Here is a 57,671-nt window from a genome sequence, read left to right on the forward strand (position 1 = left end):
GAATAAGAACTGCATGGTAGCCTGCGCGTTATCCATACCTTTCATAGTTTCGAATAACGGAACTATATCAAAAGTAATCTCCTTATTTGCCCAACCACACCATCTAAAAAGTGCGTAAACGAAAAGTATAGAGAATACATCTTCTGAGTTACTTATAATATATCTATTGCAACCTTCTTCGCCATTCTTATCTTGTATGGTCTGTAATTGAAGTATATTCTTGATGGTATCTTTTACAATATCCTCTTCATAATCATCTGCCACCAATTGTAAATTCTCATGTAATAGAATATCAATCAATTTTTCTTCAGATAATTCGCTTAAATCTTCTTTAATTAGTCCGTTTTTCTTCAAAACGTCGGTCATTACCTTAGTATGCATACTATGATCTTGACGTATATCTATGGTTGCGAAATGAACTTTAAAGATTTTTACTTTATCGATAAATTTCTCTAAATCTCTTAAATAAAGACTTTGATACTTTTCAATCAGTATTAATCTAATTTGTTGTAACGGTAATATTAAATCATCGTAACCTATATCTTTCGAACTATCGAACATAGCCGTATAAAGATTGGACCTCAACTTTTGCAAGGGAGCTTGTACATCTTTAAATGTAAGTTTATGTACTAGCCCTTTTAAATCATTATAGTAGCACTTCATTAAAGTTAAACGAAGCTCGTTCATTACATCTTTTGTAATATCTGCCGTTACGAACGGGTTACCATCACGATCACCACCAGGCCAGAAACCTAGTTTTACTATATCATGATTTTCAAAACTCTTAGATCCTACGCTACCCTTTATATAGGCATACATATCGCCAATGGCATCGTAATACACATGACGTAAAGTATAGATAATATTCTTCGCCTCGTCTAAGGGTGTAGGCTTGGTCGCATTTATTAATGAGGTAAGACCTAACTGTTGTAGTCCCACATCAATCTCATCTATTTTATCTTCAAGAATCAAGGTCCTTAAATTGGTAATAATATCTAGTACCGCAGGGGTATAAAATTGTGTAGGGTGAGCGGTTAATACAATTCGAGCACTGAAGGTGCTTAACTTATCCCAAATAGTATCCCATGAATTATTCTTTTCAACGAATTGAAAATAATCTTTCAATGATAATGAACTTGAATGTTTATGCAGTTTCGGAAATGCCGCATCTTCGACACTATCATAAAGTACCACTTGGCGTTCTACATACTGTATGATGCGGAACATGAAATCTAATTGTTCTTTTTCAGATTCTATTTCTACGAAATTCTCAAAAAAGTTTTCTAGAATTTCTTTCGGATTTAGACCCTCGCTCAACCCCTTCTCAGATTGATTCAGCAATAACGGAATCAACATACCTACATTCTCTATATTCTTATAGGGTAGGTTTAGAAATAGACTGTTATAGACGTTAAATTTATTTTGGACAGATTTCTTAAACTCTGCCAACCTTTCTTGTTGTTGCATATATTAAAAACTTAGGGCCATACCGTTATGGCAATCTTGCTAAAATTCGAATATAAATATCGCTATTCCAAGAGAATTTGAAGAATGATTTTTGTGAAATATCATATTCATAGAAGTATACCACAAAATAGTGCGTATTGACAACAAATATTCCAAAATACGTGATATGCTATCTATCTTTACAATGTAAATAAGTAATAAAATTTTTCATTTTCATATAGTGTTCTCGTAAAAGAGTCTTGTTTTAAAACAAGACTCTTTTTAGTTTATACAGTTTTGAAAATTTATTTTCTGTTAGAAATACTCTTTATATTGAAGCGCTCTAAAATCGACTGTATTAAAACTAGGATTTTTCAGCTTCATCACCTTATAACTTTTAAGACTACCCACCGCCCTATTTGCAGCCCCAGATGGCGCAATTAAGGAAACCGTTCTTATTACCTTTTTAGTAATAGGATGTGTAAATTCGTGAATTCTAGGTACTTCATCAGAAATTTTTGTAAAAGAGACCGCATGCTCTTTTAAATGCTTTCTAAAAAAATATTCGGGTCCGTTTTTACTGTTTCCCCCAGTAAATAGAATCGTGTGCACTTTGGTGTACTTCTCTAAATAGCTTAAAACATTTCGCAAAACAATATTCTGCATACCAATATCAGAAGCGTCTATTTTTTCGCGTTCGGCCGATGCTACAATATCGCATACTCCAATCTTTCTTGTTCTTAAGAAGTCTTTTCGTTGTTCTATAGCATCAGCACTAGTTTCAAACTTTAGGTTTAAATTGAAAATACTATCTAAAATTGGCCATAATTGGCCATCTCTACTACCATAACAGAAGTCAACATCACCTTCTTTCAACTCTTTTGTCGTAAAACGTGGCGGTGGTAATGTACCTACAATTAGCTTTTCGGTAGTATGGTCAATAAAAGGTTCGTATGGGTGAGTATGCTTAAATACGTATTGCATTAGTGTTTTATTCTCTTGAGCATATAATACGCTCTAATGATTTCTAAATTACTAACTTTAAAAGAAACCTAAATAAACGAATTATGGGCAAAGGAGATAAGAAATCTAAAAAAGGAAAAATATCTAATAATTCTTACGGAGCCAGAAGACCTCGTAAAATTAAAAAAAGACCTACTGTAGAGGACAAAATCAAAATCAATAGAAAGAAATAATCTTATTCGTCGATTTTAAAAGTCAACCCTACTTGGTTATCGGCATCTAAAGTAATCTCATAAGTATAAAAGCCAATCGGCAGGGAATCTGTAGATACCTCGGTCGGAAAATAATTTATACTGGTAGAATCTGTTAAAATAGAAATAGATGCAGTTCGGTACGCGGTTTCAAACTCCATATATTCAGAGAACTTACCAGCTTCAATATTCTCGTAAACGGTATCTTTTTCAGCAATACGTACTTCTGTAAAAAATAGTTCGGTGCTATTTTGAATACGAATATTAACCAAGCTAACATTGTCATCTCTATCGGTACAAGAGAATAGTAAAACAACACAAATAACAGAAAGTAAAAAAACCCTTTTCATAGACGTATTTTATATATCTAAAGAACGAAAAAGTGTAGATTATATTTTATCTAATAAATACGGGCTCATTTTGTTTTAGGGTGTGTTCTTGACTAAATTCATAATCGTCTAAATTAAACCCTTTAATATCTGTAAGTGTTTTGGCATCTGAATCTAAAATATACCTAACCATGGCACCTCTTGCCTTCTTTGCAAAAAAGCTAATAATCTTCAGTTTATCGTTTTTCCAATCTTTAAAAATAGGCGTGATAATTTCTGCCTTAATATTTTTAGGTTGTAATACGCTATAATATTCGTTGCTTGCCAAATTAACAATCAACTCGCCATCTACCATTTCATTATTTAAATGATCTGTAAGTCTACTGCCCCAATATTGATATAGGTTTTTATTTCTACCTATTTGTAATGACGTGCCCATTTCTAAGCGATATGGCTGCATAAGATCTAAGGGTCTTAGCACTCCATATTGCCCTGACAAAATTCTAAGACTTTGCTGTAGTTTATCTATTTTTTCTTCGGATAAAGTATAAGCATCTAAGCCCGTATACACATCGCCACTAAATGCATAAACTGCAGGTCTGGCATTATTTGGCGTAAACGGTATCGTAAAATCTTGATTACGCTGCCAATTCAATTGTGCCAAATTATCAGATATAGACATTAGTTCTGAAAGTACATTAGGCTTCTTTTTTCTTAAAATCTTATTTAGCTTTTCAGCATCTTTTATAAATTCTGGCGAAGTAAATTTTGTCGTAGGCAGCTCACTTTCATAATTCAATGACTTAGCCGGAGAAATAACAATTTTCATAGTAAAATTTTAATAGCCCAAAAATATACAGGATATATAGATAGACCAACAAAAGATAAAAAAGAGTTTATATAGCAGTATCAAAGAATCTTATTCTATACTGTTCTTACCATAACTACGCCATTTTTCAATAGCATTTGTCATGTCTTCTGGCACTTCTGAATCGAAACTCATATGCTTACCGGTCACCGGATGTACGAACCCCAAAGTCTTTGCATGTAAGGCTTGTCTTGGTAATAATTTAAAGGTATTATCTACAAATTGCTTGTATTTCGTAAATGTAGTTCCCTTTAATATTTTTTCGCCACCGTAACGCTCATCATTAAATAACGTATGGCCTATGTATTTCATATGCACGCGAATTTGATGTGTTCTACCCGTTTCTAACTTACAAGATACCAGTGTTACATAACCCAACCTTTCTAACACTTTAAAATGTGTAACGGCTTCTTTGCCATCTTCCCCTTCGGGAAAGACATGCATCTGTAAACGGTTCTTAGGATGTCTACCCACATTACCAATTACCGTACCTTCGTCTTCTTCTATATTACCCCAAACAAGAGCAATATATTCTCGCTCAGAAGTTTTGTCGAAGAATTGTTTTGCCAAATGGGTCATAGCCGCTTCAGTCTTTGCAACAACCAATAGACCAGATGTATCTTTATCTATTCGATGTACCAAGCCTGGTCTTTCGTTACTGTTAGTAGGTAAATTATCGGTATGAAAAATTAAGGCATTTATTAACGTTCCCGAGTAATTACCATGACCTGGGTGTACCACCATGCCTGCAGGTTTATTGACCACCATTAATACATCATCTTCGTAGACAATGTTTAAAGGAATATCTTCTGGAACCAATAAAAACTCATGTGGCGGATGCTCAAACAACACCTTTACCACATCACCGGCCTTTACCTTGTAATTAGACTTTACAATATCGTCGTTAACCCAAACGTGGCCGCCTTTGGCTGCTTGTTGTATTTTATTTCTTGTAGCATTTTCAATGAAATTCATTAAAAATTTATCTACTCGTAATGGCTCTTGCCCTTTTGATGCTACTACTCTATGGTGCTCAAAAAGTTCTCCATCTTCATTCTCAGGCTGCTCAATATGCTCCTCCATCTAATCTTCTGATTCCGATTTAATTATTGCTCTATCTGTAATAGTACCATTACCACAGATCAATTCTATTTTAGAAGTTTTAGGTAGTTTATCGCCAGGCTTTATATACTTGCCCTTAAATTTTATTTGGTATACCATATCTTTACCTAACTCATCTACATACGTTACTCGTTGTACATCTAAGCCAACCGCCTTCAACATTGAAGAGGCATTACGCTTGGTTACTTGAATAATTTGAGGAACGGTTACTTTTTTATATCCTGACGGATTAACAGTAAAATATATCTTTCTATTTTCTTTCACTTTTGATCCTGCTACCGGGTTTTGCTCAATGATAGAAAATCTTGGGTAATCTGGATTGTAATTTGCAGAATCTAACACCTCATATCTTAAACCGGCTTCTTCAATAGACTTTCTCATATCCATCACCGATTTTTTTGAAAAATCTGGCACTTCTACAAACTCACCATGGTTGGTAGTACTATTCAAGTATCTTAATGTGACAAAAATCACAATAATCAATACCAATACAGCAAGACCTAGCTGAATTAAAAATGTCTTACTTTTTAAAAAATTGAAAAAATTCTTCATACTTATTATTTGACCCGACAAATATAGTAAATGCCCACATACCTTTTTACCGCTTCGGTTTATAGTTACAGCTTACTTAAAAATTAATTCAATTTGTATGAATGCTGTTCGTTTTCTTTTTTATTTTATTTCAATGCTTCATCTTTGCTTTTAGATTCTTAATAGACCATAAAATGAAAAAAAATATTGCAATTATAATGGGCGGTTATTCTAGTGAATATAAAATATCGCTTAAAAGTGGAAATGTGGTCTATAATTACCTTAATAAAGATAAATTCAATCTATATAGAATTCATATTTTTAAAAACAAATGGGTCTATGTTGACGATGCAGATAACGAAACGCCTATTGATCGTAATGATTTCTCTATCCCTTTAAAAGGCAACTCTATAACATTTGATTGTGTTTTTAATGCCATTCATGGTTCGCCTGGTGAAGACGGACTCATGCAAGCCTATTTCGAATTGTTAGGAATAAAACACACTTCTTGCGATTTTTACCAAGCAGCACTTACGTTCAACAAAAGAGATTTACTTAGTGTATTAAAACCTTACGGAATTAAAGCGGCACCTTCTTATTATCTAAACTTAGGTGATGAAATAAATGAAAGTAAAATCATAGATAAGGTAAAGCTGCCTTGTTTTGTAAAGGCTAATAAGTCTGGTAGCAGTTTCGGTATTACTAAAGTTTATAAAGCCGAAGAATTAAAAGGTGCTATCGAAACCGCCTATAACGAAGATGACGAAATCATTATTGAAGGATTTCTTGATGGTACCGAAGTATCTGTGGGCGTTCTAAAACTAAATGGAAAAACAACAGTTTTCCCTATTACAGAAATTGTTTCTGAAAATGACTTTTTTGACTACCAAGCAAAGTATGAAGGTAAATCTCAAGAGATCACACCTGCTAGAATAAACGCTGAACAATTAGAAAAAGTGACTCAAGCTTCTAGAAAAATATATGATGTTCTTAAAATGAAAGGGTTTTCTAGAAGTGAATTTATATTCATTGGCAATGAACCGTTCTTATTAGAGATGAACACTACACCGGGTTTAACCACAGAGAGTATATTACCTCAACAAGCTAAAGAAGCTGGTATTGAGCTAGGTATGCTATTTGAATACGCAATTACCGAGGCATTAGCTTAAAATACCTATATTTAAAACGTAAAACCCACCTATGAGACGTGCAATTTTCCCAGGTTCTTTTGATCCTTTAACCTTAGGTCATCATGATATTATTATGCGTGGCATCACTTTGTTCGACGAAATAATCATCGCAATAGGAAAAAATGCCGACAAGAAATATATGTTCAGTCTTGAGAAACGTATTCACTTTATAAAAGAGGCGTTTAAAGATGTACCTTCTATTTCGGTAAAATCATATGAAGGGCTTACAGTTGATTTTTGTAAGAAAGAAGATGCTAATTTTATTTTAAGGGGATTACGTAATCCTGGTGATTTTGAATTCGAGAAGGCAATTGCACATACAAACCGTAAATTATCTGAGATAGAAACTGTGTTTCTATTGACCTCATCGGGCAAATCATACATAAGCTCGTCTATTGTTAGAGACGTAATACGTAACGGTGGGGACTACACAGGCTTAGTACCCGATTCTGTAAGAAAATAGAGGTAGTTCATCGGCCACACAACAACAATTAGCCTTTCAACAACAACTTTTCGCAAAAACACAACAATTAAACTTTCGAAGTTGGAATATTCCTATAAATTAGTAGGAAAATTCAACAACAACATGTTTAAATCACAAAATAGTTCATCTTTTTCTTTAGACTGGATCAACCAGATTCCATCATCTATAGTCATCATTGATACAGATTTTAAACTGATCAGCGCTTCACCTAGATGGCAGGCAAATTTTCAACTAGATTTAAATGAGGTCGAGGGTAAATACTTTCTTGATCTGTTTCCTGAATTATCTCAAGATTTAATGTCCAGACTAAAATATAGCTTAGAGGGATTAAGAGATATAAAGTTTAAATATAATGCTAAAGATTGCCAGTATTCTTCAAAAGATTCTATTTGGCATCTAAACCCTTGGAAAGATGGTTATGGCAACATTATAGGTGTAATTATTAAGGTAGAACCTATTTCTAAAACTCAAGAGCTTGAAATTGAACTTAGCAAAACCAAACTCATTTTAAATCAAAAGAGTGCTGTAGCTAAAATAGGTAGTTGGGAATTTGATGTGCAAAAAGAAGAATTACACTGGACACCAGTAGTCAACAAGATTTACGGTTTACCTGCTGAATTTGAACCCAATTTAGACGAAGCAATAGGTTACTATGTTGAAGAATCTAGAGAAATTATTAAAAGGGTTGTTTTTGAAGCCATTGAATCAGGTAAACCTTGGAATGAAAAAGCTCAATTAAAAAGAAAAGATGGAACTGTTATTTGGGTCAACACTATTGGTAGACCTAAATTTAAAGAAGGTAAGTGCATAAGAATAATCGGTACAATTCAACATCTTCAAGATGAAGTTGTACAGAATGTCGAAGTATCTAACAGCATTAAAATTGACTACCCTCTTTTTGAAAAAGTACCTATTGGCTTAGCCATTATTGATTTAGAAACAGGTAATTTTTTAAATCTTAATGAGCATATGTTAAAACTTACAGGTTATGAAAAAGAGTATTTCTTGAACAAAAACTATAAGCAGTTTGTAAATGCTCACTTTAGTTGTGAAAGTGAAAATTTAACGCAGCAACTTTTAGAAAAAGGTTCATTTACACCAATAAAATTTACCTTCTCAAACAATAAAAAGTACCTTCTAAATTTAAAAGTTACCGGTACTTTAGTAGAAGATAGTACTAATGTAAAAAGTGTTTTATGCACTTTTGAAAATATTACCTCGCAAATTAAATTAGAAAAAAATTTAAAAAATACCATTGCATCGGCACGAGAGAAAAATGAGCAACTATTAAATTTTGCGCACATGGTATCTCATAATCTTAAAACCCATGCTACTAATTTTTCTTTACTATTAAATTTTCTGAACGATGAAACTGGTAAAATTCAGCGTAACAAATACATGAATATGCTGTTTAGTGCCTCTGATAATCTTTCGGAAACCATAAAGGGGCTCAGAGAAATCGTTGCCTTAAAATCTAGTATCAATGAAGAGAAAAAATTACTTTCTTTAAACGAAAGCCTATTTGTAGTTGAACAGAACGTTGCCGGCATACTTAAAGAAACCCATGGAAAAATTATTAATGAAATTCCAGAAAGTACTCAGGTAAAAGCATTACCGGCATACCTTAATAGCATACTCACCAACTGTATTACAAACGCTATTAAATACCGATGTGAAGATAAAAAGCCTATCATCATATTAAGTATTGAGGAAGATGAAAACTATACCATTTTAAGTGTGGAGGATAATGGTCTTGGTATTGATTTAGAAAAATATGGTGACCAATTGTTCGGTCTATATAAAACCTTTCATAGAAATAAAGATTCTAGAGGTATTGGTCTTTACATCACAAAGAATCAAATGGATGCCCTAAAAGGAAAGATAACTGTTGAAAGCGAACCAAACCAAGGCACAACTTTTAAGTTTCATTTTAATAAAAAGTAAAAATTAATTGATTAAACAGTTTATTGATTCTTTTACAACGTTATTGGCAGCATTCACAACAAAGATGTAGTAAAATACAGTAATCCCACTACATTCGTAAGAAATTACATCGGTATGATAAAAGTTCCCCAGGTATCTAATACCTCGTACCTAATTAGACAATTGCCAACACCAACGGCTTTCGTAGACACTAATTATAATATTGTTCAGACATCTGACAAGTGGACGAGTATTTTTAATGAAAATGAAGAGTGTAGTAACTCTAGAAGCTTATTTGCGGTTTTTCCGAATTTAAGTGAAAAATGGAAAATGGTATTAGAGAATTGTTTTAAAGGCAACCCTCAACCTATGGGTATTCATAAAACCATAGACACCAATAATAATGAACTTTGGTTCGAATGGATAAATGCACCTTGGTATGACACCAATGAGAATATTGTCGGGGCAATTATTCAATTAAATAACATTACAGATGCCGTTAATAATGAACTAGAGCTCAACAAAAAAGATTTATTACTACAACAACAAGCAGAAATTACCAAAATTGGTAGGTGGGAATATAATATGGAAGACAACCAGTTATTCTGGTGTTCTACCACCAAATCTATTCATGAGGTATCGCCTGATTTTGTACCTAGTATTGAAACTGCACTCTTCTATTATAAAGAAGGGCATAGTAGAAATGCTGTATCTATGGCACTTTTCGAAGCACAGGAGACTGGTAAATCTTGGAGTAATTTGAAACTACAGATTATAACCGCTACCGGAGAAGAAAAGTGGGTCATGGCCGGGGGTAAACCTATATTTAACAAAGGTAAAGTAGTTGGTTTAATTGGCACTTTTCAAGACATTAACGAACAAGTACAAGCGGACATTAAAACAATTGACAACGAAAAACTATTAAGAACATTAATCGATAATTTACCGGTCAATGTGTACATAAAAGATACCGAATCTAGAAAAATTTTAATTAATAGATCTGAATGTGAGTATTTAGGAGTTAACGACCCAAAAGAAATTTTAGGTAAAAGCGATTATGAACTTTACCCTTATGAAGCTGCAGAAAAGTCTAGAGAGGAAGATTTAAAAGTAATGAACACTCTTAAACCTGTAATTGGGAAAGAAACTGTAAAAACTACTATAGATGGTAAGCAAACTTCTTTTTTAAGTTCTAAGATACCTTTGTTAAATAGTAAAGGTATAGCATATGGTCTTGTGGGTATTAGTCTAGATATTTCGAACCTAAAAGAAAAAGAAAAAGAGCTTCGAAATATTATAAATATTGCATCGGTACAGAATAAAAAACTTTTGAACTTTGCACATATTGTTTCGCATAATTTACGTTCTCACTCGGCTAATTTTTCAATGCTTTTAAGTTTTTTAGATACCGAAAAAGATGAGGAAGAAAAGAAAAATATTGTTTCTATGCTTACAACGGCTTCGAATAATTTATTAGAAACTTTAGATAATTTAAATGAAGTAGTTTCTATTAATACCAATACGAATATAGCAATCAAAGAAATTAATTTGAATGATAAAGTAGAAGATGTCTGTAAAAATTTATCGCCTTTCATTTTAAATAATAAAGCTACAATTGAAAACAATATTCCAGCTGATTTCAATATTAAATCGGTACCGTCTTATTTAGATAGTATTTTATCAAACTTTTTAACAAATGCTGTAAAATACAGACATTCAGAAAGAAATTCATTGGTGAAATTAAGTGCAGAAAAAAAAGACAACTATTCCATTTTAACCATTTCAGATAACGGTTTAGGTATAGATTTAGATAAGTATGGAAAAAAACTATTTGGCATGTACAACACATTTCATGACCACAAAGATGCTCGAGGTATCGGATTATATCTTACAAAAAATCAAATTGACGCCATGAACGGAAAAGTTGAGGTAACTAGCAAGATTGGAAAAGGAACAGAATTTAAAATTTTCTTTAATGACAAAAATTAGCAATATTACTATAATCGATGATGATGCTATTACGGTATTCGGTTTACGTAAATTAATATCTTCTAGCGTTGAATATAATTCGATTGAATCTTACGCCAATGGTAAAATTGCAATAGATACTCTGACCGATTTTTTTAATAATGGAATCCAAATACCGCAGATTATATTTTTAGATATCAACATGCCTATTATGGACGGTTGGGAATTTTTACAGGCTTTTATTGAACTACCGATTACCGAAAAAATTAGAATTAATATTGTTACTTCTTCTATTGACCCTAGAGATAAAAAGCAATGGGAACATTATAAAAGTAAAAGTCATCACATGATAACGTTCAATCAAAAACCTATTGATAGAATTAAAATAACAGAAATAACACAAATGGCGTAAGCAACAAAGTAATTGCTATTTTTACAATCAATTTTTGGTACTAATCACCTCTTTAATTGTTTGTACATGAAAACCATATCACTCTTTTTCTTAGCTCTTTTAATTATCTCGTGCGAGAGTAAAGTTGAAAATACAAAAACTGATTTCCCTACTCCTTTCGAAACTTCGAACAAGACAGAAACTGCGACTTATGACCAGGTCATCGATTTTTATCTAAAACTGTCGCAAGAGTTCTCTACTATAAACATACAGACTATTGGCACTACTGATAGCGGCAAACCACTACATGTGGTTACCTATAGTGCTAAAGGTGATTTTGATTTTAAAAAATTAGGAGAGAGCAATACCATGATGTTAATCAATAATGGTATTCACCCTGGTGAAAGTGATGGTATTGATGCCACTATGCTACTTTTCAGAGACTTGGCGAGCAACGAAATCGAAACACCAAACGAGACTATAATTGCTACCATACCTATTTACAACGTAGGCGGGGCGTTAAATAGAAATAATACTTCTAGAGCCAACCAAAACGGACCGCTGGAATACGGATTTAGAGGTAATGCCAAAAATTATGATCTCAATAGAGATTTCATTAAAACAGACACAAAAAACGCAGAGACTTTCGCAAAAATATTTCACCTTATCAATCCCGATGTATTTATTGATAATCATGTAAGCAATGGTGCCGATTACCAATATACCTTAACACACCTATTTACACAACATAATAAGCTTGGCGGAAAACTGGGTGATTATGTGCACAATAGTCTAATGCCTCAATTACAAGATTCACTTTCAAATTCTGGATGGGATATTACTCCTTACGTGAATGTCTTCAATAGTCCGCCAGAAAAAGGATTTCAACAATTTATGGATAGCCCAAGGTATTCGACCGGCTATACAACATTGTGGAATACTGTAGGTATGATGGTAGAGACACATATGCTTAAACCATATAATAAGCGGGTTGAAGGCACTTATGAACTCATGCGTAAGATGATTACCATAACCGAAAAAGACGGTCCAGATATTAGGGCTATGCGAGATGTAACATTCACTTCAAAGTACCCAAATAGTTATTACCCAACTGCCTTCAAAATTGATTCTACCAAAGCTTCTAACTATATATTTAAAGGATATAAGGCCGATACGATTATAAGTGAAGTAACCGGACTCAAAAGGTTAAAATTCGACCGAAACACACCTATTGAAACTGAGGTAACCTATAAAGATTTTTATGTGCCGTCAGATTCTGTAGAAATCCCCAAAGCATTTGTTATTGGTAAGCAATGGAGAAATATAATCGATAAACTAGATTTAAATAATATTCAATACACAACCTTACAAAAAGATTCTACCATTAACATTGAATCTTATAAAATAAATGAATACGAAACGTACAAAGTACCTTACGAAGGTCATTACCCGCATTATAACACTAAGGTGAATACAGTGCGAACCACAAAAGAATTTCATGTAGGCGATATCGTTATACCAATAGACCAACCAGGTTTTAGATATCTTTTAGAAACTTTAGAACCGACAGCAGTAGATTCATTTTTTAACTGGAATTTCTTTGATACCATTCTTCAACAAAAAGAAGGGTTCTCCCCTTACGTTTTTGAAGATACAGCTCTAGAAATGCTTAAGAACGACACAATTCTAAAATTTGAATTTGAAGAACAAAAAAGAACAAACCCTGAATTTAACGAAAACTGGTATCAACAGTTAGACTGGCTTTTTAAACAAAGTAAACTTTACGAAGAAGCACATTTACAGTATCCGGTATTCAGAATTGCAGAGTAACCCTAATCTTCTTGAAATAGAATTTTAATGTTTACGTATGAATTTTCTAAGGCTTTTTTAATTTTTGCCGGTCCTTTCCATTTAACCTTAAAAATACCTTCCTTTTTTTCTGGTTTTAGTTTCCCATCGAAGTCGGTGCTCATTGCATACCAATGAACCTGCTTTAGCTTATTAATGCCGTTGTGCCTAAAAACATGGTAAGTAGTTTGTAGAAAATGATCTATCGTCAAACCTTTAACACCAGTTTCTTCCTCAACTTCACGAATAGCGCATTCTTCAATTGTCTCTCCTTTATCTAACTTGCCTTTGGGCAAGTCCCATTTATCATTTCTATAGATAAATAGCACTTCACCTTCATTATTTGATACAACGCCGCCACCTGCAATAACCAAAGGCATTTCTTTGGTAAACTTCTTTAAAATTTCATCGTGGTTTGGGTGATAAATGAACGCTTCTTTTAACTTCCCTTTCTTTAACGAACTTATTGCCAGCTGTATAGATTCTTGATTTAACAAAAAATACTCCCCATTTGTTGTATCAGAGAGTTTATTTGTCAAAATCAAAGGCAATTCATTAACAAAAACTTTATACATTTGCGTCATGGTTTTAGACAAAAACACTGCAAAAAAGACAGCAGAGCTTCTCTTGCAAATTAATGCAATAAAATTGAAACCGGAAAATCCTTTTACATGGGCTTCTGGTTGGAAATCGCCAATATACTGCGATAATAGAATTTTACTTTCGTACCCCATCATCAGAAACTATATTCGAGATGAAATGGCAAAGCAAGTAGAACAACTATATGGCAAGCCAGATTGCATTGTTGGTGTGGCTACCGGGGCAATAGGTATCGGTGCACTCGTTGCAGATAAACTTAATCTACCATTTGTGTATGTTAGGCCAGAACCTAAATCTCATGGGCGTCAAAATCAAATAGAAGGTCATTTAGAAGCTCACCAAACGGTTGTTGTTATCGAAGATTTGATCAGTACCGGTAAGAGTAGTTTAAACGCTGTAGATGCTTTAAGAGCTATTGACGCAAATGTAAAAGGCATGCTTGCCATTTTCACCTATGGTTTTGAAACTGCCGCCAATAACTTTAAAGAAAAAAACACAGAGTTGCATACGTTAAGTAGTTATGAGTATTTAATTGAACAAGCTTCAGATACCGGCTACGTTAAAGACGAACAATTAGTAACATTAATGGAATGGAGGAAAGATCCTTCAAAATGGACAAATAAATAATTATGTTTATAGAAACACCAAAGTCACAAGTATCAAAAAGTACAGAAGATACTTTCAACTTTTTAAACGAACTCTCTAACTTTAGACAGTTAATGCCCGAAAACATTGACAAATTCGAAGTACTAAATGAGAATAGATTTCTTTTTGCCTTAAAAGGAATGCCAGAAATTGTTTTAGAAAAAAAAGAACAAACACCGCATAGCCAAATTATTCTAGGTGCTGCTAGCGAAAAATTACCTTTTACCTTAACGGCAAATATTTTAGAAATTGATAGCGATACTAGTGAAGTTGTTTTAAGTTTTACAGGTGAATTCAATGCTATGATGGCTATGATGATTAAAAAGCCTATCACCAATTTTATAAATACACTTTCTACAAACTTGGGTAAAGTTTAATAATTAAGTTGTATTTCTTTTAATCCAAACTCTTTAATATCTCCATTTGCTAATTGAACCATCAACAGACCGTTGATGGTTACACCCATAATTACACCTGAAATTATTGTATTATTAGGTAGCGTAAATGTGCATTTCTCTTCGTTTTTAAATAAAACAGTGTGATATTGTTCAAACAGTTCTTTTTCTAAGGCAGTAATTGGTCGATTTAGTTGTTGATGTAATTTTTCTATTAGAGCGTAAAAGACGGAATCTAAATTAAATTCTTTACCAACAATTTTTTTTAAAGAAGATGCATGCGGAGCATTTTTAAAGCTAGTTTGGTTAATATTGAGTCCAAAACCAATAATACTTCTTTTAATTTGTGAACCAGAAATAATATTTTCAATTAATATACCTCCAATTTTATGATTGCCTGACAGAATGTCGTTAGGCCATTTTATAGACAAATCAGGTATTTCTAACTCATTCAATGCTTCTATTATTGCCAAAGAAACCTGCATACTAACCAAAAACAATTTACCTATAGGAAGTTCAATATCTTTTTTTAATAAACTGATTGCCAGATTTTTATAAGGTTCTGACTCCCATTTAGCATTCAATTGACCTCTGCCAGATGTCTGATTTTGAGTGGTAATTATAGTAAAATCTACTACTTCTTTTTGCTGTATTAAATCTTTCAAATAAGTATTAGTAGACTCCGTGGCATCAAGTTTGATTATTTGCATTTACTGTTCTAATTGTGAATCTTTAATGTATTGTTAAAAACTAGTCCTAAAAGAACAAAAAAATAATAACTTTGTAAAAATTAAAATTTTTGAATGCAGGAAAGTAAAACTAGCCAAGACGAGTTAATTGCATTAATAATTCAGGGAATTGACGAAGTAAAAGGTCATAACATAAACCTACTAGACTTAAGAGAAATTGAAAATACCGTTTGCGATTATTTTATAGTTTGTAATGGTACGTCTAATACGCATGTAAATGCGATTGTAGGTTCAATCCAAAAAACAGTAAGTAAAGCTATTCAAGACAAACCTTGGCACGTAGAAGGCGAGGACAATGCCGAATGGGTACTAATGGACTATGTAAATGTTGTAGTTCATGTATTTCAAAAGCAAGTTCGAGAATACTACGACATTGAAGGTTTATGGGGAGATGCAAAATTCACAACAATAGAAAGTAGCGTAAATTAATAAAAAATTAAAATGGCAAAAGAAAATAAGACAAATCCGAATAAACCAAAATTTAGTTCTTGGTGGATTTACGGATTAGTAGCAGTATTACTTATCGGATTTCAATTATTCAATAGTGATGATTTAGCTAGCACAAACAAAACGACTACTTCAGAATTACAGCAATACCTTAGAAATGGTGATGTTAGAAAGATTTTGATCATCACAAACACCAATCAAGCAAAGGTTTTTCTTAAAGATGAAGCCATTGCCAAAGAGGTACATAAAGATGTTAATGAAAAATCGTTTCTTCCATCTTCAGGTAATTTACCTCAATATACTTTAGATTATGGTGATCTTCAAATATTTCAAAATGAAATTACCGACATCAAGAAAGAAAATAATCTTGATACTGTTGTTGAATTTGGAAAGGAGTCTACAGCCATTTTAGATTTCTTACTTTCCTTATTACCATTTGTATTGATCATTGGTATTTGGATTTATTTAATGCGAAGAATGTCTGGCGGCGGCGGCGGCGGCGCAGGAGGTCAAATCTTCAACATCGGTAAGTCTAAAGCTAAGTTATTCGATGAAAAGACCGATACAAGAACATCATTTAAAGATGTAGCAGGTTTAGAAGGTGCAAAAGAAGAAGTTGAAGAAATTGTAGATTTTTTAAGAAACCCAGATAAATATACCTCATTAGGTGGAAAAATACCTAAGGGTGCATTATTAGTAGGTCCTCCAGGTACAGGTAAAACACTTTTAGCAAAAGCCGTTGCCGGTGAAGCTAAAGTGCCATTCTTTTCTCTTTCAGGTTCAGATTTCGTTGAAATGTTCGTAGGTGTTGGTGCTTCTAGAGTACGTGACCTATTTAAACAGGCTAAAGACAAATCGCCAGCTATCATATTCATAGATGAAATTGATGCTATCGGTAGAGCAAGAGGTAAAAATAATTTCACTGGTTCTAACGACGAACGTGAAAATACATTGAACCAATTATTAACTGAAATGGATGGTTTCGGCACCAACACCAATGTTATCGTTTTGGCCGCAACCAACCGTGCAGATGTACTTGATAAGGCTTTAATGCGTGCAGGTAGATTTGATAGACAAATTTATGTTGATTTACCAGACATACGTGAGCGTAAAGAGATTTTCGAAGTACACCTTAGACCAATTAAAACATCTGAAACTTTAGATACTGAATTTTTAGCAAGACAAACTCCTGGTTTCTCTGGTGCAGATATTGCTAATGTTTGTAACGAGGCTGCCTTAATCGCAGCGAGAAAAGAGAAGAAAGCTGTTTCTAAACAAGATTTCTTAGATGCTGTTGATAGAATAGTTGGCGGGCTTGAAAAGAAAAATAAGATAGTTACACCTGGTGAAAAAGAAACTATTGCTTATCACGAAGCTGGCCACGCAACTACAAGTTGGATGCTAGAGCATGCTGCGCCTTTAGTGAAAGTTACTATCGTACCAAGAGGTCAGTCATTAGGTGCCGCATGGTATTTACCAGAAGAGCGTTTAATTGTAAGACCTGAACAAATGTTGGACGAAATGTGTGCAACAATGGGTGGTAGAGCTGCCGAGAAAGTGATATTCAATAAAATATCTACAGGTGCTCTAAGTGATTTAGAAAAAGTTACTAAACAAGCTAGAGCAATGGTAACTATTTACGGTCTTAACGATGAAATAGGTAACATTACCTATTATGATTCCTCTGGGCAAGATTCTTATGGTTTCTCAAAGCCTTACAGTGAAGATACCGCTAGAAAAATAGATGCTGAAATTTCTAAAATCATAGAAGAGCAATACCAAAGAGCAATTAAAGTGCTTACTGATAATAAGGACAAATTAACGACTTTGGCCGAAAGATTATTAGAGAAAGAGGTTATCTTTAAGGAAGATTTAGAAAAAATATTTGGAGTAAGAAATTTTGAAAAAGATATTTTAGCTCTAGAAAATAAAAAAAATCTTGAAAAGTTAAAAGAATCAGATTCTAAAACAGAAGAAGAGGAAATTACAGAGAATAAATAAAATTGCAGTACTTTAGATTAGCAATTATTTCAACAACGTAAATGGGGTTTTTAGATATTTTATTTGGTGGTGGCAAAAAGAAGGTTTCGAAAGAAACTGCGGAGACGCGAGGCGATCATATGCCAGATTTAAATATTCCTGTTGATGAAAAGTTTACCATTCATTTTAAACAGAATGGAGGTAAATTTATTTATTGCGATTCTGATATTGAAGTATCTAGGGCAATACAAAATATTGTCACTGAAAATAATTGGGAGAGTGAGCCTTTCTTTGTTCTCAATGAAAGGCTAGCCCAAAAATTTTCGAAAGAACCCATCACTTTTACAAATAAAGTACGCGAAAGTGAAGTGTTTTTTACAACTTGCGAGCATTTAATAGCACAAAATGGCAGTATTCTTGTCTGCTCAAATCAACTACACGAGAAAAAAGTAAATGAACTACCAAGTAACGTTGTAGTTTTTGCTACTACTAGCCAGCTGGTAGAATCTATTGGTGAAGGTTTAAAGACCATCAAAAAGAGATACGGCCAAAAAATTCCGGCCAATATAACAACCTTAAAACACTTTAAAGCTACCGCAGAGAACTCAGATGATTTTCTAACGTATGGTAGTAGTACTAAAAATCTTTATCTTTTACTTCTGGAAGATTTATAGTATGAAAGAAATTTTAAGAAGATCGCTTACTGGGGCTGTCTACATTATTTTATTATTGTCAGCAGTTTTTTTAAGCTCTGATGCATTCGATTTTTTATTTATGACCTTTGGTCTAGCCTGTCTTTATGAATATAAGAAGCTAGTTCGCCTAAAAGGGTACCATATTTTTGCTGCCTATTTAGCACTGTGGTGGGCATTTATTTATTTAGTAAAAGATCAGCAAATAATAAATATTTTAATGCTGATTACCATTGTGGTGGATATTTATCTTCTTTATAATCTTTTCAGCAAAAAACCATTGCAGTTCAATACACCCCTAAAGTTATTAGTGGGGTTGTTTTATATTGGCGGCGGATGTATTTTTTTAACCATGATACCTTACAAAAATGATGCTTTTGCAAAATTACTTATCATGGGTATTTTTATTCTTATTTGGGTGAATGATTCTTTTGCTTACCTGGTAGGTAAAAGTATTGGTAGAACTAAATTATTTCCTTCCGTTTCTCCCAAGAAAACTGTTGAAGGTACTTTAGGAGGTTTTATATTTGCATTAGCTGCGGCATATTTAATGGCTACTTTTGAATCACTAATTAGTCCAATTCAATGGATGATACTTGCAACTGTTATTGTAGTAGCAGGTAGTTTAGGTGATTTGATTGAATCTAAATTCAAAAGAACTGCAGGTGTTAAAGATAGTGGTGCTATCTTGCCGGGGCATGGCGGTATGCTAGATAGATTAGACAGTTTGGTATTTGCAGCACCGTTTGCTTATTTAACTTTAAATATATTCAGTTATGTTTCATAGGGAGGGACAAAAAATAATATTATTTTCATTTGTAATTATTGGCGCCAGTATTCTATTGGCCCATTTCTTTATTGATATCGCCTGGTTACGAATGGTAATTCAAATATTAGGCTTAATTATCTTAATTACTATTTTACAATTCTTTAGAAACCCTAAGAGAGTTGCATTAAAGGATTTCAATGAAATTTTAGCCCCAGTGGACGGTAAAGTTGTGGTTATTGAAGAAGTTTTTGAGAAAGAGTTCTTTAAGGATAAAAGAAGACAAGTATCTATTTTTATGTCTCCGGTAAACGTGCATGTTACCAGATATCCTGCAAGTGGTAGTATTACCTTTTCTAAATATCACCCAGGTAAATATCTCGTTGCTTGGCACCCTAAGTCAAGTGAAGAAAACGAAAGGACCACTGTGGTTATTAAAACGCCTAAATTTGGCGAAATTTTATACCGACAGATAGCTGGCGCTTTAGCTAGGCGCATTGTTAATTACGCAGAAAAAGGGGAAAGTGTACAACAGGGTGACGATGCAGGTTTTATTAAATTTGGATCTAGAGTAGACTTGTTCTTACCTTTAGATTGCCAAATTAATGTAAAATTGAACCAAAAGGTGATAGGTGCCGAAACATGCATAGCTACTTTTGTTGACCCAAATGAAAAAGACGAACTTACATATTGAATTTGAGGCTACCGTTGCTTTGGTAAATAATTTTACTGAACCTTTACCTGCCGATATTCTTTTAAAATTGTACGCTTACTATAAAATTGCGAACTCCAATTTTGATAATCCTGGTAGTAAAACTCCTTTAATAAATGCATTTAAGGCCAATGCTTTGTTTCAAGCTAAAAACATGAGTAAAAAGAAAGCAATGCAAGCTTATATTGAATTGGCGACCAAAGAACTTAAATAAGTACTGCTGCGCTAAACAATTTTATTCCTCGTTAATAAAGTATTACTTAAATATTCGATTTAAAAATCAGCATTCAAATTACACCATTCTAGGCATTGTTGCCGATATTAAGATTCTCTATCAACATTAATATAGGAAAATCTATTTAGTGATATAAATCTTCTAAGTCAGCATCGCAGAGTGAACAAAATAGTTCATCTAATTTCTCGCAAACATCATTAAAAAAACGTTCTCCTTTTTCTGCTGTAGCAAACTGCGGATCACCGATACCTGTATCGCTACTTACCTTCGACCATTGCCTTTCTGCCCACGCCCAACCTTCATTGAACGCTTCGATTTTAAATGTCTTTGCACTACCACTACCCCATTTATCTTTTGGTTGCACTAGATCTGGTCTTAGATAAAGCATTAGACTTGTTTCCATTTCATCGGCATGGTCTCCTTTTTCTTTAAAATACTTCGATTTATCTAGCATTGGCGGAAAAAAACAAAAGCTAATAAACATATCTGGAAATAATAAGCCCAACTCCCTAACTATTGGTTTGAAATTATTACCGCCATGACCATTAAAAAGCAGCAGCTTTTTAATGCCCTGCCTATTTAAAACAGTGACTAAATCTTTTAAAATTGCCAATTGGGTTGACGGATTAAGGTTCATATCTAAGTAGATATCACTCTGACCTGTATTTACGCCATAAGGTATTGTGGGAAGCATAATAATCTTTTTGCCCTTTTCCCATGAAATTTTAGCAGCAGATTCTACCATACTTTGTGCTTGGTAATTATCTGTGCCGTATGGTAAGTGATAGTTGTGCGCTTCAGTAGCGCCCCACGGCAATATTGCTAAATCTATTTGCTCATCTTTTAAATGTTCCCAGTTCGTTTCGGCAAGTACATAAGGTCTTATCATAGTATTAAAGATACTATTAAAGCATAAAAAAACCCTTGAAATCAATCAAGGGCTTCTATATATTTTAAATATGATTTATTCGAAATAGGTACTACAATACCTTTTTACCTGAAATAATATTGTAAAGAATAACAACAACTGCTATTACCAATAAAATATGTACTAAACTACCGGTTGCAAGTCCTGGAACAATACCTAACATTCCTAATAACCATATAATTATACAAATAACTGCTACTAACCATAATAGACTTCTCATAATGTGTTTTTTTAGATTGTTTATATGACAAAACTAAAAGAACTACACCTGTATCCTTAACTCAAATAAAATGAATACTAACTCTAAATTTTTATTTTAGTAATCATACAAACAAGTAAAACTACGTACCAACAATACTTTATATCAGCTTTTCTTTAAAAAATTCAATAGTACGTGACCATGCCAACTCTGCTGCAGGCTCATCATATCTAGGTGTAGAGGTATTATGAAAACCATGGTTTACCTCTGGGTAGAAATAGGCAACATTCTCTTTACCAAGTTCATTCAACGCCTTTTCATAAGCTGGCCATCCGGCGTTTACACGTTCATCTAAACCTGCATACTGCAACATCAAAGGTGCATTTATATTTTCTATCCCTTCTGTGGGCTGACCGCCATAAAAAGGTACAGCTGCTGCCAAATCTGGTACTTTTACTGCCATCATGTTAGAAATCCATCCTCCGAAACAAAATCCTACTACTCCTATTTTACCGTTACAATTTTCATGATTTTTTAAATATTCAAATGCTGCTATAAAATCTTCTAACATTTCATCTCTATCACGAGTTTTTTGCATCTCTCTACCTTCATCATCATTACCTGGATAACCACCTAACGGACTCAGGGCATCTGGTGCAATAGTTACAAAACCTGCCAAAGCTGCTCTTCTTGCGGTATCTTCTACATACGGATTCAATCCTCTATTTTCATGAACTACAACAATACCTGGTAATTTATCTTCTATAGATTTTGGCTTGGAAAGTAATGCCTTTATTTCTCCGCCACCTTTAGTAGAATCATAGGTAATAAAACCCGAATCTAAATCTGGATTGTTTTTATCTACCAAAAAAGTATTTTGATAATCGGGCATTAAAAAGCTCATTAATGAAGGCACTGTAAGACCACCAACTGCATAGACCGAAAGTTTCTGAACAAAGTCTCGGCGTTCTAATTTATTATGGGCGTAGTCGTCATACAGGTCAAATACCTCTTGTTTAATATCTTCTTTTTTAAGTGGTTTCATTTTCTTAGCTTTTTGTTCTTACTAAAACTACAAAAATCAATTGGTTGTATATCTGTTTTTAACAATAGAAAAGCCCTCATTTCTAATACTATAGAAATGAGGGCTTTATAATTATGTTACCGTATCTTATTCTAAACTAGCTAAACTTTTTTCTAAAGTTTCAATTTTAGCTTCAGCATCTGACAGTTTTTGACGTTCTATAGTAATTACCTTTTCGGGTGCATTGCTTACAAATCGCTCATTAGAAAGTTTCTTTTGAACAGAGATTAAGAAGCCTTTGGTATACTTTAACTCTTCTTTTATTTTAACAATTTCAGCTTCTACATCAATAGCACCTTCCATTGGCACAAAGTACTCGTTACTTTTTACACGAAAAGTTAGCGCGCCTTCTAGCTGCTCATTTAAATAACTGATTTCTGAGACATTGGTAAGTTTCGAAATAACAACATCCCAACGGTTACTTGCATCTTCAGAATTTAAAACCGATAATTCCAACGACTCCTTCATCGGAATATTCTTGTTTTTTCTGATGGTTCTAACTCCTGCAATAACCTCAGCGGCAAAATCGAATTGCGCTATAAGTTCTTCATCAATTTTACCTACTGTTGGCCATTTTGATATCACTAAAGCCTCGGTCTTGTCTCTTTTTGCAATATGCTGCCAAACTTCTTCTGTCAAAAATGGCATAAATGGGTGCAAAAGTTTCAAGTTCTGTTCAAATAATTGAATTACCTTGTCATAAGTTGCGCTATCTATAGGCTGCTGGTAAGCAGGTTTTATAATCTCTAGTAATGAAGAGCTATAATCGTCCCAAACCAATTTATAGATGGACATTAAAGCATCTGAAATACGGAATTTTTCGAAATGATCTTCTATCTCTAGCAAGGTCTTATTCAACTTAGACTCGTACCACTCTAAACCAAGCTTTGAAGCTTCTGGTTGTGGAATATCGGCAATTTCCCAACCTTGAACTAGTCTAAATCCGTTCCAGATTTTATTGGCAAAGTTTTTTCCTTGCTGACAAAGATCTTCATCGAACATTAAATCGTTTCCTGCAGCAGCAGACATGAGCATACCTACACGAACCCCATCGGCACCATAATCTTCGATTAACTTTAAAGCATCAGGCGAATTACCTAAGGACTTAGACATTTTTCTACGTTGCTTATCTCTAACCAATCCGGTGAAATAAACATTTTCAAAAGGCTTTTCTCCTCTAAACTCATACCCGGCAACTATCATTCTAGCTACCCAGAAAAATAAAATATCTGGCCCAGTTACTAAATCGTTCGTTGGGTAGTAATAGTTTATCTCTTCATTATCCGGCTCCATAATACCGCCAAATACACTCATTGGCCACAACCAAGATGAAAACCATGTATCTAAAACATCGGCATCTTGCCTCAAGTCACTTTCTTGTAAATCTGACTTACCTGATTTTTCTTTTGCAAGCTTTAAAGCATCTGCTACGTTTGCCGCTACTACAAAATCTTCTTGACCGTCACCGAAATAGAAAGCTGGTATTTGCTGTCCCCACCATAGTTGTCTTGAAATATTCCAATCACGAACATTCTCCATCCAATGACGGTATGTGTTTTCAAATTTCTTTGGATGCAATTTAATGTCACCAGTCTCCATCACCGCTTCTAAAGCCGGTTTTGCTAAATCTTCCATTTTCAGGAACCACTGATCGGACAATTTCGGTTCAATAACAGCCTTGGTTCTTTCTGAAGTACCTACTTTGTTAATATGAGTCTCTGTCTTAACCAGAACACCTAATTCTTCTAATTCTTTAGAGATTTCTTTTCTAACAACAAAACGATCTTTACCCTCATAATGCAATCCAAAACTATTTAAGCTCGCATCGTCATTGAAAATATCGATAGTTTCTAAATTATGCTTTTCGCCAAGAGCTTTATCATTGATATCGTGTGCAGGCGTCACTTTTAAACAACCTGTACCGAATTCAATATCTACATATTCATCTTCTATTATTGGTATTACTCTATTACAAATAGGAACAATTACCTTTTTACCTTTTAGATGCGTAAATCGTTCGTCATTCGGATTAATACATATAGCAGTATCACCCAAAATCGTTTCTGGTCTTGTGGTCGCAATGGTTACTTTTTCATTTGAACCCTCAATAGCATAAGATAGATAATATAACAAGCCTTGCTTTTCTTCATAAATCACCTCTTCATCTGACAGGGTTGTTTGAGCTTCTGGATCCCAATTCACCATTCTATACCCTCGGTAGATCAAGCCTTTGTTAAATAGATCCACAAAAACCTTGATAACGCTATCATAGCGTTCTTGATCCATAGTGAACGCGGTACGGTCCCAATCGCAAGAACATCCCAATTTTTTCAGCTGCTCGAGAATGATTCCACCGTATTCATTTGTCCAATCCCAAGCATGCTTTAAAAATTCATCTCTTGTAAGATCGTTTTTATTGATGCCTTGCTCTTTTAATTTAGCAACAACTTTTGCTTCAGTAGCAATAGAGGCATGATCTGTACCCGGCACCCAACATGCATTTTTGCCTAAAAGACGGGCTCGTCTGATCAATACATCTTGTATGGTATTGTTCAGCATGTGCCCCATATGTAATATGCCCGTCACGTTAGGCGGTGGTATTACAATACTATAAGGTTCTCTGTCATCTGGTACAGAATGAAAGTAACCGTTTTTCATCCAGTAATCATACCAATGCGATTCTGTGGACTGCGGATTATATTTTGAAGGAATTTCCATTTTTTGGAACAGTTTTTGAATAATAATAAAATGGGTTGTTAAAAATAAAGCTGAATTGACATTCTAACGGTCATTTCAGCTGAATTTTGCCCAAAGATAAATACGAAACAAAAATAAGTAACGTTAGAGTATAACAAAAGGATTTTGAGGTTGATCTGAAAAGATTTAATTTTGACTTCCACCCAAAATTAAAAATGATGAAAAAAATAGTACTTGTATTATTTATTGGCTTGCTAGGATTTAGCTTAACTGCTCAAGATACCGCAGCCAAAATCGAATTTAAATCTGAAACTGTAGATTACGGTGAAATCGCTAAAGGATCTCACGGAGTAAGAGTTTTTGAATTTACAAACACCGGTACTGCACCACTTATTATTAGCAAAGTAAGTTCTAGTTGTGGTTGTACAATTCCGAAAAAACCAGAAGACCCAATTTTACCAGGTAAAACAGGTGAGATTCAGGTAAAATATGATACCAATAGAGTTGGCCCTATTCGTAAAGCGATTACGGTAATATCTAATGCTGACACTCCGACTAAGGTTTTAAAAATCAAAGGAGAAGTTCAAGCTACTACCGGTACCAAATAAAAAACTTTTAAAAAAACGAAAAGCCCAACTGAGAAGTTGGGCTTTTTTTATGCGCTATTGTTCATCAAACAAAGGTTTTAGAACAAAACTAAACAGCAGATCATTATCATAACGCTCTACCAATACCTTTATCTTCTTGTCTTTTTTAAAATTAAGCATATGCATTATCTCCTGTAGTTTATACCGGTGGATGCGTTTGCCATTAACTGCTAAGATTACATCTCCTTCTCGTAAGCCTGCCGAATGTGCCGGACTCCCTTGACGTATTCCCGAAACAATTATTTCTGGCACCAAACTTAACCTTGTAGCGCCCTGAAGTATAATTTGTACATTACCATAGGTCTTTGCACTACTATTTAACACACCATTAGAATCGGTAATTCTTTCTGACACGTATCGCATACCTGCATGTTGCAAATCGATTCCGCTTATATTATACTGAAATAGCTTACCGAAATTAGAATTTTTGGTCATTATCAATTTCTCATTCTTATAATCGAATACGATATTAAACCGCTTAATAACCTCGCCACCCAAGCTCCCATTTCTACCACCAAAATCTGTAATTGTTGTAAAAGTCTCCATGTCAGGGAAAGCCGCCTTGGCATCACTCAGTATAAAATCTGCAATCTTTAAATGACTGATTTTTGTTCTCTTACCATATATATCTCCAGCGAGTCCTTTTCCTAAAAAATCTTGATAATGTTTCTCTGGCAATTCAATTCTTTCATCTTCAAAAAGCCAAACAGCATCACTACTACCAGTATCCAATAACATTTTCACTGGTATTTCGTCATTCTTACTTATCATCACAAATGCATCTAAATATGCCTTCTTTCTGATAACCGACATATCTACAATCCTAGTATTCTTAGCCTTTTTATATTTATATAACTCTGGGTCATGAAATTTAATGGTTTGTTTTACGTAATTAATATCGACTACAAAATCTCTGAACAGATCATAACCTATTATACCATGCACAGGCACGCCTAGACTCGGTGAGAAATTAATACCGGCATCCATAACTACATAAATATTTTGAGAAGTATTTTTAATATCACCAAGCTGTACAAAATTTCTAGTCGATTTTAAGGCATTAATAGGGTCTCCATCACCCAAACCATTTATAGTTATCTCGGTAACATTATTTAATTGTATTGAATCTTGGTCTGCCAAATTGAATAATATAGGCGTACCCACACCTGAATCAAGTACAAATGATAGCTCGGTACCGTTTACCTCTACAGGTATGACCATCAAATTATTAATAAGCTCGAATTTGACTTTTTGAAATTTCTTTCCCGCAGGCAATTGAAAGGTTTGAGCTATTCCTGAAAAAGAAAAACTCCAAATAAAAATGACAAAAACTATGGAATATTTTCGTAACATAATCTATATGAATTAGTTAACCCTTCTTAAGTTACATAATTATTTGATGCAACCCCTAATTTTAACACTCAGCAAAAAATCAAATAAAAACCTAATTACTTTGTAAGAACCATTATCATTTATCACTTTTGTGTAAAATATAATTCATATGCCATCTGTTTCAAATAAGGGGCTTACCATGCCCCAATCTCCTATACGAAAGCTAGTACCGTTTGCTGAAAATGCAAAAAAGAGAGGGGTTACCGTTATTCATTTAAATATTGGACAACCAGATATAAAAACCCCGCAACAGGCTTTAGATGCTGTCAAAAACAATAATATTAATGTACTGGAATACAGCCGTACCGAAGGTTCTGAAGAATTCAGAACTAAAATTGCCAAGTATTACGCAAAAAACGACATACATGTAAATGCGGCAGATATAATTGTAACAACAGGTGGTTCTGAAGCATTGTCTTTTGCAATGAATACCATTGCAGATACAGATGACGAGATTATAATACCCGAGCCTTTTTACGCCAATTACAACGGATTTGCAACTGCTTGCGGAGTTACCGTGGTGCCTGTAGTCTCAAAACTAGAAGATAATTTTGCCTTACCACCTATCGAAGATTTTGAAAAATTAATTACCCCTAGAACAAAGGCTATATTAATATGTAACCCTGGTAACCCTACCGGTTATTTATATAGTAAAGAAGAAATTCAAAAATTAGCAACACTTGTTAAGAAACATAATATCTTTTTAGTTGCCGACGAAGTATATAGAGAATTTACCTATGATGACAAAACCCATGCTTCAATACTAAAGGAAGAAGGATTAGAAGAACATGCCATTGTTATTGATTCGGTTTCTAAAAGATATAGCATGTGCGGTGCACGTATAGGGTACCTAGTTTCTAAGAATAAAGAATTTATTGCAACGTCAATGAAATTTGCACAGGCAAGACTCTCGCCACCAACATATGCTCAAATTGCAAGCGAGGCGGCTTTAGACACACCTGATAGTTATTTTGCAGAGGTAAAAACCGAATATGTAGCACGTAGAAATATATTAATTGCAGAATTAGAACAAATTGAAGGTGTTAAGATTGCAAGACCTCAAGGTGCATTTTATTGTATTGCCGAATTACCTATTAAAGATGCCGACCATTTTGCTCAATGGTTATTAGAAGACTTTAATTTAAATAACGAAACTGTTATGGTTGCACCTGCCGCAGGTTTTTATGCTACCGAAGGTTTAGGTAAAAATCAAATTAGAATTGCATACGTTCTTGATCAAGAGAGTTTAAAAAGAGCAGTTCGCATACTAAAAGAAGCGCTTAAGAGTTACAAAGGTTAATGATTGTACAAGAACATTTTTCTTTAAAGAATTACAATACATTCGGTATTGATGCTACTGCAAGATATTTTGCAGAAGTAACCTCTATTGAAGAATTAAAGTATATTCTTAGCAAGGAAAACTATCCTCGAAAAATAATAATTGGCGGTGGTAGTAATATGCTACTTTCTGATAAAATCGATGCGTTGTTTATTCATGTTGATTTAAAAGGAAAGAGAATTCTATCTGAATCTGACGAAATAGTTCATGTACAGGTAATGGCAGGTGAGAATTGGCACGAGCTGGTCATGTGGACTTTAGATAATAATTTCGGGGGATTAGAAAACATGTCATTAATACCTGGCAACACTGGTACCGCACCTATTCAAAACATTGGAGCATACGGTGTTGAACTAAAAGATTGTTTTGTAAGTTGTGATGCCGTTAGAATTACTGACCAAGAATTAGTTACCTTAACAAAGGAAGAATGCAACTTCGGATACCGAGATTCATTCTTTAAAAACGAAGGAAAAGACAAATTCGTAATTACCTCGGTGACCTTTTCTTTTACCAAGAAAAATCATCAAATTAATTCTGGATACGGTGCCATTGAAAAACAATTAAAAAAAGAGTCGATTTCAAACCCGACCATTAAAGATATTTCAAATGCGGTAATTGCTATACGACAAAGCAAATTGCCCGATCCAAAAGTTTTAGGCAACAGTGGTAGTTTTTTCAAAAACCCAATAGTTTCAAAAAAAATATTTGAAGCTTTTATTTCAAAGAATGCCGAAGCTCCTTTTTATAAGATGACCGAAGAATTATATAAAATTCCGGCAGGTTGGTTAATTGAGCAATGCGGTTTTAAAGGAAAACGCTTTGGCGATGCAGGAGTTCATAAGAATCAAGCTTTGGTACTTGTTAATTATGACAAGGCAACTGGTAAAGAAATTCTAGACCTTTCGGCGAAAATTATTGAAGCCGTAAAAACAAGATTCGGAATTGAAATAAGTCCGGAGGTTAACTTAATAAAATAACCCCTGTAATAAAAATTACAAGGGTTATTACCAAACCAAACCAACCAAAAACAAAGTGGGCAGTTACCAGCCGACCACTTATTCAATATATATTTTTAGAAAACGCATCTATAACAATCAATTTTATAATTTAGCGTTTAACCATATACGGTTCAATATTATCATTTGGATGTCCATTCTAAAAAAAAATGTACATCATATAAATTATGAGCACTCTATTAGAAAATCATATTGTTGAATTATTACAAGAGCGAAACGAAAAAGCCATTTCTCTTTTATACGATCATTATGCCGACACCCTACTAGGTGTCGCTAATAAGGTCGTACGCGATCCTGATCTTGCTCAAGATGTCGTTCAAGAATCTTTTGTTAAAATTTGGAAAAAGGCGGACACCTACGATCCAAAAAAAGCGAAGCTTTTTACTTGGTTATTTAGAATTACACGTAACACCGCTATTGATAAATTAAGAAGTGTTAACACAAAATCTGATAAAGAAATCCAAATAGATGTTTCTGACGTATATACATTAGGCGTAGAAAGTACAAGGCCAGAGTTAATGGATGTGAAGGAACATCTAGACAAAATTGAAGAAAAATATCAAATTGTTCTAGAAGCCCTTTTCTTTCAAGGAATGACCCAACAAGAAGCAAGTGAAGAGTTGGATATACCCTTAGGAACCATTAAATCTAGACTTAAAATAGGATTGCGCGAGTTAGGCAAAATCTATGGCCCTGCCTTAATTGCCATGATTTTAAATATTGTATTATGAAAGACAAAATAAAAATTTTCCTTGATTCTGATCTTTTGGAACAATACCTTTTAGGTACGACCACAGAATTAGAAAGCATGCAGGTTGAGCGTTACATCGCTATGTACCCTGAGGTAAGAGAAACATATGCCGAGCTGCAAGATAACCTTGAGATTTTTGCCAAACTTCATGCTATTGATGCACCGCAAGGTCTAAAGGATAAAATAAACTCTAGAATTAAGGCTGAACGTAAGGGCAGAAAAAGATTTTACAGTTACGCAATCGCTGCTAGTATTACCGCTATTATGTTTATTGGCATCTCAACTTTTTTCTGGAGTCAAAACCAGAGTTTACAAGAAGAGAACAGTGTTGTTAGCAATAAGATAAAATTGCTTGAAGAAAATATGAAAGAGCAGTTAGAAGATGTACGTAACCAGTTTATTGTACTTAACAATCCTCAAACTAAAAAATATAATGTGAAGGGTAACCAAAAGGCAAAAGACTTGAAAGCTGTTGCTTACATCAACCCTGTAAAAAAATTATCATATATAAACGTTAGCCAACTACCACACATACCTGAAAGTCAGTGTTTTCAAATGTGGGCAGAAGTTAATGGCAAAATGATAAACCTTGGTATTATCGAAGAGGCTGGTGACCAACAAAAATTATTGGCACTACCATATGCAGAAAATGCCGTAGGTTATATTACAATTGAGCAAAAAGGTGGTAATCATGCACCTAGTGTAGAAAATATAGTAGCGAATATAGCTTACTAACCCTAACACATATAAAGTATTCTTAAAGCCCCATTTTGGGGCTTTATTTTTTATCTTTGTTTAAAATTTAGCATATGAAACTAGCATTATTAACCATTGGGTTGTTAGCATTGGCATTTGCGGGTATCGCAATTAAAATATGGTCTAAAAAAGACGGAGAGTTTGCAGGAACTTGCGCGAGTCAAAGTCCTTTTCTTAATCAAGATGGGCAAGCTTGTGGTATGTGCGGTAAAATGCCAAGTGAGCAAGATTGCAAAAAGGATATGATTACCGAGTAAGCAAAATTCGTTATCTTAACATTACGCATACCAAAATCAGTATTTGAATAACACAGACACTTTAGAAGAAACAATTCGTAAAGCGAAAGAAGGCAACCAAATTGCTTTTAGTCGACTGCTTGATATGTTTTGGAACGATGTTTACGGATTTCAACTAAAACGTACCGAAAACGAGAACGATACTGAAGACATTACTATTCAGACATTCTCTAAAGCTTTTGACAAAATTCATACCTACAACGATACGTATGTTTTTAAAACTTGGTTAATCGCTATCTCTAAAAACATTCATATTGATTTAGTAAGAAAGCGTAAAAAGAGTTTATTAGATTCTAGAAGCAATTCTGAAGCAATAACAAGTACTTTAGATGCTTCACCTTCTATGGAGGACCAGTTGATTCAAGAGCAGAATTTAGCAGATTTATTAAGAGATATTAAAAAGTTAAAACCTCATTACCAATCGGTTATTAATCTCAGGTATTTTAATGAGTTAAGCTACGCCGAAATTGCCACTCAATTGAACGAGCCTATGAATAGCGTGAAAGTAAAATTGCTACGGGCAAAAAAACTACTTTCAGAAATTATTAAAGCAAGAAAGTAATTGACGCTATATCACATATATTTTTCATAATTTAAAACTCATTTGTGAGGTATATAATTCTTCTTTATCCTCACTTTATTAGTTCGTATATTTGTATCAAAATTAAAGCATGTCTACAGTCTTAAACGAAAATGTTGCTCCACCTAAAGGCAAACCGAAATGGCTTAGGGTAAAATTACCTACGGGTAAGAAATACACACAGCTAAGAGGCTTGGTCGACAAGTACGACCTACATACTATCTGCACCAGTGGTAGTTGCCCTAATATGGGAGAATGCTGGGGAGAAGGTACTGCTACCTTCATGATTTTAGGTAATGTATGTACTAGATCATGCGGATTCTGTGGTGTTAAAACCGGTAGACCAGAAAATGTAGATTGGGCAGAACCTGAAAAAGTAGCTAGGTCTATAAAAATTATGGGTATTAAGCACGCGGTAATTACATCTGTTGATAGAGATGACCTTAAAGACATGGGTTCTATCATATGGGCAGAAACTGTTAAGGCGATACGTAGAATGAACCCTACAACAACTTTAGAGACTTTAATTCCTGATTTTCAAGGTATAGAAAAGCATTTAGATAGAATTATAGCCGTTTCTCCTGAAGTTGTATCTCACAATATGGAAACTGTTAAAAGACTAACTAGAGAAGTGCGTATACAAGCAAAATACGAACGTAGTCTGGAAGCACTTAATTACTTGAAAAAACAAGGGATAAGAAGAACTAAATCTGGTATTATGTTAGGTCTTGGTGAACATGAAGATGAAGTTATTACAACTTTAGCCGATCTTAGAAATGCAGATGTAGATGTTGTTACCATTGGTCAATATTTACAGCCTTCTAAAAAACACCTTCCTGTAAAAGAGTTTATAACTCCGGATCAGTTTAAGAAATACGAAGATATAGGTCTTGAAATGGGATTTAGACATGTAGAAAGTGGTGCTTTGGTTCGTTCTTCATACAAGGCGCACAAGCACATCCTATAAAATTTCCCTGAAAACATACCAATCGCTTAGATTAATTCTAAGATAATTTGCTGGTTCTATATGTGACGGAACTATGAGCACTAATAAATACAACCAACGGTAACCAATGCAGAAACTTAACATAGGCATCAATGGTTTTGGACGAATAGGTAGAACCCTATTTCGACTAATGCAAGAACATGAAAATTTTAATGTTGTTGCCATTAATGATTTGGCAGATACCCGCACTCTTTCTCATTTATTGAAATACGATAGTATACACGGCACATCGCCACATACGATTTCGCACGATGGTACGCATATCATTGTTAACGATACACCAATTGTATTGTTTAACGAATCGCATCCTTCTAATATAAATTGGGCATCGGCCGCTGTCGATTTAGTAGTAGAATGCACGGGTAAATTTAAGGATAGAGAAACATTGGCTTTTCATATTAAAAATGGCGCCAAAAAAGTAATCTTGTCCGTTCCGCCAACTGAAGATGACATAAAGATGATTATTTATGGCATCAATGAAAATTCACTAACAAAAGATGATGACATCATTTCAAACGCATCTTGTACTACAAACAATGCTGCCCCGATGATAAAAATAGTGAATGATCTATGCGGCATTGAACAAGCATATATTACCACTATACATTCTTACACTACAGATCAAAGTCTCCATGACCAACCTCATAGAGATTTAAGAAGGGCGCGTGCAGCATCGCAATCTATAGTACCAACCACTACTGGTGCAGCAAAAGCGTTAACTAAAATATTTCCAGAACTGGCAGACTCTATAGGTGGTTGTGGCATACGAGTACCCGTACCAAATGGCTCGCTTACCGATATAACCTTGAATGTAAAAAGGGCTACAAGTATTGAAGAAATAAACTCTACATTTGAGAAAGCATCACAGAACCATTTTAAAAATATTCTTCACTATACTAGTGACCCAATAGTTTCTATTGATATAAACAATAGTTGCTATTCTTGTACGTTTGATTCTTTGATGACTTCGGTCATAGGAAAAATGGTTAAAATTATTGGCTGGTACGATAATGAAACCGGCTATAGCAGTAGAATAATAGATTTAATTAATTTCATTACTATTAAAAATTATATTTGAAAATCTTATTTTTAAATAAAGTATTTAAACTATTACTAGTCCCCATTGTAATTATGGCGACTACCACTACCCTATTTTCACAAGAACAAATTCAAAAGACAGATATACAACCGTATTTTGATCAGGCAAGAAAATTCAAAAATCAAGATAAAATAGACCTTGCACTTGAGACTTTAAATACTGCCGCGAACGAAGCCGAGAAAGGCGAAGATATAAAGGGACTCATAGATAGCTTACACGAATTGGCTTTGCTTTATTTGAAAATCGACAAAGAAGGTGACACCGAATTTTACTGGGATCGCGCAAGTGTATTACTAAAAGATGTCGAATACCCTTATGGCGACGGTATGCACAAGTATATTGAAGCTATTCTATTGCATAGAAGCAATAGAAATTTTCAAGCATTGTTCATGCTAAACGAGGCAAAACAGTTAAATAACGATCGTAATTTCTATAACAATCTACTGTTAACCGAAGCAAAAGTTTACCTCAGTTTAGAAAAATATGATAGCGCTTCAAAAAATTTGAATTCGCTTATTGTAAATACGGATCTTTACGAAAAAGAATATCTTACTACCCAGGCATATTTGACCCTTGCAGAGCTAAATTTAAAATCAGATAACTTATCTGAAGCTGCAAAAAATGGTGAAAATGCGTTAAGCCTCGCTATTGACAACCGCTTTTTAGAAGATATCAAGAATGCAAATACACTTTTATCTTCGGTATATGAAAGACTAGGTTTATACCAGAAGTCGCTGGTAAACACCCAAAATCTGGTACAATTAAAAGATTCGATATTCAATATTGATAAGAATATAATTGAAGCTAAAACTGCCGATAAGATTAGAGATGATTATAAAACGGAAGAAATAGCTCGTCAAGAAAAGAAGATCGAAGAACTTACCGAGTCTCAAAATAGATCTGAACTTACCGCAATACTGACCTCTGCCTTTTTAATCATTATTTCACTTTTGGCTGTAACACTGTACAGAAACAACCAAATAAAATTAAAGACAAACGACCTTTTACAGACTAAAAATAAAGAATTACAAATTGCTCGTGATGGCGCAGTACAAGCCATGGAAGCGAAAACAAACTTTCTTTCTACTGTTAGTCACGAACTTAGAACGCCGTTATACGCTGTTACCGGTTTAACCCACCTTTTATTAGAGGAAGACCCAGAAGAGCATCAAAAGGAACATTTAAAGGCACTAAAATTCTCTGGAGATTATTTACTTAATTTTATTAATGACATTCTACATATTAATAAAATTGATGCCAATAAGTTAGAACCCCTAAATATGGAGTTCAATCTTAACAAGGTTATAAATGAGGTTATAAATTCATTAGGGCAAAGTGCTAAGTCGAACAACACCCAATTGACTTTGGAGTACGATGCCGATATACCAACTAATTTAGTGAGCGACCCTCTAAAACTTTCTCAAATATTCATGAACTTAATTGGTAACTCTATTAAGTTTACTAGAGGAGGAGAAGTTAAGGTTATTGCTAAATTATTGAACAAGGTGGAAGATGATGTTACCATATATTTTGAAGTTAAAGATAATGGTATCGGTATCTCTAAAGAAAAGCAAAAAAGTATTTTCGAAGGATTTGAGCAAGGGTCTATTCAAATTAATAGGGAATATGGTGGTACTGGTTTAGGTTTGACTATCGTAAAAAGTTTATTAGGTCTATTCAAAAGTCAAATTGAACTAGAAAGTACATTAGACGAAGGAAGTTCTTTTTTCTTTGAGATTAAAATGAAGAGTATTGACAGCACTTCTGAAGATATTTCATTCGAAATCACCCCTAAAGATTATGACTTTAAAGGGCTACACCTTCTTATCGTTGAAGACAACAAGATAAACCAGGTCATTACCAAAAAGATGCTTTCTAAAAGGGATATGACAAGTGATATAGCAAATAATGGCCATGAGGCAATTACTGCCGCTCAAGAGAATGTGTACGATGCTATTTTAATGGATATTCATATGCCGGGTATTAGCGGTGAAGAAGCTACCATTGAAATAAGAAAATTCAATCAAGACACACCGATTATTGCTTTAACAGCTATTTCTCTAGATGATAGTTTAGAAAGCTTTTACGCTGCAGGTTGTGACGATGTTGTTACCAAACCGTTTAAGCCAGAAGTTTTTTATCAAAAGATAGGGGAGAATATTTTTGACAAAAGAACTAGGAAGTCTTTGTCATAAACTGGTGTAACGCTGCTTCTAAAACTTCTTTTCCATGTTCTAAAAACTCATGCTTTACCTCGATGTAATGTAATTGAGCTATTTTAGTCTGTAAACGCACATAGTCTTTTTCTGTAGTAAGAATGCATTCTTTACTTTTTATATCTACTATTTCTTGATCGGTAAAAAAATGATGGTCCTTAAACTTTAAATGTTCAAAGGTGAGGCCTGCTGAAGTTAAGAAACGCTCTAACGGCTCAGGATTGGCAATACCAGTCACCAATGTTACCTTCTTATCTTTCAAAGCTTCTAAAGACATCTCAGTACCTTTTAAATCAGTATTATACATTAAATAACTAAACAATAACTTTTGATCGGGGGCGAGATTCATTTTTGCAGCTATTGTAGCTCGTTCTTGTTTCGAAATTTCTGACGGACATTTAGTGACCACAATAATATGAGCTCTTTTTGCTTCCCCTTTTGCATCCCTTAAATTACCTGTCGGCAAATACCAATCATCTATATACAAATTATCATAAGCAGTTAACAGAATTGAAAAATCTGGCTTCACCTTTCTATGTTGAAAAGCATCGTCTAGTAAAATTACCTCTGGCTTTATTATATTTTCAAGCTGATTAATTCCATTTCTTCTGTCGGCATCTACTGCTACCGCAACATCAGGAAATTTAGTTTTCAACTGAAAAGGCTCATCGCCTAAATCTTCTACACTGGTATTTTCTGTAGCAAGTAAAAAACCTGCCGACTTTCTCTTATAGCCTCTACTTAAAATAGCCAATGTATAGCTGCTCGATAGTGAACGCACCAACAACTCTATCATAGGTGTCTTGCCTGTTCCGCCAACGCTTAAGTTACCTACACAAATGGTTTTTGTAGCAAACTGCCGTGATGAAAAAATACCAATATCGTATAATCGATTTCTAAGAAAGACAATCAATCCGTAGATCAATGAAATAGGAAAAAGAAGTTTTCGTAACACCTGCATCAGAACGAAATTATAATAATTTATCTTTGAATATCTTATTTTTCAATAAAATGACCGTAAAAGACATTACCCAAATTTTAGAAGAGTTTGCTCCTTTAACCTATGCCGAAGATTTTGACAATGTAGGGTTGTTAGTCGGTAACGCTTCTACCGAGGTTAGCGGTGTTCTGGTTACACTAGATACTTTAGAAAATGTTATCGATGAAGCCATTGCCAAAAAATGTAATTTAATCGTAAGCTTTCACCCTATTATTTTCGGGGGATTAAAAAAGATCACAGGTAAAAATTATGTTGAACGTGTGGTCATTAAAGCGATTAAAAATGACATCGCCATATACTCAAACCATACCGCATTAGACAATGCTAAAAATGGGGTAAATGCTAAAATTTGCGAGGTACTAGGCTTAAAAAACACCAAAATTCTCATCCCACAAAAAGGAACTATTAAAAAACTAACTACCTACATTCCGACCGATAATCTAGAAGAGGTGAAAAATGCGCTTTTTATTGCTGGCGCGGGTGAGATAGGTAATTATTCGAACTGTAGCTTTTCTCATGAAGGTACAGGCACATATAAAGCGAATGAAAATGCCAACCCCGTAAAAGGCGAAATAGGCAAAACGCATGAAGAACGTGAGGCGATGTTTACCTGTATTTTTGGTAAAAATGAAGAGCTTGCCATTTTACAGGCATTACTAAAAACACACCCTTACGAAGAGGTTGCCTACGATATACAAACTATAGAAAACACGAACCAAGATATTGGCATGGGTATGATCGGCGTACTTGAAAATGAAATGAACGAAACGGACTTTCTGAACCATTTAAAGCTAAAAATGAACGGAAAGCTCGTTAGACATTCAAATTTACTTGGTAGAAAAATTAAAAAAGTTGCCGTTTTAGGTGGTAGCGGCTCTTTTGCCATCGGTGCTGCGAAAGCAGCCGGAGCAGACGTATTTGTTACCGCTGACTTGAAATACCATCAATTTTACGAGGCTGAAAACCAAATAGTTTTGGCAGATATAGGACACTTTGAAACTGAGCAGTTTACAAAAAACCTTTTAGTTGATTATCTTACGAAAAAAATTCCTAATTTTGCAATCCATTTATCGGAAAGTATAACAAATCCCATCAATTATTTTTAATATGGCAAAAAAAGAAGATTCATCTGTAGAAGCAAAGTTAAGAGCATTATATGATTTGCAATTAATTGATTCTAGGGTTGATGAAATAAGGAATGTTCGTGGTGAACTACCTTTAGAAGTAGAAGATTTGGAAGATGAAGTCCTTGGCCTAAAAACGAGAATGGACAAACTTAAATCTGATTTAGAAAATATCAATTTTGAAATCGGAGCTAAGAAAAACCTTATTGACGAAGCAAAGGCTTTAATTAAAAAATACGGCGAGCAGCAAAAAAATGTTCGTAACAGTAGAGAATTCAATTCAATCAGTAAAGAATTGGAGTTCCAAGAATTGGAAATTCAATTGGCTGAAAAGAACATAAAAGAATTCAAAGCTCAAATTGATCAGAAAAAAGCTGTTATTTCTGAAACCAAAGAGCGTTTATCTGAACGCGATGCACACTTAAAGCATAAGAAAAGTGAATTGAATGCTATTCTTGCCGAAACTGAGAAAGAAGAAAAAGCATTGCTTGAAGAGTCTATCAAATATCAAGATAAAATCGAAGAGCGTTTGGTTAATGCATATGCACGTATTCGTAACAATGTTAAGAATGGTTTAGCTGTTGTGCCAATTGAAAGAGGTGCTTCTGGTGGTTCTTTCTTTACTATACCACCACAGGTTCAAGTTGAAATTGCTTCAAGAAAGAAGATAATTACAGATGAGCATAGTGGTCGTATTTTGGTTGATCCTATTCTAGCTGAAGAGGAAAGCGAAAAAATGCAAAAAATGTTTGCTAAATTATAGCAGCAAACAACTAACATATATTAAAAAAGCCATCTGTAAAAGATGGCTTTTTTTGTTTAAATTCATGATTATGAAATTTTTAAATATCATTTTCATTTTTATTATGATGCATAGTTTTAATATGGCAGCTCAAGATTTATCGGACTTTCAATGGAAAAGTAGAATTGTAATTCTATATGAAAACGACACTAATTTGAAGCATGTAAAAAATGCCTTGGAAATTATCGACAACAATGCTTCTATACTTACCGAAAGAGATATTCTAGTTTTCGTATACAAAGACCATCTATATTATAACACCAATAGAACAACTACAGATATAAAAAAATCAGCTGTATTGCCAAAATCGTACGACGGTTATATTTTAATAGGAAAAGATGGTGGCACTAAATCTAAAGCATCATATCCTTTTAACTTAGAAAAACTATGTAATTTAATTGATAGTATGCCAATGCGTAAAAGTGAAATGAGGAGTAATAAGTAATTAATCGATAAGCGTTAGCATTAACTTTTCAACTTCCTCACTATCCCATTTCTCAGTTATATTTGGAAATTTCATGACTTCTTTCATAATATTTTCTTGTGCATCGCCTTCTGCCAAGGCTTCTGCGTATGGTCTGTTTGAAAACGTTACCCTACTGTAAGCTGGTATCCATTTTTCTGGATGCTTTGCCGAAAAATGCTTTTCTATTTTCTTTTGGAGCAAGAAATTGGTATCGGCAGTTTTACTGCTCATCTCCATAAAATTACGATAGCTTAATTCTGCTATTGCATCAGTATTCGGTTTACGCTTTTTTTGATAGGTTGAAAAAATACGCTCCCAATCATTACCGAATTCCTTAATAATTTCATCCAAAACAAAAATATCTTCGAAACCAGCGTTCATTCCTTGTCCGTAAAACGGCACTACGGCATGCGCTGAGTCACCTACAAGGGCAACTTTGTCCCAATAGGTCCAAGGATAGCATTTCATCGTTACCATTGCGCTAGTGGGGTTCTTAAAAAAGTCTTCTGTAAGGTTTTCTATATCACCCATTACATTCGGAAAATAGGTATTAAAGAAATGAACCGCATCTTTTTTAGTTTTTATGCTATCAAAAGAGACATCACCTTCAAAAGGCATAAATAATGTACAGGTAAAACTTCCATCTAAATTGGGCATGGCAATAAACATGAATTTACCACGTGGCCATATATGAAAAGAATGTTTATCTAATTTATGTGAACCATCTGTATTCGGCGGTATGGTCAGTTCTTTATAACCCACGTCGATAAAACTCTGAGAATAATCAAAACCACTACGGCGTTGCATTTTATGACGAACTCTTGAAAATGCCCCGTCGCAACCAAATACCAAATCGAACGGGTACTCTGTCCACTCCCCTTTTTCGCTTTCACCGGTAAACACTTTGGCTTCCGGTAAATCTATATCCCAAACTTTTTCTTCAAAACGAAAGTCCACTCCATTCTTCTCGGCAAGATCGATCATGAGCTTATTCAGTACCCCACGAGATATTGACCATATAGCCTCTCCTTCCTTACCATACTTCTGATAATATTCTGGCTTACCAATTACATGCATTGCCCGCTTATCTAACGGTATGGCGATTTTTTTTATCTCTTCTTCAATACCAACAGCTCGCAAAGCATTCCACCCTCTATTGCTCATCGCAAGATTTATGGATCGGCCAGAAAATTCTATATTTCTAATATCTGGTCTTCTATCGAATACCGTAATTTGATGTCCGTATCTTTTCAAGTATATAGCAAGCAAGGATCCTACCAAGCCTGAGCCAATAATGGCAATGTTCTTTTTTTCTTGGGTCATGTACAAGGCTTTAAGCCAACATTAATTGAATGTTAAAAATAGGAAATTATGGTTTCATTTCTTGTATAAAGAGAGAAACTAAGCAAATCATTTTCTTTATTGAGCTTATATCTGTTCAATTTTTAATTATTTTTGTTAAACAAAATATACGACTTGAAACATTTTAGTAAAGAAGACCTAGGTAAAATGCCTAGTAGATATAAAGCTCATTTAATCAATAGTTGTACCGGGTATAAATCTGCCAACCTATTAGGTTCTATATCTGGTAACGGTAATACCAATTTGGCTATTTTCAATTCTGTAGTTCATATCGGTAGTACACCGCCGATGTTAGGGTTTATTCTTAGACCGTTAACCGTAAAAAGAAACACCTACGCTAACTTTAAAGAAAGCGGATACTTCACTGTCAACCAGGTCAACGAAGCGATTATAGAAGATGCACACCATACTGCCGCTAGTTATGATGAAGATATTTCAGAGTTTTCAAAAACCAATTTAACCGAGTCTTATTTAGATAATTTTCAGGCTCCGTACGTAAAAGAGAGCGCTATTAAATTGGGTTGCAGCTATGTGAACGAATATGAAATTAAAGAGAATGGTTGTTTACTAATAATTGGTGCTATTGAGCATATTTATTTACCTGATGATATTTTACACGATGACGGTTGGTTGCAGTTAGATAAAGCAAATACTGTTGCCATCAATGGTTTAGATGCTTATGCCCTGCCTCAACTTTTAGCAAGATTCGGTTATGCAAAACCAGACGAACCCAGTAAACATATACTATAGTGGCACATAAAAAGGTAAATCTAGAAACAAAAATTTGTATTACTTGTAATAAACCATTTTCATGGCGCAAAAAATGGGAACGTAATTGGGACGATGTAAAGTACTGCGGAGAAAAATGTAGACGTAATAAACTGAAAACGGAAATTCATGAATAATTTAATCTGGTTTAGAAACGACTTACGGGTTCGTGATAATTCGTCGCTTGTTGAAGCTATGAAAGGCAATAAGGTTATCGGCTTTTATTGCTTTGAATCTTCCTTCTTTGAAACCGATGAATTCGGATTCAAAAGAACAGAAAAATATAGGGCCAAATTTCTACTGGAAACTTTACAGCAATTAAAACAAGAGCTTGAAAAACTTAATATTCCGCTTTTTGTTTACCACGGCAATTCGGCAGATTACTTACCTAATCTAATAGAGAATCATTCAATTGATACTATTTTCTTGCAAAAAGAATGGACAAGAGATGAGCTTTTGATACTGAACGACATAAAGAAAAAAATCCCTTTTGAAGTTAAATTCAATGAGGTGTATGATCAATTTTTATATCACCCAGATGACATACCTTTTAATGACTTTAAATCTATACCCGATGTTTTCACAAACTTCAGAAAAAAATGTGAGGCAGTTAGCAAAGTAAGACCAATAGCGAAACTACCACCTAAAATGTCTCATGAAAACTTAGTGGTAAATGAAACTGAAATTCCAACTTTAAAAGAACTTGGCTTCACTAATTTCTCTACACATGTTAATTCTGCTTTTCCTTTTAAAGGCGGAGAACTAGAGGCGCTCAAGAGAGTTCAAAATTACTTTTGGGAAACTAAAAAACTAGGTTTTTATAAGAAAACCAGAAACGGATTAATTGGTATAGATTACAGTTCAAAATTATCTGCTTGGTTAGCAAACGGCAGTATCTCACCGAGAACAATTTACTGGGAAGTAAAAAAATTCGAAAGAGAAATCATCAAAAATCAAGATACGTATTGGCTGATTTTTGAATTGATTTGGAGGGATTATTTTAAATACGTTTCGCTTAAGCATCAAAGTAACATATTTAAAATTGGCGGTATACTTGAGAAAGACTACAATTGGAATACAACTAAAATTGCCAAAAAAGAATGGATTAATGGCACTACTAAAGAACCCTTTGTAAATGCCAACATGAAAGAACTACTAGAAACCGGATGGATGAGCAATAGAGGTCGCCAAAATGTGGCTAGTTTTTGGTCTAAAGAACTAGAACAAGATTGGCGAATTGGCGCTGCTTATTTTGAAAGTATGCTAATCGACTATGATGTTCACAGCAATTGGGGAAATTGGATGTACAACAGCGGCATTGGCAATGACCCTAGAGACCGTAAATTCAATATAAAGCGACAAGCAGAAATGTATGATCCCAATGGAAAATTTCAAAGGTTATGGTTACAAGAGACATTGTTCTAACCTTAACACCAAATAACAAACAAAAAAATGAAAATAGTACGCTTAGTTTTAGGTGATCAATTAAATCAAAATCATTCGTGGTTCTCCTCGGTAAATGATGATATTACTTATGTTATGGCTGAAATGAGGCAAGAAACAGATTATGTAAATCATCATATTCAGAAAGTAACGGCATTCTTTTTAGCAATGCGAAGTTTTAAAGAAGACCTTTCTGCAAAAGGGCATAATTTTAAGTATTACCAACTTAACGATGATAATAACCCTCAAGATTTAGAGCAAATTATTTCAAATACAATAGCCGAAACTAATGCAAGTCAATTCGAATACCAACTGCCAGACGAATATAGACTTGACCAACAGCTACAACAAATTTGTAGTTCTTTAGATATAGCTCATGATTATTACGATAGCGAACATTTTTATACGACCAGGTCTGAGCTAAAAGATTTCTATACCGGTAAAAAGCAAATGGTCATGGAAAGCTTTTATAGAATGATGCGTAAAAAGCACGACATAATGGTTCAAAATGACCAACCAGAAGGCGATAAATGGAATTACGACCAAAGCAATAGAAATAAATGGAAGGGTCAGCCACCTATACCAAAAGAAAAAAAATTTATTAAAAATGTAGATGAAATCATTGAACTTATCAAGAATGCGAATGTGCAAACTATTGGTAACATAGATTCAAAATCTTTTGCATGGCCGGTAACGAGAGAAGAATGTTTGAGCACATTAGATTATTTCTGCAAAGAACTTTTACCGCATTTTGGCGATTATCAAGATGCAATGCATGATGACGAAAAATTTCTTTTTCATTCTAGATTATCTTTCGCCATGAATGCGAAAATACTATCGCCACATGAAGTTATAAATGCTGTTTTAGACCACTTTTATGATACAACTACCGACATAAATATATCTCAAGTAGAAGGATTTATACGGCAAATTTTAGGATGGAGAGAGTATATGAGGGGAATTTACTGGAAAGAAATGCCCAAATACAAGCAATTGAATACATTAAAAAACACTAATAAATTACCAGATTTCTTCTGGTCGGGTAATACTAAAATGAACTGCCTAAAAAAAGCTATTGGACAAAGTTTAGATACTGCATACGCTCATCATATACAACGTCTAATGGTCATTGGTAATTTTTCTTTATTGACTCAAATAGACCCAGACGAGGTAGACAAATGGTATTTAGGGGTTTATATAGATGCTATTGAATGGGTTGAAATTACCAATACTAGAGGTATGAGCCAGTTTGCCGATGGCGGTATCGTAGCAACAAAACCATATATCAGTAGCGCTAATTATATTAATAAAATGAGTAATTACTGCAGCGGTTGCCATTATAGCCACACCAAAAAAATTGGTGAAAAAGCATGTCCTTTCAATGCGCTCTACTGGAATTTTCTTAATGAAAAGAAAGAACATTTTGGTAATAACCACCGTATGAAAATGATGATGAGTCTTTTAGAAAAAAAAGACAAAAAGGAATTGGCAGATTTAAAGGAACGTGCGAATGATGTCATACAAAATCCTGAAAAGTTTTAGTTTACTTGCTGAACTAATTTAAACTTTTTTAGTGCCAGTACCATTAACGATAGATAATTGAACTCTTTCCAGCTTTCCGTTGGTGGTATCGAACTTGTTGGGCAGGGAGCGAAAGCTGTATATCCAATCATAGGTGAGTTCTATCGCATATCTTTAGTCATATATAGGTTTTGGTCAAAATATTCGTCCGTGTCCGTGTTCCCGTTTATTTTGTTGAAACAAACCTTGGCATTGATGTCCTTGCCGGCAAGGGTCGACCTGAAATACTTGGAATCGAAACCGGCGTCGGCGTTGAGGAACAGGCCCTCGACTGGACTTACAACAAAAAAGTGGACATTTAGTTGCGAGTCATTCTGCTAAATTTTGATTAAACATTTCTATTTCAAATTCTTCTATAGTTTTATACCCCAAAGTGGAGTGTATCCTTCTTCTGTTATACCAAGTTTCTATCCATTGAAAAATGGACAACTCTGCTCCTGATCTAAGGCTGTAATTGTGTTTGTACACCCACTCTACCTTTAAGCTTTTAAAGAATTATTCTGCCACTGCATTATCCCAACAATTACCTTTTCTGCTCCTAGATTGTTTTACCAGACTATTATAACTTTTTAGTATATTGGTAAATCAATAACTAGCATATGGAGACCCTCTATCAGAATTAAATATCAATTCTTTAGTAATGGTATTTGATTTAACAGCCATATTCCAAGCTGGAACTATAATATCGCCAGTGCCTTAAAGTTTGACTCATTGACCAACCCTACTACCTTTCGATGGAACAAGTCTATAATTACCGTTAAATACACCCAACCTTGTTTGGTTTGAATATAAGTGATATCAGAGACCCACACTTGATTTCCCCTCTCAACTGTAAAGTCCTGATTTAATATATTGGGAGCTATTGGATAATTATGATTTGAGTCTGTGGTAAAAATAAATTTATGATGCTACATGAACCTAAATTTTTCCTGTCGTTCGCGGAGAAGATGCTCACTGCCTTTTTTGATATCTGATTTTCTAATTCAGAATTCCGTAACTTTTTCTTTAACTCAGCAATCTCTCTTTGCTCATCAGATAATTTTGGCTTCCCACGACCTGGAAAACTATTCTTACCATATTCACTAGACTCCCTTCGCTAACGACTCAATACCGAAGTAGGAATATCCAACTCTTCGCATATCTGAGTTACGCTGCCTCTTGCAAAGCTTAATTCTAATGCCTTTTTCTTAAACTCTAAATTGTAATTCTTTTTTCGTCTTGACATAATTCAAAGTTAAATTATGTAACAACAATTCTCTCAACTTGGTGTCCAATCTAATATAGTAAGGCCAAAGCTAGTTTACGCTTATTTTTAAACACTTTGTCGACTAAAGGCAAATATTTATCTATTTTTTTTTTTTTTTTCTCCTTTAAAATATGCTCTTTATCGAGATATTTGTCACTCACCGTTAAAATTAAGACGTTAAGCCAAACAACACTTCGCAGGTAAACTCTTTAGGCTTTCTTTACATCTTGAAATTTAACCTAAAAATCTTTAAATCCTAAACAAAATTTCAGCTTTCCCAAAATTGTCAAACTATGCTAAACTTTACCAAACATGTCATTTTAAACAAAAAGCGTATGTGCTTTTCATGTGTTATTTTTGTTTTTATATTTTTTACCGGCTTTGATAGTAGTGCCCAAGGAATTTCCTCTGGCGTTACTTTCAATTGGGCAGATACCCAAACAAACTTTGATGATCCTGCAACGCTTGAGTCCATCATAATTGATGGCTCGGTTTACAACAGTTTCGTTGTTCCTTCAACTTATGAACTTACAAAACTAGGTCCTGCTGGTCATAGTGAAAATAATATTAGGCGCAATGGCGCTGAAATAGTATCGGGGAGTGATAGTGGAAATTGGAGTAGTGAGGCTTTAAAAGCATATCAATCCTTAGACCTGAATTATTATTTTCAATCAGGTGATAATGGTGATAATATTTGTAATGATTTTAGTGCAGTTACCTCAAGCAATGGGCAGATACAGACCATAGGTTACTCACCGGGCATCCCTTCTAATTCTGATGGTGTTTTGGCCGTTACAGAAAGATCGGCTAATAACTGCTTGTATATAGAAGTCTATGGAATACCTGCAGGAGGTGGATCAGAACAATTTCTTGGGCATACTTTTGTTAGAAATAATCCTTCAGGACTACAAGGAACGTATCCGCAATCACCACCCGCTACTAACGTAGACTATTGGTATAGTGGTCGAAACAATGAGAATACCTCTGTTATAGGAATAGCACTTTTTAAACTCTCAGATTTAGCACCAATAGGATCTATAATTACAGCAATACAATATTCAGGAGCAACTTTAGATCATGGTGATGGTAAATTTTTCTTGATGCAAACCTATGCTCAGGACGATACGTTTGAGCCGGAGTTCGAAGAATTATTTATTGGGGATGTAAGTACAAATGACAATGTGCCAGTTGGCTCAACATATAGTCACTCTACTGGTAATGGACCGTTTAATGGAACGCTTACCGTTAGTACAGATGGTACGTTCGAGTACAACCCGGCGGCTGGTTTTACTGGTATTGATACTTTTGAAATCAAATTGTGCTTACCTGAACCAAATACAAGTATGTGTGATATCTCGACCGTCACATTAAATGTAAAAGGATTAGAATGTTTAAATGCCAACAGCGGTTTTGAAAATGGAACTACTGGATATACTTTTAATAGCGGTGCTTTCCTTGAAACAAATCCAAGTAGAATTTATGAAGGTGATAGAGCTGCTTCTTTACCTGCAAAAGGTGCTAATGTGGTTGTAGATAATTTTGCTTTTAATCCCAATGAAACCTTAGATGTAGGTTTTTGGTTGAAAGAAACTGGTAATAGCGGAGATTTAGAAGTACTGATAAAGTGGCTAGATTCTGATAGTTCTCAAATTTCTGAATCCCTGATAAATATCCCATCGCAAGGTCTGGATGTCTATACCTTTAATTCGGTGAGTGCAATATCTCCAGTTGGTACAGCTTTTGCAAATATACGTTTTTATAATAATATTGATGATTTAGCTCATATAGATTCATTATGTTTTCAAATTGGATCAAAACCTTTGTTATCCATTGACAATAGTTCTGCGATAGAAGGTCAGAATATGGTATTTACCATTAGTATAAATCAGGTTTTGACATTACCCCTTAATATTCCTATTCAATATGTAAATGGAACTACAACCAATAGTGATTTTACAGGACCAACATCCGTTACACTGCCCGCAGGTGAAACAAGTGTCACTTTTAATGTTTTAGCTGTTAATGATGATTGGGTAGAGACCAGCCAAGAATTTACGGCTTCAATTAGCGATCCGTCAGGTATAACCTCTATTATTGATACTTCAGGAATAGGCACAATCATAGATATTGATGTTGCTTACATAACTGGTGGTAATTATGATATTACAGAAGGTGGAACCATACAGTACAAATTAGTATTGTCCACAGGAACGAATAGTGAAGGAGATCAATATGTAGGTATTGAAGATGAATATACTGTTGATTTCAGCGTTGAAAATTCTCCTACCGCCACTGATCCTGCTACAGATGGTTTAGATTTTAATGGTTTTAGTACTACGATTACTTTTCCTGCGGGATCAGTTACAGGTACTGAGGTTAATATCGATATACCAACAATACAAGATGTAATCATCGAACCAACAGAAATATTTGACGGTGTTACGTCAATAAACACTGCAGAAGCATCAAAATACGGTACATCACCTTCTAGAGTTAGTATTAATAATGAAAGATCTGCATTAAGAATCAACGATGATGATTCGTCAGCTATAGACGGACTCTCTATCATCCAAACCGATGTAATTGTTACTGAAGGTATCGGGGTTACTGCTACTTTCGATGTAACCCTCACAGGGAACTATGCCTCTGGGTTCGATGTAAATTTCTCTACCGATTTTGGTACCGCTACCACTACCGATTTTACACCAATAACCAATGGAACTATTTCTTTTGATGGAAACAATAATGAAGTAAAGCAAATAGAAGTAACCATCTTAAACGATGATATCATTGAACCGCAAGAAGCATATACGATTACACTTAACAGTACCACTAATCCGCTTGTGCCAATTAATAACGCAACAGCTAATGGTTTCATTAACGATGATGATGCCCCTAGTGCCAGTGAAGGTATTTCTGTTGCAGATTTTAGTGTACTAGAAAATGTTGCTGGTGGCACCACTAATTTTGTAATAACCTATACAGGACCAACAGTACAAAATGCCTTCAATGTTGACTTTACAGTTTCTAACGGATCGGCAATTGCCGGTGATGATTACACTGTTGCTTTAGCTTCTGATAGTGTAGCCTTTGGTTCAAATACTCAAACCGGTGATACACAAAATGTAGAAGTAACTATTATTAATGATAATGTTATTGAGCCCAATGAAGACTTAACTATTACGTTAACAGGTATTTCTACCAATCTTGTGAACATTGTTGATGGTTTTGCTACTGGGGTTATTCTTAACGATGATAATGCATTACCTGGTGATGGAGTCGAGTTTACGCAACTTACCGTTTCTGAACTGGAAGGTGATACAACTGCCGATGCTACTGAAATCACTTTTGAAGTAACCTATACAGGTGTTATTCCTGCCGGGGAAACCGTAACGGTAGAATATACTACCAACGTTGGTTCTGCAGATGCAGCCGACTTTACTCCGAATATTGGAACAATAGACTTTACAGATACAATAAGTGTTCAGACGATTACTATTGAGGTTACCGAAGAAACGATCATTGAAGCCGATGAGGACTTCACAGTTGTTCTTTCGAACTTAACTACCGATAATGGTTTCGTTACTGGTTTTGTAGATGGTAATACGACCAATACTGCAACAGGTGTTATTCTTAACGATGATAATGCATTACCTGGTGATGGAGTCGAGTTTACACAACTTACCGTTTCTGAACTGGAAGGTGATACAACTGCCGATACTACTGAAATCACTTTTGAAGTAACCTATACAGGTGTTATTCCTGCTGGTGAAACCGTAACGGTAGAATATACTACCAACGTTGGTTCTGCAGATGCAGCCGACTTTACTCCGAATATAGGAACTATAGACTTTACAGATACAATAAGTGTTCAGACGATTACTATTGAGGTTACCGAAGAAACGATCATTGAAGCGGACGAAAATTTCACGGTCGTTCTTTCAAACCTGACTACGGTCAACGGTTTTGTTACAGGTTTTGTAGATGGTGACACCACCAATACTGCTACGGGAGTAATTATAAATGATGATGCTTCTGACGCTAGTGAAGGTATTTCCGTGGCCGACTTTACGGTTACCGAAGATATCGCTAGTGGTACTGCAGATTTTGTAATCACATATACGGGATTAACCATACAGGATGAATTTACAGTAGACTTTACGGTAACGGACGGTTCCGCTATTTCTCCTGATGATTACACAGTTGTTATTGCTTCTGGTAATGTAACATTCCCTGCGGGCACAACAAATAATGACACACAAGTTGTAGAGGTGACCATTATAAATGACCTTGTATTGGAATTCAGCGAAGATTTAAATATTACGTTGGGTACCATATCTCATCCATTGGTAAATATGATTGATGATAGCGCCGTTGGTACTATTACGGATAACGACTTGCCAGACGCAAGTGAAGGTATTTCTGTTGCTGATTTTACGGTAGCCGAAGATATCACAAGCGGAATGGCTAATTTTGAAGTTTCCTATACAGGACCAACGATACAAGAAGAATTTACAGTAGACTTTACCGTAACAGATGGTACGGCAATTTCTCCTGATGATTATTCTGTTGTTATTGCCTCTGGTAATGTAACATTCCCTGCAGGTACAACTGATTCAGATATACAGAATGTAGCTGTTACCATAGTAAATGATGCGCTTATAGAATTTAGCGAAGACCTAACCATTACGTTAGGCGCTATATCGCATCCATTATTGAATATGATCGATGATACCGCTATAGGTACTATAACAGACGACGATGCTGACCCAACTTTATATGGTGTAGAGTTCGATGTTACTTCAATTGATGTAAACGAAGATGCGGGTACCGTTTCTATTGATGTTGTGCTTAATGCAGATGTTCAAGATGAGTTTACGGTAGAATATTATACTGTAGACGTAACTACTACAGATGGTAGTGATTACACCGGTGTTCCTCAAGATACGCAGACATTAACATTTGGCGGTACAAATAGCAATACACAGACTATTGTAATTCCTATTATTGATGATACTCTAATTGAATTTACAGAAAACTTTAATATTGTACTGGAAGATATCTCCTCTCCTATCGTAGGTATTCTTTCAAATTATACAACGACCGTTAATATTATAGATAATGATGCTGACCCATCTTTATACGGTGTTCAATTTGATACTACTTCTGTTACAGTGAATGAAGATGCAGGTACGGCTACCTTAAATGTGGTGCTTAATGCAGATGTTCAAGATGAATTTACGGTAGAATTCTATACTGTAGATGGTTCTGCTGCAGACGCTAGTGATTACACGGGTATTCCACGTAATTCGCAGACGTTAACATTTGGTGGTACCAATCCTAACACGCAGCCAATAGTAATTCCTATAATAGATGATATTCTTATCGAAGACCCAGAAACGTTCAATGTAATTCTTGAGAACATTTCAAGTCCTATCGTAGGTATTCTATCCGATAATATCGCTACCGTTACCATAATCGATAATGACGGTGACGAGGGCTGGCCAGAAGATATTACCATTGAAGCTTGTGATGAAATACCTGATGCTTTTGTAATTACTTCTGATAGCGATTGTGCTATCACGGTAGATTATACTGAGTTAGTTGAAGGTCAAGATGACGAGTGTGCTACGGAGTATACTATTACTAGAACATGGACGATTACCGATTGTGTCGGTAATGTGCGTACACATACACAAGTAATTACTATTGAAGATACGGTCGCACCGACCTTCAATGAAACGCTACCTCAAGATATGACGGTCGAATGTAACATGGTACCAGATGCATCTACATTAACTGCTACAGATTCTTGTGAGCCAAATATTGACGTAACGTTTACTGAAACGATTACCAATGACGAAAACTGTGCCCTAGGGTATACGGTTACCAGAACTTGGACAGCCACTGATTGCGCTGGTAACATGGTAGAACATACCCAGGTAATTACCGTAGAACCTACAGGACCAATTATGAGTCAGCCTTACGAAGAAGAGATGACCATTATTTGTGGTGATGATATTCCTGAGGCTCCAGAAATGGTATTCACGGGTGGCTGTGGTAATTTTGATGTGGTCTACAATGAAGAAACGCAACAAGCTGATGGTTCAGATGATTACATGATCATTAGAACTTGGAACGTTACCGATTCTTGTGGTAACACTGCCTCTTTTGAACAGATCGTTTTTGTTCTGCAACCACAATTGCAAGAGATTACGATCAACATTTGTATCGAAGAAGAACCAATTGATTTATTGAACTACCTACCGGCAGATTTTGACCGTAACGGTACGTTCATGATTTTGGAAGGTGATGTGGTTTTAGAGCAAAATTTCTTTGACCCACTAAACCATGAGCCTGGAGAATATAAAATTGCCTACAGTTCTACCGAGGGAACATGTAAATACTATGTTGACTTTACAGTTATCGTAGATACGGAGTGTGTACCATGTGGAAGAGGTGACATAGAAATTTCTAAAGCGGTTACCGCTAACGGAGATGGTGTCAATGATTTCTTCGAAATCAGAGGCGTTGAGTATTGTGCTTTCAGTTTCGATGTAATGATCTTTAACCGTTGGGGTACTAAAATTGCCGAGGTAAAAGATTATCAGAATGACTGGGGCGGTGAATCTCCTGATGGTTCTTTCGGACAATCTGGAATGCTTCCTACCGGTACGTACTATTACATTATTACGGCTACCGATAAAAACACCGGTACCATTTTAGAACCATTTAATGGATATATCTATATAGGTACTAATTAAAATTTAAACATATAATCCATAATACCTCATCATGAAAATGATGTGGTATTTTTATTTTCATTCACAAAAAAATATTCGATATAAAATAATACATATAGAACTTTTACACACCTATTCTAGTTTATCCGATATATATATATATATATATATATATCAATTGAACGAAGATGCTGTTTCAGAACGAATAATATGGGATGTCAGCCGTTATTTTTTAAATCCTTCAGAAGAGCTATTAAATTTGTAACCAATAAGATAACCTACTTATACATTAACACATAGCTTAAAAAGCTAAACCCAAACACAACAATGAAAAAAGCTAATCTACTTTTAGCCATTCTACTTTTAACAGGTGCCTTTTTAAGCGCACAGCAGTTACCCCAGTTTACACAGTATATGTACAACACCATTTCTGTTAACCCAGCTTATGCCGGTAGTAGAGAAACATTGAATGCAACTATTTTGCATAGAAACCAATGGGCAGGTTTAGAAGGTAACCCAAGAACTAGTACCCTATCCATACATTCTCCTTTAAAAAATGAGAAAATTGGTATTGGTGTATCTTATATTAATGATAAGTTAGGTTTTGAAAGTACAAATTACTTTTACGGAGATTTCTCATATACTGTTCCTGTTAGCCAACAAGTAAAAATGCGTTTCGGACTTAAAGGTGGTTTTACTAGCTACAACTTAGAAAACCCTGATCCTAACGATCAGTTCTTTAATGCTAATTTCAATAATATAAACCCGAATTTTGGTGCCGGTTTCTACATTGGTTCCAATAGATGGTATGCAGGTATTTCTTCTCCAAGAATATTAAATACAGATTTGAATGATGGGGAATTTGAAGCTATAGAACGTAATAGTTACTACGCAATTGGTGGTTTAGTTTTTGACTTGTCTGAAACGACTAAATTTAAACCGACCGTTATCACAAAATTTACAAATGGTGCGCCAGCAACATACGACTTTACCGTAAACTTTTTGTTCAACGAAAAGTTTTGGATCGGTACTTCGTATCGAGTTAACGATGCATCGAACTTTGGTGCAATGATGGATTACCAAGTATCTAGAGATTTTAGAGTTGGTTATGCTTACGATCTACCTACCTCAGCAGTAAGACCTTATACTGGTGGTACACATGAGATCATATTGATCTATGAACTTACCAAGAAGATATTAGGACCTATTAAGTCTCCTAGATATTTCTAATAATTTAAAATCGATAAGATGAAAAATTATAAAAATGTTGTTCTATTGATGCTATTTTTTATTGTAGCTCAACTATCCTTTTCACAAGTCGCATCACAAAAAAAAGCGGATTATTATTTCAGTAAATTCTCATACTCTTTAGCAATACCTGAGTATGAAAGAATGATAGAGACAGATTTCAACGCTGAATATGCACATCAGCAATTGGCAGAATGTTATTTACTAATACGCGACTATAAAAAATCTATTCCTCATTTTAGCGCAGTTATAAATAATGCTACGCTACCAACAGATTACTATTTTAAATATGCCATGGCTTTATACGCCAATGGAGATATGGATGAGTCTGAAGTTTGGTTAAAAAAATATAAAAAATACAATAAAAACGATTCTCGTGTTAAGCGATTTTTACAAGATGGCAACTTAGCTTCAGTAGTATTCAATAGTAGACAACGTTACGAAGTAGAACCTGTCGCATTCAATTCTACCGACAGTGATTTTGGTGTGTATAGATTTATGGGAAACTTGTACTTCAGCTCTTCAAGAAGAGATGTAGTTACAGGTGAAAGTTATGGTTGGAATGACGAACCGTGGTTAGATCTGTTTGCCGTTCAAGAAGATAACCCTATGTCTGAACCTAGACGAGTAAAAGGGAATATCAATACAAAATACCATGAAAGCTCTGTAGCCTTTTCTACAGATTACAAGAATGATACAATTATGTATTTTACCCGTAATAACTTCTATGACAAAAAAGCTGGTTACGGAGTTTCCAATGAAATTAATTTAAAAATATACACGGCTAAATTTATTGATGGTAAGTGGGAAGAAAATAGTAACCTCAGGGTTAATAGTGACTACTATTCCACCGGGCATCCGTCTGTGAATCTTGCGAGAACACGCATTTATTTTGCATCGGATAGACCTGGTGGTTATGGTGGTACCGATATTTACTATGCTGAAATTCATGAGCGTGGTGGTGTACAAGAACCTATTAATGCCGGACCTATTGTAAATACAGAAGGCAACGAAATGTTCCCGTTCATCAACGAAGAAGGTAAGCTTTTCTTTAGCTCTGATGGCCATGTTGGTTTTGGACAATTAGACGTTTTCTCAACTATTTCTAATGAAGATGATGAAATTATTGATATCATTAACTTAGGTACGCCCATTAATAGTTCTAGTGATGATTTTGCATACTACGGTTTGCCGAACGGACTAGATGGTTACGTAAGTTCTAACAGAGAAGGTGGTGTTGGTAGCGATGATATCTACAAATTCAAATTTACCCCAGCATTAGATGTTGAAGGTTATGTTGTCGATGGTGTTAACAACCAAATGTTAGACAGTGTTAAAGTTACTCTATACGATCAAGTTACGAATACTTTAGTTGCACAGACGACCACAGATGAAAATGGGTACTATAGATTTCCTGTTAATAGAAAAACAAATTATATGATAGAGGCGGTTAGAAAGACGCACCCTCATAAAAACGTTTATTTCAATACAGCATCAACACCAAAGGCTCAAAAAATAATGCGACAAGATATTGTTCTTGAACCTGTTATGGATTTAAAATTATTAGCGGGATTGAATAAAATATATTTTGATTTTAATAAAAGTGATATTAGACCAGATGCCGCTAAAGAATTAGATAAAGTAGTTCGTGTAATGAATAACACCTACCCAGATATGATTATTAAGCTAGAAGCGCATACTGATCCTGTAGGTAGTCACGAATACAACGATGACCTTTCTGAAAGAAGGGCGAAATCGACTTATGAGTATCTTATTGAAAACGGAGTATCAGTTGATAGAATCGTTTCTTACAAAGGGTATGGTAAGCGTATGCCTATTAACAAATGTACAAGCAAAGAAGACTGCACACCCGATGAACTAGAGCTGAATAGAAGAACAGAATTCCCGATTATGCAGATTAAAAAAGGTATCATCGCATCTAAATAATTAATTACCAACCACAAAAAAAGTCCTTTACCAATCTGGTAAAGGACTTTTTAATTTTTATAGGCTACTATAATCTATTCCATAATACCGTCTACGATACCATATTTAATAGACTCTTCTGCATTCATCCAATAATCTCTATCAAAATCTTTTAAAACTTTTTCGAAATCTTGACCACAGTTATCTGCTAAGATATGTGCACTTAACTCTTTGGTCTTAATAATTTCTCTTGCTTGTATTTCAATATTAGAAGCTTGACCTCTTGCACCACCACTTGGTTGGTGAATCATTACCTGAGCATGTGGCTGAATAAATCTTCTTCCTTTTTTACCTACTGATAATAAGATAGAACCCATTGATGCCGCCAAACCTGTACAGATAGTTGAAACCGGACTCTTTAATGCTTTTATGGTATCATACATTGCAAAACCAGAAGTAACATAACCACCCGGACTATTAATATAAAGCTGAATCTCTTTATCGCTCTGCATATCTAGATATAACAACCTGTCAATTACATGTTTTGCAGAATCGTCATCAACCATACCCCAAAGAAAGACTTTTCTTTCCTCCAACATTTTCTCATCTATGGCTTCCTGAATTTTTCCTTTTTTAGCACTCATATTTTAAGTTTATTTATCTCTAACAAAATTAATGAATTAATTCATAAACATACGTAGCAATAACATTTTGAATTATTACCATATCTGTTCTTACTAAATGAAAAACGTTAATTTTCGATTAGGATTGTTCTTCTACTGTAACTGTTTTCTCTACTACCTTTTTAATAGGGATCACTACCTTCCCAGTTTTTGTTTTCAGTATCATCGAAATATTATCGATACCGATTACCGTGCCCTGTAAATCTCCGATTTTAACCTTATCCCCTATTTCATAAATTTTTCTTGAGTAGAATGTTCTTAATAGGTCACCTACAATTTCTCTAGATCCTAAACCTAATGCCAATGCAATTGCCAGTAAGAATGCACCTAGTACAATAGTAAAGTTATTAGTGATGATCTGTGTATCTATACCTGCTTGGTTCAATGCCGTAATACTAACAAATATGATAATTAGATAAAACAACACGTTGCCTAACAGTTTACCTCCACCAAGACCAATTGAATCAAATACTTTTACAATAGTTTCTTTTATGGTTTTTGCTAAAAACAGCCCAATCATAAAAATGATCATTGCCGACAATAATATTGGCAAGTACCTTAATAGATTGGCAATTTCGGTCGATATAATGGTTAAGCCCATAATATCTGAGGCAACAATAATGAATACCAACCACAATAATACCTTGATAAAGGTGACTATGATTTTAGGTAGATCTATTTTGATATCGGCATCACCGAAAAGTTTTGCTTCATTAATCTTTTCAGAAGCTTTATCTA

Annotated in this window: 54 protein-coding genes and 2 pseudogenes (2 of these 56 only partly in view); 36 read left to right on the forward strand and 20 right to left on the reverse strand. The window is 34.6% G+C overall.

Annotated elements, in window-relative coordinates; genetic code table 11:
• Nucleotides 1–1,467 carry the 5' portion of a phosphoenolpyruvate carboxylase gene (locus ACPF9A_RS03970; RefSeq protein WP_424001857.1) on the reverse strand. Its footprint begins 1,080 nt before the window's first position, so only the first 1,467 of its 2,547 coding nucleotides appear in the window; the start codon lies at nucleotides 1,465–1,467; its stop codon lies beyond the left edge, outside the window.
• Between the two features lie 294 nt (nucleotides 1,468–1,761).
• Complete coding sequence (locus ACPF9A_RS03975; RefSeq protein ID WP_424001859.1) at nucleotides 1,762–2,430, reverse strand: uracil-DNA glycosylase family protein; 669 nt, start codon at nucleotides 2,428–2,430, stop codon at nucleotides 1,762–1,764.
• 83 nt (nucleotides 2,431–2,513) lie between these two features.
• On the opposite strand from ACPF9A_RS03975, the gene ACPF9A_RS03980 reads away from it, so the two are divergent.
• Nucleotides 2,514–2,642, forward strand: coding sequence for a 30S ribosomal protein THX (locus ACPF9A_RS03980; protein ID WP_424001861.1), 129 nt, complete (start codon nucleotides 2,514–2,516; stop codon nucleotides 2,640–2,642).
• 2 nt (nucleotides 2,643–2,644) lie between these two features.
• Here ACPF9A_RS03980 and ACPF9A_RS03985 read toward each other — a convergent pair whose 3' ends face one another.
• From ACPF9A_RS03985 to ACPF9A_RS04000, 4 genes are all read right to left on the reverse strand, one after another.
• Nucleotides 2,645–3,010 (reverse strand): hypothetical protein, encoded by a 366-nt coding sequence (locus ACPF9A_RS03985; RefSeq protein WP_424001863.1) that lies wholly within the window; start codon nucleotides 3,008–3,010, stop codon nucleotides 2,645–2,647.
• Nucleotides 3,011–3,056: 46 nt separating this feature from the next.
• On the reverse strand, nucleotides 3,057–3,818 hold the full coding sequence (gene yaaA, locus ACPF9A_RS03990) for a peroxide stress protein YaaA (protein WP_424001865.1): 762 nt from the start codon (nucleotides 3,816–3,818) through the stop codon (nucleotides 3,057–3,059).
• A 90-nt stretch (nucleotides 3,819–3,908) separates the two neighbouring features.
• Nucleotides 3,909–4,940 (reverse strand): RluA family pseudouridine synthase, encoded by a 1,032-nt coding sequence (locus ACPF9A_RS03995; protein ID WP_424001867.1) that lies wholly within the window; start codon nucleotides 4,938–4,940, stop codon nucleotides 3,909–3,911.
• Complete coding sequence (locus ACPF9A_RS04000; RefSeq protein ID WP_424001869.1) at nucleotides 4,941–5,531, reverse strand: PASTA domain-containing protein; 591 nt, start codon at nucleotides 5,529–5,531, stop codon at nucleotides 4,941–4,943. It abuts the gene before it with no gap.
• Between the two features lie 173 nt (nucleotides 5,532–5,704).
• Here ACPF9A_RS04000 and ACPF9A_RS04005 point away from each other — a divergent pair, with 173 nt between their 5' ends.
• The 6 genes from ACPF9A_RS04005 (at nucleotide 5,705) to ACPF9A_RS04030 (ending at nucleotide 13,296) form a co-directional block, all read left to right on the forward strand.
• The gene (locus ACPF9A_RS04005; protein WP_424001871.1) at nucleotides 5,705–6,679 is read left to right on the forward strand and encodes a D-alanine--D-alanine ligase; all 975 of its coding nucleotides are present in this window, start codon (nucleotides 5,705–5,707) and stop codon (nucleotides 6,677–6,679) included.
• Nucleotides 6,680–6,710: 31 nt separating this feature from the next.
• Nucleotides 6,711–7,163, forward strand: coding sequence for a pantetheine-phosphate adenylyltransferase (gene coaD / locus ACPF9A_RS04010; protein WP_424001873.1), 453 nt, complete (start codon nucleotides 6,711–6,713; stop codon nucleotides 7,161–7,163).
• Nucleotides 7,164–7,286: 123 nt separating this feature from the next.
• On the forward strand, nucleotides 7,287–9,128 hold the full coding sequence (locus ACPF9A_RS04015) for a PAS domain S-box protein (RefSeq protein WP_424001875.1): 1,842 nt from the start codon (nucleotides 7,287–7,289) through the stop codon (nucleotides 9,126–9,128).
• A 114-nt stretch (nucleotides 9,129–9,242) separates the two neighbouring features.
• Nucleotides 9,243–11,096: a PAS domain S-box protein gene (locus ACPF9A_RS04020; RefSeq protein ID WP_424001877.1), complete on the forward strand. Its 1,854-nt coding sequence runs from the start codon at nucleotides 9,243–9,245 to the stop codon at nucleotides 11,094–11,096.
• Nucleotides 11,083–11,487, forward strand: coding sequence for a response regulator (locus ACPF9A_RS04025; RefSeq protein ID WP_424001879.1), 405 nt, complete (start codon nucleotides 11,083–11,085; stop codon nucleotides 11,485–11,487). Before ACPF9A_RS04020 ends, ACPF9A_RS04025 begins: the two co-directional genes overlap by 14 nt.
• Nucleotides 11,488–11,553: 66 nt before the next feature.
• Nucleotides 11,554–13,296 carry a M14 family metallopeptidase gene (locus ACPF9A_RS04030; RefSeq protein ID WP_424001881.1) on the forward strand — a complete coding sequence of 581 codons (1,743 nt, stop codon included), beginning with the start codon at nucleotides 11,554–11,556 and terminating at the stop codon, nucleotides 13,294–13,296.
• A 2-nt stretch (nucleotides 13,297–13,298) separates the two neighbouring features.
• Here ACPF9A_RS04030 and ACPF9A_RS04035 read toward each other — a convergent pair whose 3' ends face one another.
• Nucleotides 13,299–13,889, reverse strand: a complete 591-nt coding sequence (locus tag ACPF9A_RS04035; protein WP_424001883.1) for an NUDIX hydrolase — start codon at nucleotides 13,887–13,889, stop codon at nucleotides 13,299–13,301.
• A 7-nt stretch (nucleotides 13,890–13,896) separates the two neighbouring features.
• Between ACPF9A_RS04035 and pyrE the strand changes: the two genes are divergently transcribed.
• Both pyrE and ACPF9A_RS04045 read left to right on the forward strand, forming a co-directional pair.
• A complete protein-coding gene (gene pyrE, locus ACPF9A_RS04040; RefSeq protein ID WP_424001885.1) occupies nucleotides 13,897–14,541 on the forward strand; it encodes an orotate phosphoribosyltransferase in 645 nt (214 codons plus the stop codon).
• Between the two features lie 2 nt (nucleotides 14,542–14,543).
• Entirely contained in the window at nucleotides 14,544–14,936 is a 393-nt protein-coding gene (locus tag ACPF9A_RS04045; protein WP_424001887.1) for an SRPBCC family protein, read from the forward strand.
• On the opposite strand, the gene ACPF9A_RS04050 is transcribed toward ACPF9A_RS04045, so the two are convergent.
• Nucleotides 14,933–15,664: a biotin--[acetyl-CoA-carboxylase] ligase gene (locus tag ACPF9A_RS04050; protein ID WP_424001889.1), complete on the reverse strand. Its 732-nt coding sequence runs from the start codon at nucleotides 15,662–15,664 to the stop codon at nucleotides 14,933–14,935. The two genes, ACPF9A_RS04045 and ACPF9A_RS04050, sit on opposite strands and share 4 nt — an antisense overlap.
• Before the next feature lie 93 nt (nucleotides 15,665–15,757).
• On the opposite strand from ACPF9A_RS04050, the gene rsfS reads away from it, so the two are divergent.
• Genes rsfS through ACPF9A_RS04080 form a run of 6 tightly spaced genes read left to right on the forward strand, consistent with a single transcriptional unit; the run spans nucleotide 15,758 to nucleotide 20,514 of the window.
• A complete protein-coding gene (gene rsfS, locus ACPF9A_RS04055; RefSeq protein WP_424001891.1) occupies nucleotides 15,758–16,132 on the forward strand; it encodes a ribosome silencing factor in 375 nt (124 codons plus the stop codon).
• A 12-nt stretch (nucleotides 16,133–16,144) separates the two neighbouring features.
• Nucleotides 16,145–18,151, forward strand: coding sequence for an ATP-dependent zinc metalloprotease FtsH (gene ftsH, locus ACPF9A_RS04060; protein WP_424001893.1), 2,007 nt, complete (start codon nucleotides 16,145–16,147; stop codon nucleotides 18,149–18,151).
• Nucleotides 18,152–18,192: 41 nt separating this feature from the next.
• Nucleotides 18,193–18,804, forward strand: coding sequence for an LUD domain-containing protein (locus ACPF9A_RS04065; RefSeq protein WP_424001895.1), 612 nt, complete (start codon nucleotides 18,193–18,195; stop codon nucleotides 18,802–18,804).
• A gap of 1 nt (nucleotide 18,805) precedes the next feature.
• Nucleotides 18,806–19,609: a phosphatidate cytidylyltransferase gene (locus ACPF9A_RS04070; protein WP_424001896.1), complete on the forward strand. Its 804-nt coding sequence runs from the start codon at nucleotides 18,806–18,808 to the stop codon at nucleotides 19,607–19,609.
• Nucleotides 19,599–20,282, forward strand: a complete 684-nt coding sequence (locus tag ACPF9A_RS04075; protein ID WP_424001898.1) for a phosphatidylserine decarboxylase family protein — start codon at nucleotides 19,599–19,601, stop codon at nucleotides 20,280–20,282. The genes ACPF9A_RS04070 and ACPF9A_RS04075 overlap by 11 nt, the downstream gene beginning before the upstream one ends.
• Nucleotides 20,257–20,514 carry an acyl-CoA-binding protein gene (locus tag ACPF9A_RS04080; protein ID WP_424001900.1) on the forward strand — a complete coding sequence of 86 codons (258 nt, stop codon included), beginning with the start codon at nucleotides 20,257–20,259 and terminating at the stop codon, nucleotides 20,512–20,514. Before ACPF9A_RS04075 ends, ACPF9A_RS04080 begins: the two co-directional genes overlap by 26 nt.
• Before the next feature lie 145 nt (nucleotides 20,515–20,659).
• Here ACPF9A_RS04080 and ACPF9A_RS04085 read toward each other — a convergent pair whose 3' ends face one another.
• The 4 genes from ACPF9A_RS04085 to ACPF9A_RS04100 form a co-directional block, all read right to left on the reverse strand.
• Nucleotides 20,660–21,424: a creatininase family protein gene (locus ACPF9A_RS04085; protein WP_424001902.1), complete on the reverse strand. Its 765-nt coding sequence runs from the start codon at nucleotides 21,422–21,424 to the stop codon at nucleotides 20,660–20,662.
• A gap of 91 nt (nucleotides 21,425–21,515) precedes the next feature.
• Complete coding sequence (locus tag ACPF9A_RS04090; protein ID WP_133674558.1) at nucleotides 21,516–21,683, reverse strand: lmo0937 family membrane protein; 168 nt, start codon at nucleotides 21,681–21,683, stop codon at nucleotides 21,516–21,518.
• Nucleotides 21,684–21,822: 139 nt separating this feature from the next.
• Nucleotides 21,823–22,707, reverse strand: a complete 885-nt coding sequence (locus ACPF9A_RS04095) for a dienelactone hydrolase family protein (RefSeq protein WP_424001905.1) — start codon at nucleotides 22,705–22,707, stop codon at nucleotides 21,823–21,825.
• Nucleotides 22,708–22,833: 126 nt separating this feature from the next.
• On the reverse strand, nucleotides 22,834–25,464 hold the full coding sequence (locus tag ACPF9A_RS04100) for a valine--tRNA ligase (protein WP_424001907.1): 2,631 nt from the start codon (nucleotides 25,462–25,464) through the stop codon (nucleotides 22,834–22,836).
• 194 nt (nucleotides 25,465–25,658) lie between these two features.
• On the opposite strand from ACPF9A_RS04100, the gene ACPF9A_RS04105 reads away from it, so the two are divergent.
• Nucleotides 25,659–26,051 carry a DUF1573 domain-containing protein gene (locus ACPF9A_RS04105; protein ID WP_424001909.1) on the forward strand — a complete coding sequence of 131 codons (393 nt, stop codon included), beginning with the start codon at nucleotides 25,659–25,661 and terminating at the stop codon, nucleotides 26,049–26,051.
• Nucleotides 26,052–26,105: 54 nt separating this feature from the next.
• Here ACPF9A_RS04105 and ACPF9A_RS04110 read toward each other — a convergent pair whose 3' ends face one another.
• Nucleotides 26,106–27,443, reverse strand: a complete 1,338-nt coding sequence (locus ACPF9A_RS04110) for an aspartyl protease family protein (protein ID WP_424001911.1) — start codon at nucleotides 27,441–27,443, stop codon at nucleotides 26,106–26,108.
• Between the two features lie 148 nt (nucleotides 27,444–27,591).
• On the opposite strand from ACPF9A_RS04110, the gene ACPF9A_RS04115 reads away from it, so the two are divergent.
• The 9 genes from ACPF9A_RS04115 to ACPF9A_RS04155 all read left to right on the forward strand — a co-directional run bounded on the left by ACPF9A_RS04115 (nucleotide 27,592) and on the right by ACPF9A_RS04155 (nucleotide 36,520).
• Nucleotides 27,592–28,782 (forward strand): pyridoxal phosphate-dependent aminotransferase, encoded by a 1,191-nt coding sequence (locus ACPF9A_RS04115; protein WP_424001913.1) that lies wholly within the window; start codon nucleotides 27,592–27,594, stop codon nucleotides 28,780–28,782.
• Entirely contained in the window at nucleotides 28,782–29,798 is a 1,017-nt protein-coding gene (gene murB / locus ACPF9A_RS04120; RefSeq protein ID WP_424001915.1) for a UDP-N-acetylmuramate dehydrogenase, read from the forward strand. Before ACPF9A_RS04115 ends, murB begins: the two co-directional genes overlap by 1 nt.
• Before the next feature lie 206 nt (nucleotides 29,799–30,004).
• The gene (locus ACPF9A_RS04125; RefSeq protein ID WP_424001917.1) at nucleotides 30,005–30,568 is read left to right on the forward strand and encodes an RNA polymerase sigma factor; all 564 of its coding nucleotides are present in this window, start codon (nucleotides 30,005–30,007) and stop codon (nucleotides 30,566–30,568) included.
• Nucleotides 30,565–31,323: an anti-sigma factor domain-containing protein gene (locus ACPF9A_RS04130; protein ID WP_424001919.1), complete on the forward strand. Its 759-nt coding sequence runs from the start codon at nucleotides 30,565–30,567 to the stop codon at nucleotides 31,321–31,323. Before ACPF9A_RS04125 ends, ACPF9A_RS04130 begins: the two co-directional genes overlap by 4 nt.
• Before the next feature lie 74 nt (nucleotides 31,324–31,397).
• Nucleotides 31,398–31,601 carry a membrane or secreted protein gene (locus tag ACPF9A_RS04135; protein ID WP_133688772.1) on the forward strand — a complete coding sequence of 68 codons (204 nt, stop codon included), beginning with the start codon at nucleotides 31,398–31,400 and terminating at the stop codon, nucleotides 31,599–31,601.
• A gap of 43 nt (nucleotides 31,602–31,644) precedes the next feature.
• On the forward strand, nucleotides 31,645–32,202 hold the full coding sequence (locus ACPF9A_RS04140; protein ID WP_424001921.1) for an RNA polymerase sigma factor: 558 nt from the start codon (nucleotides 31,645–31,647) through the stop codon (nucleotides 32,200–32,202).
• Between the two features lie 109 nt (nucleotides 32,203–32,311).
• A complete protein-coding gene (gene lipA, locus ACPF9A_RS04145) occupies nucleotides 32,312–33,187 on the forward strand; it encodes a lipoyl synthase (RefSeq protein ID WP_424001923.1) in 876 nt (291 codons plus the stop codon).
• A 106-nt stretch (nucleotides 33,188–33,293) separates the two neighbouring features.
• On the forward strand, nucleotides 33,294–34,304 hold the full coding sequence (gene gap, locus ACPF9A_RS04150) for a type I glyceraldehyde-3-phosphate dehydrogenase (protein WP_424001925.1): 1,011 nt from the start codon (nucleotides 33,294–33,296) through the stop codon (nucleotides 34,302–34,304).
• 53 nt (nucleotides 34,305–34,357) lie between these two features.
• Nucleotides 34,358–36,520, forward strand: a complete 2,163-nt coding sequence (locus ACPF9A_RS04155) for a response regulator (RefSeq protein ID WP_424004419.1) — start codon at nucleotides 34,358–34,360, stop codon at nucleotides 36,518–36,520.
• Here the strand turns inward: ACPF9A_RS04155 and lpxK are convergent.
• Nucleotides 36,501–37,502 carry a tetraacyldisaccharide 4'-kinase gene (gene lpxK, locus ACPF9A_RS04160; protein WP_424001927.1) on the reverse strand — a complete coding sequence of 334 codons (1,002 nt, stop codon included), beginning with the start codon at nucleotides 37,500–37,502 and terminating at the stop codon, nucleotides 36,501–36,503. The two genes, ACPF9A_RS04155 and lpxK, sit on opposite strands and share 20 nt — an antisense overlap.
• A gap of 50 nt (nucleotides 37,503–37,552) precedes the next feature.
• Between lpxK and ACPF9A_RS04165 the strand changes: the two genes are divergently transcribed.
• The 3 genes from ACPF9A_RS04165 (at nucleotide 37,553) to ACPF9A_RS04175 (ending at nucleotide 39,912) form a co-directional block, all read left to right on the forward strand.
• Nucleotides 37,553–38,647: a Nif3-like dinuclear metal center hexameric protein gene (locus ACPF9A_RS04165; protein WP_424004421.1), complete on the forward strand. Its 1,095-nt coding sequence runs from the start codon at nucleotides 37,553–37,555 to the stop codon at nucleotides 38,645–38,647.
• A gap of 1 nt (nucleotide 38,648) precedes the next feature.
• Nucleotides 38,649–39,428: a zinc ribbon domain-containing protein gene (locus ACPF9A_RS04170; protein ID WP_424001929.1), complete on the forward strand. Its 780-nt coding sequence runs from the start codon at nucleotides 38,649–38,651 to the stop codon at nucleotides 39,426–39,428.
• Between the two features lie 70 nt (nucleotides 39,429–39,498).
• Nucleotides 39,499–39,912, forward strand: coding sequence for a DUF4174 domain-containing protein (locus ACPF9A_RS04175; RefSeq protein ID WP_424001931.1), 414 nt, complete (start codon nucleotides 39,499–39,501; stop codon nucleotides 39,910–39,912).
• On the opposite strand, the gene ACPF9A_RS04180 is transcribed toward ACPF9A_RS04175, so the two are convergent.
• Nucleotides 39,913–41,256: an FAD-dependent oxidoreductase gene (locus ACPF9A_RS04180; RefSeq protein WP_424001933.1), complete on the reverse strand. Its 1,344-nt coding sequence runs from the start codon at nucleotides 41,254–41,256 to the stop codon at nucleotides 39,913–39,915.
• A gap of 153 nt (nucleotides 41,257–41,409) precedes the next feature.
• Here ACPF9A_RS04180 and ACPF9A_RS04185 point away from each other — a divergent pair, with 153 nt between their 5' ends.
• The 4 genes from ACPF9A_RS04185 to ACPF9A_RS04200 are packed head-to-tail and all read left to right on the forward strand — an operon-like array spanning nucleotide 41,410 to nucleotide 45,048.
• A complete protein-coding gene (locus ACPF9A_RS04185) occupies nucleotides 41,410–42,045 on the forward strand; it encodes a flavin reductase family protein (RefSeq protein ID WP_424001935.1) in 636 nt (211 codons plus the stop codon).
• Nucleotides 42,045–42,200: a DUF2256 domain-containing protein gene (locus tag ACPF9A_RS04190; RefSeq protein WP_424001937.1), complete on the forward strand. Its 156-nt coding sequence runs from the start codon at nucleotides 42,045–42,047 to the stop codon at nucleotides 42,198–42,200. Before ACPF9A_RS04185 ends, ACPF9A_RS04190 begins: the two co-directional genes overlap by 1 nt.
• Nucleotides 42,193–43,488 (forward strand): DASH family cryptochrome, encoded by a 1,296-nt coding sequence (locus tag ACPF9A_RS04195; protein WP_424001939.1) that lies wholly within the window; start codon nucleotides 42,193–42,195, stop codon nucleotides 43,486–43,488. Before ACPF9A_RS04190 ends, ACPF9A_RS04195 begins: the two co-directional genes overlap by 8 nt.
• 27 nt (nucleotides 43,489–43,515) lie before the next feature.
• A complete protein-coding gene (locus ACPF9A_RS04200) occupies nucleotides 43,516–45,048 on the forward strand; it encodes a cryptochrome/photolyase family protein (protein ID WP_424001941.1) in 1,533 nt (510 codons plus the stop codon).
• Here the strand turns inward: ACPF9A_RS04200 and ACPF9A_RS04205 are convergent.
• Nucleotides 45,045–45,179, reverse strand: a complete 135-nt coding sequence (locus ACPF9A_RS04205) for a hypothetical protein (RefSeq protein WP_424001943.1) — start codon at nucleotides 45,177–45,179, stop codon at nucleotides 45,045–45,047. The two genes, ACPF9A_RS04200 and ACPF9A_RS04205, sit on opposite strands and share 4 nt — an antisense overlap.
• 39 nt (nucleotides 45,180–45,218) lie before the next feature.
• Here ACPF9A_RS04205 and ACPF9A_RS04210 point away from each other — a divergent pair, with 39 nt between their 5' ends.
• Nucleotides 45,219–45,389 carry a hypothetical protein gene (locus ACPF9A_RS04210; RefSeq protein WP_424001945.1) on the forward strand — a complete coding sequence of 57 codons (171 nt, stop codon included), beginning with the start codon at nucleotides 45,219–45,221 and terminating at the stop codon, nucleotides 45,387–45,389.
• Nucleotides 45,390–45,396: 7 nt separating this feature from the next.
• On the opposite strand, the pseudogene ACPF9A_RS04215 reads toward ACPF9A_RS04210, so the two are convergent.
• Together ACPF9A_RS04215 and ACPF9A_RS04220 are read right to left on the reverse strand one after the other, a co-directional pair.
• Nucleotides 45,397–45,989 (reverse strand): annotated as a pseudogene (locus tag ACPF9A_RS04215) (IS3 family transposase); the annotation flags it as partial.
• 12 nt (nucleotides 45,990–46,001) lie between these two features.
• Nucleotides 46,002–46,312 (reverse strand): annotated as a pseudogene (locus tag ACPF9A_RS04220) (transposase); the annotation flags it as partial.
• A 314-nt stretch (nucleotides 46,313–46,626) separates the two neighbouring features.
• On the opposite strand from ACPF9A_RS04220, the gene ACPF9A_RS04225 reads away from it, so the two are divergent.
• From ACPF9A_RS04225 to ACPF9A_RS04235, 3 genes are all read left to right on the forward strand, one after another.
• A complete protein-coding gene (locus tag ACPF9A_RS04225) occupies nucleotides 46,627–53,097 on the forward strand; it encodes a Calx-beta domain-containing protein (protein ID WP_424001947.1) in 6,471 nt (2,156 codons plus the stop codon).
• A 306-nt stretch (nucleotides 53,098–53,403) separates the two neighbouring features.
• Nucleotides 53,404–54,306 (forward strand): PorP/SprF family type IX secretion system membrane protein, encoded by a 903-nt coding sequence (locus ACPF9A_RS04230; RefSeq protein WP_424001949.1) that lies wholly within the window; start codon nucleotides 53,404–53,406, stop codon nucleotides 54,304–54,306.
• An 18-nt stretch (nucleotides 54,307–54,324) separates the two neighbouring features.
• Nucleotides 54,325–56,271: an OmpA family protein gene (locus ACPF9A_RS04235; protein ID WP_424001951.1), complete on the forward strand. Its 1,947-nt coding sequence runs from the start codon at nucleotides 54,325–54,327 to the stop codon at nucleotides 56,269–56,271.
• Nucleotides 56,272–56,345: 74 nt separating this feature from the next.
• Here the strand turns inward: ACPF9A_RS04235 and ACPF9A_RS04240 are convergent, their stop codons facing one another.
• On the reverse strand, nucleotides 56,346–56,894 hold the full coding sequence (locus tag ACPF9A_RS04240) for a ClpP family protease (RefSeq protein WP_424001953.1): 549 nt from the start codon (nucleotides 56,892–56,894) through the stop codon (nucleotides 56,346–56,348).
• A 118-nt stretch (nucleotides 56,895–57,012) separates the two neighbouring features.
• Nucleotides 57,013–57,671, reverse strand: the 3' portion of a protein-coding gene (locus ACPF9A_RS04245; protein WP_424001955.1) for a mechanosensitive ion channel family protein. 175 nt of this gene lie beyond the right edge of the window; the window shows 659 of its 834 coding nt (coding positions 176–834); its start codon lies beyond the right edge, outside the window; it ends in the stop codon at nucleotides 57,013–57,015.

The sequence above is a fragment of the Maribacter sp. IgM3_T14_3 genome (assembly GCF_049603095.1).
Lineage (GTDB): Bacteria > Bacteroidota > Bacteroidia > Flavobacteriales > Flavobacteriaceae > Maribacter.

Bases quoted from the DNA above. Each gene is read 5' to 3' on its own strand.
- ACPF9A_RS04090 (WP_133674558.1), bottom strand. From the start codon at position 21,683: ATGAGAAGTCTATTATGGTTAGTAGCAGTTATTTGTATAATTATATGG.
- ACPF9A_RS04130 (WP_424001919.1), top strand. From the start codon at position 30,565: ATGAAAGACAAAATAAAAATTTTCCTTGATTCTGATCTTTTGGAACAA.
- yaaA (WP_424001865.1), bottom strand. From the start codon at position 3,818: ATGAAAATTGTTATTTCTCCGGCTAAGTCATTGAATTATGAAAGTGAG.
- ACPF9A_RS04200 (WP_424001941.1), top strand. From the start codon at position 43,516: ATGAAAATAGTACGCTTAGTTTTAGGTGATCAATTAAATCAAAATCAT.
- ACPF9A_RS04000 (WP_424001869.1), bottom strand. From the start codon at position 5,531: ATGAAGAATTTTTTCAATTTTTTAAAAAGTAAGACATTTTTAATTCAG.
- ACPF9A_RS04025 (WP_424001879.1), top strand. From the start codon at position 11,083: ATGACAAAAATTAGCAATATTACTATAATCGATGATGATGCTATTACG.
- ACPF9A_RS04125 (WP_424001917.1), top strand. From the start codon at position 30,005: ATGAGCACTCTATTAGAAAATCATATTGTTGAATTATTACAAGAGCGA.
- ACPF9A_RS04235 (WP_424001951.1), top strand. From the start codon at position 54,325: ATGAAAAATTATAAAAATGTTGTTCTATTGATGCTATTTTTTATTGTA.
- ACPF9A_RS04045 (WP_424001887.1), top strand. From the start codon at position 14,544: ATGTTTATAGAAACACCAAAGTCACAAGTATCAAAAAGTACAGAAGAT.
- ACPF9A_RS04085 (WP_424001902.1), bottom strand. From the start codon at position 21,424: ATGATAAGACCTTATGTACTTGCCGAAACGAACTGGGAACATTTAAAA.
- ACPF9A_RS04020 (WP_424001877.1), top strand. From the start codon at position 9,243: ATGATAAAAGTTCCCCAGGTATCTAATACCTCGTACCTAATTAGACAA.
- ACPF9A_RS03985 (WP_424001863.1), bottom strand. From the start codon at position 3,010: ATGAAAAGGGTTTTTTTACTTTCTGTTATTTGTGTTGTTTTACTATTC.
- lipA (WP_424001923.1), top strand. From the start codon at position 32,312: ATGTCTACAGTCTTAAACGAAAATGTTGCTCCACCTAAAGGCAAACCG.
- ACPF9A_RS04115 (WP_424001913.1), top strand. From the start codon at position 27,592: ATGCCATCTGTTTCAAATAAGGGGCTTACCATGCCCCAATCTCCTATA.
- ACPF9A_RS04015 (WP_424001875.1), top strand. From the start codon at position 7,287: ATGTTTAAATCACAAAATAGTTCATCTTTTTCTTTAGACTGGATCAAC.
- ACPF9A_RS04135 (WP_133688772.1), top strand. From the start codon at position 31,398: ATGAAACTAGCATTATTAACCATTGGGTTGTTAGCATTGGCATTTGCG.
- ACPF9A_RS04080 (WP_424001900.1), top strand. From the start codon at position 20,257: ATGAAAAAGACGAACTTACATATTGAATTTGAGGCTACCGTTGCTTTG.
- ACPF9A_RS03975 (WP_424001859.1), bottom strand. From the start codon at position 2,430: ATGCAATACGTATTTAAGCATACTCACCCATACGAACCTTTTATTGAC.
- ACPF9A_RS04075 (WP_424001898.1), top strand. From the start codon at position 19,599: ATGTTTCATAGGGAGGGACAAAAAATAATATTATTTTCATTTGTAATT.
- ACPF9A_RS04070 (WP_424001896.1), top strand. From the start codon at position 18,806: ATGAAAGAAATTTTAAGAAGATCGCTTACTGGGGCTGTCTACATTATT.
- ACPF9A_RS04050 (WP_424001889.1), bottom strand. From the start codon at position 15,664: ATGCAAATAATCAAACTTGATGCCACGGAGTCTACTAATACTTATTTG.
- ACPF9A_RS04095 (WP_424001905.1), bottom strand. From the start codon at position 22,707: ATGAAACCACTTAAAAAAGAAGATATTAAACAAGAGGTATTTGACCTG.
- ACPF9A_RS04195 (WP_424001939.1), top strand. From the start codon at position 42,193: ATGAATAATTTAATCTGGTTTAGAAACGACTTACGGGTTCGTGATAAT.
- ACPF9A_RS04155 (WP_424004419.1), top strand. From the start codon at position 34,358: ATGGCGACTACCACTACCCTATTTTCACAAGAACAAATTCAAAAGACA.
- ACPF9A_RS04110 (WP_424001911.1), bottom strand. From the start codon at position 27,443: ATGTTACGAAAATATTCCATAGTTTTTGTCATTTTTATTTGGAGTTTT.
- ACPF9A_RS04105 (WP_424001909.1), top strand. From the start codon at position 25,659: ATGATGAAAAAAATAGTACTTGTATTATTTATTGGCTTGCTAGGATTT.
- rsfS (WP_424001891.1), top strand. From the start codon at position 15,758: ATGCAGGAAAGTAAAACTAGCCAAGACGAGTTAATTGCATTAATAATT.
- ACPF9A_RS04065 (WP_424001895.1), top strand. From the start codon at position 18,193: ATGGGGTTTTTAGATATTTTATTTGGTGGTGGCAAAAAGAAGGTTTCG.
- ACPF9A_RS04030 (WP_424001881.1), top strand. From the start codon at position 11,554: ATGAAAACCATATCACTCTTTTTCTTAGCTCTTTTAATTATCTCGTGC.
- murB (WP_424001915.1), top strand. From the start codon at position 28,782: ATGATTGTACAAGAACATTTTTCTTTAAAGAATTACAATACATTCGGT.
- ACPF9A_RS04005 (WP_424001871.1), top strand. From the start codon at position 5,705: ATGAAAAAAAATATTGCAATTATAATGGGCGGTTATTCTAGTGAATAT.
- ACPF9A_RS04230 (WP_424001949.1), top strand. From the start codon at position 53,404: ATGAAAAAAGCTAATCTACTTTTAGCCATTCTACTTTTAACAGGTGCC.
- coaD (WP_424001873.1), top strand. From the start codon at position 6,711: ATGAGACGTGCAATTTTCCCAGGTTCTTTTGATCCTTTAACCTTAGGT.
- ACPF9A_RS04100 (WP_424001907.1), bottom strand. From the start codon at position 25,464: ATGGAAATTCCTTCAAAATATAATCCGCAGTCCACAGAATCGCATTGG.
- gap (WP_424001925.1), top strand. From the start codon at position 33,294: ATGCAGAAACTTAACATAGGCATCAATGGTTTTGGACGAATAGGTAGA.
- ACPF9A_RS04180 (WP_424001933.1), bottom strand. From the start codon at position 41,256: ATGACCCAAGAAAAAAAGAACATTGCCATTATTGGCTCAGGCTTGGTA.
- ACPF9A_RS03995 (WP_424001867.1), bottom strand. From the start codon at position 4,940: ATGGAGGAGCATATTGAGCAGCCTGAGAATGAAGATGGAGAACTTTTT.
- ftsH (WP_424001893.1), top strand. From the start codon at position 16,145: ATGGCAAAAGAAAATAAGACAAATCCGAATAAACCAAAATTTAGTTCT.
- ACPF9A_RS03980 (WP_424001861.1), top strand. From the start codon at position 2,514: ATGGGCAAAGGAGATAAGAAATCTAAAAAAGGAAAAATATCTAATAAT.
- lpxK (WP_424001927.1), bottom strand. From the start codon at position 37,502: ATGCAGGTGTTACGAAAACTTCTTTTTCCTATTTCATTGATCTACGGA.
- ACPF9A_RS04205 (WP_424001943.1), bottom strand. From the start codon at position 45,179: ATGATTGGATATACAGCTTTCGCTCCCTGCCCAACAAGTTCGATACCA.
- ACPF9A_RS04165 (WP_424004421.1), top strand. From the start codon at position 37,553: ATGACCGTAAAAGACATTACCCAAATTTTAGAAGAGTTTGCTCCTTTA.
- pyrE (WP_424001885.1), top strand. From the start codon at position 13,897: ATGGTTTTAGACAAAAACACTGCAAAAAAGACAGCAGAGCTTCTCTTG.
- ACPF9A_RS04035 (WP_424001883.1), bottom strand. From the start codon at position 13,889: ATGTATAAAGTTTTTGTTAATGAATTGCCTTTGATTTTGACAAATAAA.
- ACPF9A_RS04175 (WP_424001931.1), top strand. From the start codon at position 39,499: ATGAAATTTTTAAATATCATTTTCATTTTTATTATGATGCATAGTTTT.
- ACPF9A_RS04225 (WP_424001947.1), top strand. From the start codon at position 46,627: ATGCTAAACTTTACCAAACATGTCATTTTAAACAAAAAGCGTATGTGC.
- ACPF9A_RS04170 (WP_424001929.1), top strand. From the start codon at position 38,649: ATGGCAAAAAAAGAAGATTCATCTGTAGAAGCAAAGTTAAGAGCATTA.
- ACPF9A_RS04240 (WP_424001953.1), bottom strand. From the start codon at position 56,894: ATGAGTGCTAAAAAAGGAAAAATTCAGGAAGCCATAGATGAGAAAATG.